Source organism: Aeromonas rivipollensis (assembly GCF_037811135.1).
GTDB lineage: Bacteria > Pseudomonadota > Gammaproteobacteria > Enterobacterales > Aeromonadaceae > Aeromonas > Aeromonas rivipollensis.
On record NZ_CP149130.1, the window covers coordinates 802,501 to 859,486 of the forward strand.

The window sequence follows — 56,986 nt, forward strand, 5'->3', positions numbered from 1 at the left end:
GGTTAAGTGGGAAACGATGTGGGAAGGCTCAGACAGCTAGGATGTTGGCTTAGAAGCAGCCATCATTTAAAGAAAGCGTAATAGCTCACTAGTCGAGTCGGCCTGCGCGGAAGATGTAACGGGGCTCAAACCAGGCACCGAAGCCGCGGATTCACACTTATGTGTGAGTGGTAGGGGAGCGTTCTGTAAGTCTGCGAAGGTGTATCGAGAGGTATGCTGGAGATATCAGAAGTGCGAATGCTGACGTAAGTAACGATAAAGGGGGTGAAAAGCCTCCTCGCCGGAAGACCAAGGGTTCCTGTCCAACGTTAATCGGGGCAGGGTGAGTCGACCCCTAAGGTGAGGCCGAAAGGCGTAATCGATGGGAAGCAGGTTAATATTCCTGCACGACTTGTAATTGCGATGGGGGGACGGAGAAGGCTAGGTGGGCCAGGCGACGGTTGTCCTGGTGAAAGTGCGTAGGTGGTGTTTCTAGGCAAATCCGGAGACACAACACTGAGACACGAGACGAAGCCACTACGGTGGTGAAGCCATTGATGCCCTGCTTCCAGGAAAAGCCTCTAAGCTTCAGATTACAAGTCATCGTACCCCAAACCGACACAGGTGGTCGGGTAGAGAATACCAAGGCGCTTGAGAGAACTCGGGTGAAGGAACTAGGCAAAATAGAACCGTAACTTCGGGAGAAGGTTCGCTCTTGACAGTGAAGTCCCTTGCGGATGGAGCAGTTGGGAGTCGCAGTGACCAGATGGCTGGGACTGTTTATCAAAAACACAGCACTCTGCAAACACGAAAGTGGACGTATAGGGTGTGACACCTGCCCGGTGCCGGAAGGTTAATTGATGGGGTTAGCGCAAGCGAAGCTCTTGATCGAAGCCCCGGTAAACGGCGGCCGTAACTATAACGGTCCTAAGGTAGCGAAATTCCTTGTCGGGTAAGTTCCGACCTGCACGAATGGTGTAACCATGGCCATGCTGTCTCCACCCGAGACTCAGTGAAATCGAATTCGCCGTGAAGATGCGGTGTACCCGCGGCTAGACGGAAAGACCCCGTGAACCTTTACTACAGCTTGGCACTGAACATTGAACCTACATGTGTAGGATAGGTGGGAGGCTTTGAAGGCGTGACGCCAGTTGCGCTGGAGCCGTCCTTGAAATACCACCCTTGTATGTTTGATGTTCTAACGCAGGGCCCTGAATCGGGCTCGCGGACAGTGCCTGGTGGGTAGTTTGACTGGGGCGGTCTCCTCCCAAAGAGTAACGGAGGAGCACGAAGGTTGGCTAATCCTGGTCGGACATCAGGAGGTTAGTGCAATGGCATAAGCCAGCTTAACTGCGAGACGGACAGGTCGAGCAGGTACGAAAGTAGGTCATAGTGATCCGGTGGTTCTGAATGGAAGGGCCATCGCTCAACGGATAAAAGGTACTCCGGGGATAACAGGCTGATACCGCCCAAGAGTTCATATCGACGGCGGTGTTTGGCACCTCGATGTCGGCTCATCACATCCTGGGGCTGAAGTCGGTCCCAAGGGTATGGCTGTTCGCCATTTAAAGTGGTACGCGAGCTGGGTTCAGAACGTCGTGAGACAGTTCGGTCCCTATCTGCCGTGGGCGTTGGATGATTGAAGGGAGTTGCTCCTAGTACGAGAGGACCGGAGTGAACGAACCTCTGGTGTTCGGGTTGTCACGCCAGTGGCACTGCCCGGTAGCTAAGTTCGGAATCGATAACCGCTGAAAGCATCTAAGCGGGAAGCGAGCCCTGAGATGAGTCATCCCTGACCCCTTGAGGGTCCTAAAGGGCCGTTGGAGACCACAACGTTGATAGGTGGGGTGTGTAAGCGCGGCGACGTGTTGAGCTAACCCATACTAATTACCCGTGAGGCTTAACCATACAACACCCAAGAAGTGTTCTGGGCCTTGTAGCGAATGAACGAACTACTCAAATTCAGTGATAGCGACCATCTTCCAAGATGAATGTCGTTACTCACGTCAGCTTTCCAAGATTGAAGAATTTGCCTGGCGGCCATAGCGCCGTGGAACCACCTGATCCCATGCCGAACTCAGAAGTGAAACGCGGTAGCGCCGATGGTAGTGTGGCATTCGCCATGCGAGAGTAGGACACTGCCAGGCACCCAACACGAAAAACCCCGCTCGATGAGCGGGGTTTTTTATTGCCTGAAAATCAGTGCATTGACTGATAATGGAGTTCGAACTCTCCTGCGGTTTTCCGAGCTGCTGCTGCTCCCCAAAAACTCGCCCCTGTTCTGTTCGATATTTATCCATCTGGATGTAAAAAGCACAGAATGTGATGACTCTACCTTTCTTGTGATGCCCGCTCTGCTTTAATTCGTCTGCCCACGTTCGATGGGCCAAGGAATCACAATAATCTGAGGAATGGACACATGTTCAAAAGAACAGTAACGATGATGCTGGCGGCGGGAACCCTGGTATTAGGCGGTTGCGCATCCAATGGCGGTGCAGAGCAGGCGGCAGACAACAGCGACTTCGGTGGCAAGTCCATCTACCTGCGCGGGGAGATGAACGACTGGATGGCGACCGATGAGAGCAAGGTGGTCAAGGTGGCCGACAAGCTCTATATGGCCAAGGGGACGCTCAAGAAAGAGTGGGCTCCCTACAAGTTCAAGTTCGCCGACTCCGGCTGGAGCTGTGGCACCAACTTTGGCTACAAGAGCCCGAGTGACGGCGTCGCCGTACTGGGCGGAGAGCCTGTGCCGGTCAACCCCTGCTCCAAGTATGAGGACATGAAATTCTCGCCGGATGCCGACGGCGTCTACGAGTTCTATCTGAATATGGCGGGTGAGACGCCAAGCGTGTACGTCAAGAAACCCTGAGATCCCTTCTCCCGTTAAATTCATCGGGAAATGAATCGGTTAAATGCCCTGGCCCAAATATCTGCTGGCCGGGGCATTTTTTTAGGATAGAATCGGCGCCCCGTGAAAGAGATACTATATATAGTGTTATACGGTTGATGTTAAACCTATTGGTTGTGTTTTTGACGCTGTCATGACGTTGTTGCATTCACATAAGGTGGCTTGAAAATGGCTAAATCCAACCCTGTGCTGGAGAGTGGACCCGGCTCTGCCCTCATCCCCATGCAGGAAACCTCCCTCGAGATCTGGGACAGCAAGTATCGCCTCAAGAGCAAGGATGGGGCGCCTATCGACGGCACCATAGACGAGACTTATCAGCGGGTTGCCCGTGCGCTGGCGGCGCAGGAGAGCGAGCCCGATGCCTGGTATGACTCCTTCCTGTGGGCGCTGCGCAATGGCGCCATCCCTGCGGGTCGCATCACCTCCAATGCCGGGGCCTTCGAGCACAAGCCGGCCACCTCGACCATCAACTGCACAGTGTCCGGCACCATCGAGGATTCGATGGATGACATTCTCGGCAAGGTGCATGAGGCCGGCCTGACCCTGAAAGCGGGCTGTGGCATAGGCTATGACTTCTCGACCCTGCGCCCGCGCGGTGCCTTCGTCTCCGGTGCCGGGGCCTATACCTCGGGCCCGCTCTCCTTCATGGATATCTACGACAAGATGTGTTTCACCGTCTCGTCGGCGGGCGGTCGCCGTGGCGCCCAGATGGGCACCATGGATATCCGTCACCCTGATGTGATCGAGTTTATCCAGGCCAAGCGGGAAGATGGCCGTCTGCGTCAGTTCAACCTCTCCCTGCTGATCACCGAAGAGTTCGTCAAGGCAGTGAAGGAGGATGCTCCCTGGCGGCTCATCTTCCCCTACACCGCCAAAGAGGTGGAGCAGGACGGCATAGTCCTTGACGATCCCGAGCAGGTGCTCTGGGCCGACTGGCCGAACAAGGAAGGGGTGGTGATCAACGCGCTTGGGCAGGTGGCCTGCAAGGTCTACAAGACCCTGCCCGCGCGCAAGCTGTGGAACGTCATCATGACCTCCACCTATGACTATGCGGAGCCCGGTTTCATCCTGATCGACAAGGTCAATCAGATGAACAACAACTGGTTCTGCGAGGAGATCCGCGCCACCAACCCCTGCGGTGAACAGCCCTTGCCCCCCTATGGCGCCTGCCTGCTGGGGTCGGTCAATCTGACCAAGTTTGTGCGCGAGCCCTTCACCGAGCGTGCCGCCTTCGACTGGCAGGCGTTTCGCAAGGTAGTGGCCATCTTCACCCGCATGCTGGACAACGTGGTAGAGATCAACCAGTTGCCATTGCCCAGGCAGCGCGAGGAGATCACCGCCAAGCGCCGTCACGGCATGGGCTTCCTCGGCCTGGGGTCGACCCTCACCATGCTGCAGATAAAATACGGCTCTGCTGCATCAGTGGCCTTCACCGAGCAGGTCTCCCAGGAGCTGGCCATGACCGGCTGGCAGGAGTCCCTGCGCCTGGCGAAAGAGAAGGGCCCTGCCCCCATCATGGAGCAGGAGTTCGAGGTGACCGGCAAGATGCTGCGGCTGCGCCCCGAGATGGCGGCCGATGGCATCAAGCTGGGCGACAAGGTGAAGGGCAAGGTGCTGCATGCGCGCTACAGCCGCTACATGCAGCAGGTGGCCGAGGTGGATCCCGCTCTGGTGGCCGCGCTGGCCGAAACCGGTGGTCGTTTCACCCACCACAGCAGCATAGCGCCGACCGGCACCATCTCGTTGTCGCTGGCCAACAACGCCAGCAACGGCATAGAGCCGAGCTTCGCCCATCACTACAGCCGCAACGTCATCAAGGCGGGCAAGAAGAGCAAGGAGAGCGTGGATGTCTACTCCTTCGAGCTGCTGGCCTACCGGGAGCTCATCAACGCCGCTGCCATGCCTTACACCGAGGATGAGGCCTGCCGTCTGCCGGATTACTTCATCACAGCCGACGACATCAGCCCGGCCCAGCACGTGGACATCCAGGCCGCGGCCCAGCGCTGGATAGATTCGTCCATCTCCAAGACTGCCAACGTACCGACCGACTTCCCGTTCGAGCAGTTCAAGGATATCTACATGTATGCCTCGGACTCCGGGCTCAAGGGCTGCACCACCTTCCGCTTCAACCCCGAAGCCTTCCAGGGGGTGCTGGTGAAGGAGAAGGATCTGGAGAACACTCAGTACGAGTTCACTCTGGAGGATGGCTCTGTCATCACGGTGAAGGGCAACGAAGAGATCGAATACGATGGCGAGCTGCACACCGCCGCCAACCTCTATGACGCCTTGAAAGAAGGCTATTACGGCAAATTCTGAGAACAGATTATGGTCAAGAAGATCGACAGGAAAATCGTCGCCTACAAGGTGAAAACCCGGGATGAGCCGCAGGAAGCGCCGGCCCCCCAGGATGACGTGGTGCACATGCACGAGACGGTGCTGCGTCCGGAGCGGCTGATGGGCACCACCTACAAGCTGAAGACGCCGGAGCATGTCTCCGAACACTCGCTGTTCATCACCATCAACGACATCATTCTCAACGAGGGCACAGTCCACGAGACGCGCCGTCCGTTCGAGATCTTCATCAACTCCAAGAGTCTGGAACACTACCAGTGGATAGTGGCGCTGACCCGCATCATCTCCGCGGTGTTTCGCAAGGGCGGGGATGTCACCTTCCTGGTGGAGGAGCTGAGATCCGTGTTCGACCCCAAGGGTGGCTACTGGAACAAGGGCAAGTATGTGCCGTCGCTCATCGCCGAAATTGGCAACGTGATCGAGACCCATCTCACCGAGATAGGCATGCTCAAAGCCACCGGACTGGATGAGCACCAGCAGGCGTTTCTGGCCGAGAAGCAGGCACAGATGCAGGCCGAACAGCAGGTTGACGCCGAGCAGTCAGGCAGTGGCTTCCCGGCCAGTGCGGTGCTCTGCTACAAGTGCCACACCAAGGCGCTGGTGCAGAAGGATGGCTGCATGACCTGCCTCAACTGCGGCGATTCCAAGTGCGGCTGACAGGTGCGGACTGACATACAGAAGTGAAAACGACCGGCCAGAGTGCCGGTCTTTTCATTGCTGCTTTTATGTTCGAACGAAACTGCCTTGCAAGCGATTTGTTGCGCAGCGGTAAAATCGGGCGTAGCGTGAGGAGTAATAAAACTGTCACGGCCGTGTGGTTTCAATGACATCTGAGATTCACACACGTGGCACCTTCAGTGCCAAGGAGGATGCTTATGGACAACACGGACCGAAAGCTGTTTATCTTGGATACCAACGTTCTGCTTCACGAACCCCTCGCCATTTACTCCTTCAAAGAGCACGACGTGCTCATCCCCATGACGGTGCTCGAAGAGCTCGACAACATCAAGGATCGCCAGAAAGACGTCAGCCGTGATGCCAGGGTTGCCATCCGCGCGCTGGAAGATGTGTTTCGCGATGCCAACCCCGAACAGATAGTGCAGGGGGTGGCGCTGGCGGGCGAGGCGAGCGGTCATATCTCCATCTTCAGCGATCACCATCTGCCTCAGGATGCCGAGGTGTTCACCGACAAGGAGGCGGACAACCGCATCATCAACGCGGCGCTCTACCTGCAAAAGCACGAGATGAAACGCCAGGTGGTGCTGGTGACCAAGGACATCAACATGCGCCTCAAGGCCAAGGGGGCTGGCCTTGCCCATGTGGAGGATTATCGCAGCGACCAGCTGATCGACGACATCCGCCTGCTGGCCAAGGGCTTCCAGGTGGTGCCCGGCAGCTTCTGGGAGCGGGTGGGCGAGTGCGACAGCGAGACCCATGGTCGCGACACAGTCCACGTGATCGACTCGAATCTGCTGGAGGGGGTGCACGTCAACCAGTACCTGCTGGACGAGGAGAACTTCTTCGCAGCCAGGGTGCTGAGCCACGATGGCAACAAGATCCGTCTCAAGGATCTGGGCCGCGAGCGGCTGATGTCCCGCAAGGCCTGGGGGGTGCACCCCAAGAACATCTATCAGGGCATGGCGCTCGATGCCCTGCTGGATCCGCATATTGAACTGGTGATCCTGACCGGCCCGGCGGGCTGCGGCAAGACCTTGCTGGCCATGGCGGCAGCCCTGGAGCTGGTGATCGAGAAGGGGATCTACGAGAAGGTGATCGTCACCCGCAACACCCCGGAAATTGCCGAGAGCATCGGCTTCCTGCCCGGCACCGAGGAGGAGAAGATGATGCCCTGGCTGGCGGCGGTGACCGACACCCTGGAGGTGCTGCACAAGCAGGACGAGAACATGAGCGGGTCCCTGAGCTACATCATGGAGAAGGCCAACATCCAGTTCAAATCCGTCAACTTCATGCGTGGGCGCAGCATCCAGAACACCTTCGTTCTGCTGGACGAGTGCCAGAACCTGACCGCCTCCCAGATCAAGACCATCATCACCCGCTGCGGTGAGGGGACCAAGATCGTCTGCTCCGGCAACCTGGCCCAGATCGACTCCAACTACCTGAGCCCGGTGACCTCGGGTCTGACCTACATAGTCGAGCGTTTCAAGGACTTCGACGGCAGTGCCAACATCTTCCTGAACGGGGTGGTGCGCAGCCGGCTGGCTTCGTTTGCCGAGGAAAATCTCTGATTTAACGCAATCTCTGCATGAGAAAGGGGAAGCCAGCAGGCTTCCCCTTTTTTGATCCCGTAGCCGTCATCACCCTTGCGTACGGCCAAGGTAGCGCAACAGCCCGGGGTGCTCGCTGTCTTGCAGTATGTCGGGTTTGCCCTGCAGAGCGATGCGGCCTTCATCCACGAACAACACCTGATCGGCGATGAGTTGGGCATCCTCAGGGTTGTGGGACACCATGAGCACTGTGATGCCCTGCTCGCAGGCGAGGCGGGCCACTTCCGCCAGCATCTCCCGGCGCAGGGCGGGATCCAGGGCCGAGAAGGGCTCATCCAGCAGCAGCAGGGGCTTGCCCCGCACCAGGGCGCGGGCCAGCCCGACCCGCTGTTGCTGGCCGCCGGAGAGCTGCTCCGGCAGCCGCGCCAGCATCTCGCCAAGACCGACCCGCTCTGCGCCCTGCTTCACCTGCTGGCGCTGGGCCGGGTTCAGGCGCAGGCCCGGGTGCAGGCCGATGGCGATGTTGTCGAATACGGAGAGGTGCAGGAAGAGGTTGTGATCCTGAAACAGGGTGGTGACCGGCCGCTCGGCGGGACCGAGCGGCAGCAGATCGACACCATCGAAACTGAGACGGCCGGACTCCACCGGCACGAAGCCGGCGATCATCCCGAGCAGGGTGGACTTGCCGGCGCCGCTTGGCCCTATCAGGGCGGTGATCTCCCCCCTGGGCAGGGTCGCGCTGAAGCTGACGCGCCAATCCGGGTAGCTGGTGACCAGTTCATCGATGTTCAGCATTTTTTCCTCTCAAAGAGTCCGTTCGACCAGCCAGAACGGCCGCAGAAACGGTAGCGCAGGGTTTGTACCTCAATGCTCGCCATTTTTTCCTCCAAGACCCCGCTCAACCAGCCAGAACAGGGAGAAACAGAGCGTGAGCAGCAGCAGGGCAGTGGCGGCCGCGTCGGTCAGCCGGTAGCTGCCGAGCTGCTGATAGAGCAGCCAGGGCAGGGTGGTGAGGGCCTGGCTGCCGAACATGGCGATGGCGCCGAGATCCCCGAGGGACAATATCATGGAGAGCGCCATGGCGAGCGCCAGGGGGCGGCGCAGCAGGGGCCACTCCACCAGTCGCAGGCGGTGCAGGCCGCGCACTCCCAGGCTGTCCGCAAGCCGGTCGTACTGACGCACCACCAGTTGCATGGGGGCGCTGAGGGTGCGCAGCACATAGGGCAGCGCCATCAGGGCGTTGACCAGTACCACCAGCCAGGGGCCCAGGGCAAAGACGTCGGCAAAGGGCATGAACATGATGAAGAGCCCGGTACTCAGCACCACAGCCGGGATCATCAGGATCATGGAGCCGCTGGCCTCCCACAGGGCGGCGGCTCGCCGCTTGCGCCCGCGCACCCTCAGGTGGCGGCTGGTGAGCAGCAGACCGGCACCGAGCAGGGTCGCCAGCGACCCGGCCGCCAGGGCGATGGCCAGGGATTGACCACCCGCCTGCCACAGCCCGGGGGATGCCAGCGCCGTCAGCAGGCCGGGGTTGAAACCGGCCACGACTATGGCCAGCAGGGGCGGCAGGAAGATGGCTAGCCCGGTGCAGAGCGCCACGGCATCCACCAGGCCTGTCCCCGGCTGATGGCGATCCGGCCGCAGGCAGGGGCGACGGCTGGTGAAGCGACTGGCAGGGGTGGTCTGCAGCCGGTGTTGCAGCAGGAGCAAGGCGACGGTCAGCAGCAGCTGTACCAGCGCCAGGCCGCCCGCGGTGGCGAGATCGAAATCAAAGCGCAGTGCCTGATAGACGGCGACTTCCAGGGTGGTGGACTTGGGACCGCCGCCCAGCGCCAGCACTGTGGTGAAGCTGGTGAAGCAGAGCATGAAGATGAGGCTGGCGAGCCCCGGCAGTACGCCGCGGATGAGCGGCCACTCCAGCAGCCGGAAGATGTGGGATGAGCGCATGCCGAGCTGGCTGGCGAGGCGCCAGGAGGTCTCCGGGACGCTCTCTATGCTCTGCAGCATGAGGCGCGCCGCCAGCGGCATGTTGAAGAAGACATGTGCCAGCAGTATGCCGAACAGGCCGTACAGGTAGTTGCCAGGATCCAGCCCCAGGCCGCGCAGCAGCTGTGGCAACCAGCCCTGGCAACCGTGTACCGCGACCATGCCGAAGATGGCGATGATGACGGGCAGCACCAGAGAGAGGCCAAAGAGCTTGAGCAGCAGGGCTCGGCCGGGAAAGCGGCGCCGCGCCAGGGCACGGGCCACCGGAATGGCAAGCCCCAGGCTCAGCAGGGTGGAGAGCAGGGCCTGCCCCAGGCTGAAGCCCAGCACATGGCGCAGATAGGGATCGGCCAGCAGGGTGCGGGGAGACAAGGTGCCCGCCTGCCACAGCAGGGCCGCGAGCGGCCCGAGGGACAACAGCAGGATCAGCAGGGTGGCCGCACTGCCCGGCAGCCACCAGAGGGGACGAGCGCCTGCGTTCACTGGGTGACGGCTTGCAGCCATTCGCGGATCCAGTTCTTGCGATTGGCGGCCACCTCATCGGTGCTGAAGGCGAGCGGTTTGGCCACGGTGATCATCTGCTCGAAGCCCTTGGGCAGCGGCTGGTCGATCACAGGGTACATCCAGTTGCCGGCGGGGATCTCCTGCTGGAAGGCAGGGCTCACCATGAACTGCAGGAACTGGTCCGCCAGCTTGTCCTGGGTGGCGCCTTTCAGCTTGGCGGCCACTTCCACCTGACGGTAATGCCCCTCTGAGAAGGCGGCCGCCTGATACTGGGGCTTGTTCTCGGCGATCAGGTGATAGGCGGGGGAGGTGGTATAGGAGAGCACCATGTCCGCCTCGCCATCGAGGAACATGCCATAGGCCTCGGACCAGCCCTTGGTGACGGTGACCGTCTTCTTGGCCAGCTGTTCCCAGGCTGCGGGGGCCTGGTCGCCGTAGACGGACTTCATCCAGAGCATCAGCCCCTGGCCCGGGGTGGAGGTGCGGGGATCCTGATAGATCACCTTGAGATCCTGGCGTTCCACCAGCTCTTTCAGGCTCTTGGGGGGCTGCTTGAGTTTGTCCTTGTCGTAGACGAAGGCGAAGTAGCCGTAGTCATAGGGGACGAAGGTGTCATCCTGCCAGCCACCCGGCACCTTAAGGGCATCGAGTTTGGTGTGATGGGGGGCGAACAGGCCGCTCTGCTTGGCCTCACTGACCAGGGCATCGTCCAGCCCCAGCACCAGGTCTGCTTTGCTGTGCTGGCCTTCCAGCCGCAGCCGGTTGAGGATGGCGACACCGTCTTCCAGGGCCACCAGGTTGAGGGTACAGCCGCACTCCTTCTCGAAGGCCTGCTTGATCTTGGGACCCGGGCCCCATTCGGCTGCAAACGAATCGTAGGTGTAGACGGTGAGGGTGTCGGCGGCAAATGCCTGGGCAGAGAGCAGGCCGGTCGCGAGCAGCAGGGTCTTCATCAATGGCACTCCTGTGGGTACTGAGGTGCCATGGGCAGCGGTCTGCTCATCAATGGCACGTCTCCTGTGGTGAGGGCCAGCGGATGAGGGCACAAAAAACGCGCGCCATGCCTCAAATTCCTCCGCCAGCATTATCTGGATCAGGTTCACGGGTATAATCTCAGCGGTAAACCGCACCCCGTTTGAGCAACGAACCGCATTGTATTGGCCTTCCTTGGGGGAGGCCAGCACTATGTTTCACGGGCCGCGCCGTGCGAGCCACCACCAAGGAGGATGCCCCCAGTGATCACCAGCACCAAGGAAAGACGTGCCTTCCAGCGCATGGTCATCAACGCCCCCGTCACCCTGTTCCAGCGCCAGCAGGTGCTTGAGGGAGTCTGCCGGGATCTCAGTGCCAATGGCATGGGGGTCGAGGTGAATGAGCATGGCTTCGATCTGGCTCAACCCATCAGGGTGAGCCTGGCCACCAGCAGCAACCTGCTGCCCCCCTTCGAGGCCCAGGCCCGCATAGTGCGGGTGCTGGAGGAGGAGAGCGGGCTCTTGCTGGCGCTGGAGTTCCTGCCGCTGACCTGAGCCCGCACGCCACCCTGTTCCATCGACCAGCCACCGGCTGGTCGATGCATTTTCGGCCCGGGCCAACCTTGTCTTACCGCCTGGGTTGCCGCCCTGGTGGCAGCTCAGTTGCTGGCCATCACGGGTTGGACGCTCAACTGCTTGCTGTCGACCAGCGTCTTGCTGGTGGGGGCGAGCTGGCCCATGGGAAGCTGGGCGGGGCCGGTCGGTTCCAGCAGCAGATAGCTTTCCCCTTGCCAGCTCAGGGTCGCCTGACCCGGGCCGGCCGGCAGCGCCACCCCCAGCAGGGCATGTCCCGGCACGAACACCATGGCCTGCTTCAGCTTGGGAAAGCGCTGGGCCAGCAGGGCCGCCATCAGGGTGACCTTGCTGTCACAATCCCCCCGGTTCTGCTCCAGCACCTGGCGCGGGCTCAGAAAGCCCTTGCCAGAGCGCCCTGACTGGCTGTCGAGCAGCTGATAGGGGATGGCCTGGATGAAGTCGAGCATGTGCGCCACCGTCTTCTGGCGCGCCTCTGTCTCTGTGGCTCCCTCCTGCTTGAGCTGCTCGGCCAGGGGCGCCAGTTCGGCGCGGCTCTCCAGGGCGATGCGCACATGATCCTGTTTGATGGCGGGGGTGCCATCGGGCGGGGTGAAGGGCTGGAAGTAGTGCTGCTTGAGCCACTCGGCCTCCAGCCTGGCCTGCTCCGGCTTGACCCATAGGGAGGCTTCCCTGGCCTTGTCGGCGTTGCGGCTCTTGAGGCTGAGGGCGAGGCTGGGGCGAGAGAGGGAGAACTGCACCTCGGGGAACTCAAGGGCAGCCTGCTGCAGCAAGGTCTGCAGCACCTCCTCCTGCATCCTGGCCGGGCGATAGGCGATGAGCGGCGGCAGCTTGCCCGCCTCCAGCCGGTAGCTGAGTTGCTGGGGTTGGCCCTCCCTGTCCTGCCAGCCGACGTTGAGCTGACCGCCGTTGCTGTTGAAATAGGTCTGCCCGGCGCTGGTCGGGAGGGCGAGCAGCATACCAAGCAGCAGGGAGAGGGCGCGGGTCGTCTTCATCATCCTTTCCTGTCGGTGAGCCCACTGTGCCTGGGCGGGACTGAGAATAAAACAGGGAGCCTGGGCTCCCTGTGGATTCTACTCGTTTTCTTGCCGCTGGCGCGTCAGATCCAGCTTGGCTGCCTTGGGTTGTCTCGAAGACGCCGATACTGGTCTTGAGTGTACTTAGATCCAGCTCGGCTGCTTCGCCTCGAAGGCGCTGATGGCCGCTTCGTGCTGCAGGGTCAGGCCTATGGCATCCAGCCCGTTGAGCAGGCAATAGATGGGGGCGGAACTCGTCGATGTGGAAATTTCAATCGGACCCGCCCTCATATGCCTGTTTAAATCCAGCTCGGCTGTCTTGCCTCAAAGGCGCTGATGGCGGCCTCGTGCTGCAGGGTCAGGCCGATGGCATCCAGCCCGTTGAGCAGGCAGTAGCGGCGGAACTCATCGATCTCGAAATCGAAAGTGAGTGCACCGGCGCGCACCTGGTTCGCCTCCAGATCCACTTCAATCTGGGTGCCCGGATTGGCCGTGACCAGTTGGAACAGGGCCTCGACCTCTTCTTCTTTCAGGCGTACCGGCACCATGCCGTTGTTGATGGCGTTGCCGTAGAAGATGTCGGCAAAGCTCGGGGCAATGATGGTCTTGAAGCCGTAATCCGCCAGCGCCCAGGGGGCGTGCTCGCGGCTCGAGCCACAGCCGAAGTTCTCCCGGGCCAGCAGTATGCTGGCACCGGCGAATTGCGGCTGGTTCAGCACGAACTCGGGGTTGGGTTGCATCCCTGCATCGTCAAGGAAGCGCCAGTCGTGGAACAGGTGCTTGCCAAAACCGATGCGGTTTACCTTCTGCAGGAACTGCTTGGGAATGATGGCGTCGGTGTCGACGTTGGCGCTGTCGAGGGGGACGACGATCCCCTTGTGTTGCTTGAAACCTGTCATGTTAACTCCCTCTTACAGTGCGCGAATGTCGGCAAAGCGACCGGTGACGGCGGCGGCGGCGGCCATGGCCGGGCTCACCAGATGGGTGCGGCCGGCACGGCCCTGGCGCCCTTCGAAGTTGCGGTTGCTGGTGGAGGCGCAGCGCTCCCCGGGTTGCAGCCGGTCGTTGTTCATGGCCAGACACATGGAGCAGCCGGGCAGGCGCCACTCAAAGCCTGCCTCGAGGAAGATCTTGTCCAGCCCCTCGGCCTCGGCCTGAGCCTTCACCTGCTCGGAGCCCGGCACCACCAGGGCTTGCACCCCGGCGGCGACCTTGCGGCCACGGGCGATGGCGGCGGCGGCACGCAGATCCTCGATGCGGCTGTTGGTGCAGGATCCGATGAACACCTTGTCGATGGCGACATCACAGAGCTTCTGGCCCGGCTGCAAGTCCATGTAGGCGAGCGCCTTGCGGGCGGACTGCTGCTCCATCAGATCGCTGAAGGATTCCGGTGCCGGAATGGGTTCATTGACGGCGATCACCTGGCCCGGGTTGGTGCCCCAGGTCACCTGAGGCGCGATATCGGCGGCGTTGAGCACCACCTCGGCATCGAAGGTGGCATCGGCATCGCTCTTGAGGGTCTGCCAGTAGGCGATGGCCTGCGCCAGTGCGTCGCCGGTGGGGGCGAATACCTTGCCCTGAATGTAGTCGATGGTGGTCTGATCCGGGGCTATCATCCCCGCCTTGGCGCCGAGTTCGATGGCCATGTTGCACACCGTCATGCGCCCTTCCATGGAGAGACCCCTGATGGCATCGCCAGCGAACTCCACCACGTAACCGGTACCGCCGGCAGCGCCGACCCGGCCTATGATGGCCAGCACCACGTCCTTGGCGCTGATGCCCTCGGCCAGCTTGCCGTTGACCGAAATGCGCATGGTCTTGGCCCGGCCCTGCTTCAGGGTCTGGGTCGCCATCACGTGTTCCACTTCCGAGGTGCCGATGCCGAAGGCCAGGGAGCCGAAGGCGCCGTGGGTGGCGGTGTGGGAGTCGCCGCAGACGATGGTGGTGCCGGGCAGGGTGATGCCGAGCTCGGGGCCCATCACGTGGACTATGCCCTGGTATTTGTGGTTCAGGTCATAGAGCCGGACCCCGAACTCCTTGCAGTTGGCTGCCAGGGTCTCCATCTGAATGCGGGCCATCTCGCCGGAGGCGGCGATGTCCTTGGTGGTGGTGGAGACGTTGTGATCCATGGTGGCCCAGGTCAGATCCGGGCGGCGCAGCGGGCGCTTCATGGCGCGCAGGCCGTCGAACGCCTGGGGGCTGGTCACTTCATGCACCAGATGGCGGTCGATGTAGATGAGGGGGGTTTCCCCTTCCACTTCCCGGACCACGTGGGCGTCGAACACTTTCTGATAGAGGGTCTTGGACATTGCTCTGGATTCCTTGTTATGTGCTGCGTGGCTCAGATCCGTGCTGCTATCTGGCTGCCCATCTCGGTGGTGCTCTGCACCGGATGCTGTGCGTTACCCTGATGCAGGTCGGCGGTGAAGTAACCCTCGGCCAGAGCCTGTGCCACGGCCTGCTCTATGGCCTGGGCGGCGGCTTCCTGGCCCAGGCTGTAGCGCAGCATCAGGGCGGCGGAGAGGATCTGGGCGATGGGGTTCGCAATCCCCTTGCCAGCGATGTCCGGGGCAGAGCCACCGGCCGGTTCGAACAGACCGAAGCCGGATTCGTTCAGGCTGGCGGAGGGGAGCAGCCCCATGGAGCCGGTGATCATGGCGCACTCGTCGGAGAGGATGTCGCCAAACAGGTTGGAGCAGAGCAGCACGTCAAACTGGGACGGATCCTTGATGAGCTGCATGGTGGCGTTGTCGATGTACATATGGTTCAGCTCAACGTCGGGATAACCCTTGGCAACCTGGGTCACCACCTCGCGCCACAGTATGGAGGAGGCGAGCACGTTGGCCTTGTCGATGGAGGTCACTTTGCTGCGGCGCACCCGGGCCGATTCGAACGCTATCTTGGCGATGCGCTCGATCTCGAAGCGATGGTACACCTCGGTGTCGAATGCCTTCTCGGTGGCACCTTCCCCTTCGCGTCCCTTGGGCTGGCCGAAGTAGATGCCGCCGGTCAGCTCGCGCACGCAGGCGATGTCGAAGCCGCGATCCGAGATGTCGGCACGCAGCGGGGAGAACTGCTCGAGGCCGGTATAGATACGGGCCGGACGCAGGTTGCAGAACAGTTTGAAATGGGCACGCAGGGGCAGCAGGGCGCCGCGCTCCGGCTGATCGTTGGGCGGCAGGTGCTCCCACTTGGGGCCACCTACCGAGCCGAACAGCACGGCATCGGCCGCTTCGCAGCCCGCGATGGTGCTTTGCGGCAGCGGGGTGCCGTGGTTGTCGATGGCGATGCCACCGACGTCGTGGCGATCATAGTCGAGGGAGAAACCGAATTTGGCCTGCACCTTTTCCAGTACCTTGATGGCCTCTGCCATCACTTCCGGGCCAATGCCGTCCCCCGGCAATACTGCGATCCGATAACTGCTCATACTCTCTCCGTCCTGATGTTGTGTTGAGTTCCATCCGCCCAGTGACCCGATACTGCGATCCTCTACCTGTTCAGACTGTCTCCGTCCCGATGTTGTGATTGCATTCCATCCGTTCAGCGAATCGATCGCTGCTCAGACGGTTTCCGATTTGATGTTGTTATTGCGTTCCATCTGCTCGGCTACCTGATCGGCGCGCCAGATGCTGTTGATGACATGGACCAGGGCCTGGGCCGAGGATTCGATGATGTCGGTGGCCAGCCCCATGCCGTGGAACTTGCGCCCCTTGTACTCGGCGACGATATCGACCTGGCCGAGGGCATTCTTGCCTTCGCCCTTGCCCTTGAGCTCGTACTTGTCGATGCGGATCTCGTAACCAGTGATGCGGTTGATGCACTGATAGACCGCATCCACCGGGCCATTGCCGGTGGCCGCTTCGCAGATCAGATCCTGACCCACCTTGAGCTTGACCGAAGCGGTCGCCAGCACGGAGCTGCCGCTCTGCACCCCGAGGTACTCCAGCTTGAAGTGCTCGGGCTCCTCGTGGATCTGGCTGAAGAAGGCCAGCGCCTCGAGATCGTAATCGAACACCTGTCCCTTCTTGTCGGCCAGGACCAGGAACTTGCCGTAGAGGTGGTCGAGATCGTAGCTGCTCTCGGCGTAGCCCATGCTCTCCATGCGGTGCTTGATCACGTGGCGACCGGAGCGGGAGGTCATGTTGAGGTTGTTCTGGGTGAGGCCGATGCTCTCGGGGGTGATGATCTCGTAGGTGTTCTTGGCCTTGAGCACGCCGTCCTGGTGAATGCCGGAGCTGTGGGAGAAGGCGTTGGCCCCGACGATGGCCTTGTTCGGCTGTACCGGCATGTTGCAGAGCTGGCTGACCAGGGTGCTGGTGCGGTGGATCTCGTTGTGGCGGATGTTGGTGTGCACCCCGAGCAGGTCGGCGCGGGTTTTCAGGATCATCGCCACCTCTTCCAGGGAGCAGTTGCCTGCCCGCTCGCCGATGCCGTTGATGGTGCACTCTATCTGGCGCGCCCCCATCTGCACGGCACTGATGGAGTTGGCCACCGAGAGGCCCAGATCGTCGTGGCAGTGGACCGAGATGATGGCCTTGTCGATGTTGGGGACCCGGTTGAACAGGGTCTGGATGATGCCGGAAAATTCGGTCGGTACCGTGTAGCCCACAGTGTCCGGAATGTTGATGGTGCGGGCGCCCGCCTTGATGGCGGCCTCCACCATGCGGCAGAGATTATCGATCGGCGTGCGGCCCGCATCCTCGCAGGAGAACTCCACATCGTCGGTGTAGCGCAGGGCATGCTTGATGGCGCCGACCCCCATCTCCAGCACGTCTTCGAAGCTTTTCTTCAGCTTGCTTTCCACGTGGATGGAGGAGGTGGAGATAAAGGTGTGGATACGGAAGGCTTCTGCGACCCGTAAGGCTTCGCCGGCGGCATCGATATCCTTGGGCAGGGCGCGGGCGAGGGCGCAGACACGGCTGTTCTTGATGTGACGGGCGATGGTCTGCACCGATTGAAAATCACCGGGGGAAGAGACAGGGAAGCCCACTTCCATGATGTCGACACCGAGTCGTTCCAGCGCCTGGGCAATCTGCAGCTTCTCCTTGACCGTCAAGCTGGCCGACAGCGCCTGCTCGCCATCACGCAAGGTGGTATCGAATATGATGACTCGATCTGACATGTGACTTCCCTCTTCCTAAGTTCGGTGCGTGCATCCTGCATTGGCATAAAAAAACCCGTGCGGGGTGCACGGGTTTTTGTAAATTCCGGCTATGCCTTAGCCCGGCTACAAGGATCCCGCGCGAGGAGTCGCGATTAGGGAGAGCAGTAGTAGCGGAGCGGCAATATGCATGATGACTCAATCCTTCCAGTCGATAACGCTACTACCAATATCGAGATTTTTATGCTGTGTCAACTCGAAAGGACAGGTTCAATTCACTGTGTTATTTAATCGGATTGTAAAGGAGTGCAAATTTCCTTGTCCCATATTCGGTTCATGCCTGATTATCTGGTCGTTCCTGCTGTACTCGATCACCCGCACAATCAGATCGACTTATCAGCCCTTGCTGAATTATCTGAGGTATTCCATGGAAAAGCGCAGACCTGGCCGTCCGGTCGGACGTTCCGACATTCGTGACAAGCTGCTCGCCGCCGCACGCGAACGTTTTCTCAACACCCCCTACAGCAAGGTGACGACCCGTGAGATCGCCGAGCTGGCCGGCTCCAATCTGGCGATGATCCACTACTACTTCGGCAGCAAAGAGGGCCTCTACAAGGCGGTGCTGGGGGATGTGGCCGAGCCGCTGGATCAGGCCTGGCATGACGAGAGCAGCAACCGCAGCCTGACCGATCTGCTCAATACCTACTATCAGGTGATGGCGCCGAACAGCGAGCTGACTTCCGCCATCTCCAGCGCATTATCAACCGAAAAAAGCCCGGGGCGGGATTTTGTATTGAATCGTCTGCTGGAGCGTCAACTGCCCCAGTTCGATGCCCTGCTCGAATCCATGCGCTCCAATGGTCAGCTGGGTGACAACCTGGATCCCGAGATGCTGAAGATCTCCTTCCTCAGCATGATGTGGCAGCCCTTCGTGATGAAGGATCTCTACGAGCAGGTGTTCGGCCTGACGGTTGACGAGAGCTTCATGAGCCGGTTGGCGGCCCACAACTGCCAGCTGATGGAGAACGGCCTGCGCGGTTCCCTGAACTGAGTCTTCCCGGGTAATAGCTGAAAAAGGGCCGCATGGCCCTTTTTTGCATGGTTCATGTCACAAATCTGTTATCTCTCCTTCAACCAAGTGTCACTGCGCCGCCCTAGTCTGCAGGCAAGACTCAAGGGGAAGGGGGCGTGATGAACAAGATCCAGCAATGGGACCTGCGGGTGTGCCGCGTCTGTCTGCTTCATCCCTACAACCGGCCGCAGGCCAGGATCAGCCGGCTCGTCTCCCGCACCGGTGACGGTCCCCTCTACGCCGTGCTGGCCGCCCTGCTCTGGTGGCAGGGGGAGGCGCAGCGGGAAGTGGTACAAGTCGCCCTGCTGGCCTTTGCCGCCGAGCTGCCGCTCTATCTGCTGCTCAAGAATGCTTTGAGACGCCAGCGTCCCGTGGGCTTGCCGGTCTTCATCACCCCCTCCGATCGCTACAGCCTGCCCTCTGGTCATACCGCCGCCGCCTTCCTGATGGCCACAGTATTGGCGGCCAGTTTCCCGCTCTGGGCGCCGCTGCTGTTTCTCTGGGCCATCCTGGTCGGTGCGTCGCGGCTGCTGCTCGGGGTGCACTATCTGAGCGATCTGGTGGCCGGCGCCCTGCTCGGGGGCGGCTGCGCCCTCTGGGCGCTCGGCTGGAGCCAGGGATGAGGATACTGTTCGGGGTACAGGGGACAGGCAACGGTCATATCAGCCGCAGCAGGACTCTGGCGCGCGCCCTGAAGAGTAGGGGGATAGAGGTCGATTACCTGTTCAGCGGGCGCGCCGCCGACGGCTACTTCGAGATGGGGGAGTTCGGGGACTATCGCACCTTCCCTGGTATCAGCTTCGCCAGCCATCATGGCCGCATCTCGGGCTGGCGCACCCTCAAGGGACTCTCTCCCCTTCGCTTCTGGCAGGACATGAGGGCCCTCGATTGCCGGGATTACGATCTGGTGATCAGCGATTTTGAGCCACTCAGTGCCCATGCCGCCCGGCGCTGGCAAAAACCCAGTCTGACCATCAGCCATCAGGCCAGCTTCGACTGGCCCATTCCGCGCTGGGGTGAGAGTAGTTTCAACCGCCAGCTGATGCGCCACTTCGCCCCTGTGAGCCGCTCTCTGGGGCTGCATTGGTTCCACTTCGGTCAGCCGCTGCTGCCCCCCATCATAGACCCCATGGCCCCGGCCCCTGACAACCAGCAGATCCTGGTCTATCTGCCATTCGAGCAGACAGAGCAGATAGCTGCGCTGCTGTCGCGCTTCAACCAGCAGCGCTTCGTCTGCTTTCACCCCGGCCTTCGCAAGGCCAGCCAATGGCGCAACATCCGCTTCGAGCCTGCGGCCCGGGAAGGGTTCAAGCTGGCGCTGGCCGGTTGCCGGGGGGTCATCAGCAACGCGGGGTTTGAACTTGCCTCGGAGGCGCTGTCGCTCGGCAAGAAGCTGCTGGTCAAGCCGCTGGGCGGCCAGTTCGAGCAGCTGACCAACGGCAGGACCCTGGAGTTGATGGGGCTGGCCCAGTTGATGGAGACGCTGGATGCCAATGGGGTGAGAGCCTGGCTGGAGGCGCCGTCACCCGGGCGGATCCGTTATCCCGATGTGGCGGGGGAGCTGGCCGACTGGCTGCTTGCCGGTGCGAAGGAGGATATTGAGCCTCTCTCCCGCCGCCTTTGGGCCAGGACACTCTTCCCGGAGGAGGTGTGCGATCGCCTCAGTGAACTGGCGGGCAATCCGGCATTGGCTCGTCCCTGGTTATCGCAACTCAGCGCCTTTGACTAGACTGAGTTGATCCCACCAAGGAGAGGACGGACAACATGCGCTTTACCAATGAAAACGGCGATACCATGACACTGGCAGACAATCTCACCCTGCATGAGCTGCTCGACATGGGGGTCAGCATCTCGGTCTGTGAAGAGACGGATCCGGATCAGCAGATCTGGTTGGCGGAGCCGGAAGACGAGCACTGAGACGCTATGTTTTGACGGCCCGCCCCTTGTGGGCGGGCCATTTATTTCCATCCCTGCCCTGATTGGCAGCATGATCCGCTAGTTTCCCCCCCATACTCCCCGCTTTGTTTCCGGTCTGGTGACCAAGTCACTGAATGTTAATAGCTGTTTGAAATTTATGACTGTTCTGGTCAGACAAAGCCGTGGACAAGCGTTCACAAGCGGGTTAAGTTGGTTTTTCACCCGCTTTTCGGGTGAATGATGGAAAAAACCTATTTTTCTACTATCGACGGCTCCGAACTCGCCTGGTCTGGATGCAGACAACAACAAGAGACGGATCGGCGCTGCCGGGAAGCAGCGGACTGTCGGTAGCTTTCGCTTAACGGAGCAAAGCCTGGAGGGCTTTATCATGGAGATGTTATCAGGCGCCCAGATGGTGGTTAGAGCGCTGGAAGATCAGGGAGTTGAGCATGTCTTCGGCTACCCTGGTGGCTCAGTGCTCGACATCTATGACGCTCTCTTCGAAAACGGCAAGATGGAGCATGTCCTGGTGCGGCACGAGCAGGCCGCGGTGCACATGGCTGACGGTTACGCCCGTTCCACCGGCAAGGTGGGTACTGTGCTGGTGACCTCGGGTCCAGGCGCCACCAACTGCATCACCGGCATCGCCACCGCCTACATGGACTCGATCCCCCTGGTGATCCTGTCCGGTCAGGTGCCGACCAGCATGATAGGGGAGGACGCGTTCCAGGAGACCGACATGATCGGCATCTCCCGTCCTGTGGTGAAGCACAGCTTCCTGTGCAAGAAGGCCAGCGACATTCCCGACGCCATCAAGAAGGCCTACTACATTGCCGCCAGTGGCCGCCCGGGGCCCGTGGTGGTGGACTTGCCCAAGGACGTACAGAACCCGAAAGAGAAATTCCCCTACCAGTATCCCGAGTCCGTTTCCCTGCGCTCCTACAATCCGACCAAGGCCGGACACAAGGGCCAGATCAAGCGGGCCGCCAAGTTGCTGGTGGAGGCACAGCGTCCCGTCATGTACGTGGGCGGTGGTGCCATCAACGCCAACGCGGATCATCTGGTGACCAAGCTGGCCGAGCTGTTGAACCTGCCGGTGACCACTACCCTGATGGGGCTGGGGGCCTTCAGCGGCACCCATCCGCAATTCATCGGCATGCTGGGGATGCACGGCACCTTCGAAGCAAACAAGAGCATGCACAACGCGGATCTCATCTTCGCCGTGGGTGCCCGCTTCGATGACCGCGTCACCAACAACGTGAGCAAGTTCTGTCCCAACGCCACCATAGTCCACATCGACATAGACCCCACCTCCATCTCCAAGACGGTACAGGCCCATGTGCCCATCGTCGGCTCGGTGGAAACCGTGCTGGAGCAGATGCTGGAAGTGATCCGCGAGTGCGGCTTCGACAACGACAAGCAGGCGCTGGGGGACTGGTGGAGCCAGATCGATCAGTGGCGCTCCCGCAACTGCCTGGCCTACGAGACCCACCCCACCCTGATCAAGCCGCAGCAGGTCATAGAGGCGCTCTACAAGGTGACCAAGGGGGAGGCCTTCGTCGCCTCCGATGTGGGCCAGCACCAGATGTTCGCCGCCCTCTACTACCCCTTTGCCAAGCCGCGCCAGTGGATCAACTCCGGGGGCCTCGGCACCATGGGCTTCGGCATTCCGGCCGCCATGGGGGCCCAGTTTGCCAACCCGGATGCCGTGGTCTGCTGCGTCACCGGTGACGGCTCGGTGCAGATGAACATTCAGGAGCTCTCCACCTGCATGCAGTACGGGGTGCCCATCAAGATCATCTCCATCAACAACCGTGCGCTGGGCATGGTCAAGCAGTGGCAGAAGATGTTCTACGGTGGCCGTCACAGCCACTCCTACATGGAATCCCTGCCCGATTTCGTCAAGCTGGCGGAGGCCTATGGCCATGTCGGCATCGCGGTGAGCGATCCGGCAGAGCTGGAGAGCGCCATGGAGAAGGCCTTCGCCATGAAGGATCGGCTGGTGTTCATGGACATCTCGGTCGACCCCGATGAGCACGTCTATCCGATGCAGATAAAGTTCGGTGCCATGGACGAGATGTGGCTGAGCAAGACGGAGAGGACCTGACGATGGAACATATTATTTCGGTCGTGCTGATGGATCACGCCGTCGATGAGATGTGGCTGAGCAAGGCGGGGGAAATCTGATGAGGCATATCATTTCAGTACTGCTGGAGAACGAGTCCGGCGCCCTGAGCCGTGTGGTGGGCCTCTTCTCCCAGCGCGGCTACAACATCGAGACCCTGACGGTGGCCCCCACCGAGGATCCCACCCTGTCCCGCATGACCATAGTCACCATGGGTGACGAGCGGGTGCTGGAGCAGATCCAGAAGCAGCTGCACAAGCTGGTGGACGTGCTCAAGGTGTGTGACCTGAGCGAAGGGGAACACATAGAGCGGGAGATAGCCCTGGTCAAGGCGCGCGCCGCCGGTGGTGCCCGCGACGAGCTGAAACGGCTGGCGGATATCTTCCGCGGCCAGATCGTCGACGTCACCCCGGAGCAGTACACAGTGCAACTGGTGGGCACCAGCGAGAAGCTGGACGCCTTCATCAAGACTGCCGCCCAGACCAACGAGATCATCGAAGTGGTGCGCTCTGGTGTCTGCGGCATCTCCCGGGCGGACAAATCCCTGCGTCCTTGAGCTACTGGCTGGCGGGTTTGTTGTCCAAAGGGGCTCCTCGGAGCCCCTTTTTCATGGGCGCAAAGCGTGGCCGAGTCTGTCATTTTCTTTCAAATGATCGGTAAACTATCCACAAAAGCTGTGGAAAACTCTGTAGATTAGCGGTGTGTCTGGCGTTAGTTAGCTGATCTTAAAGGGATATTCTGATTTGATCCTGGCTGGATCGCAATTGTGCAATCCCCCTGCGCGGGTGTGAGTGTTTGCTTATCGCCGGCCCCTTGCCAGGAGGCGTTCGCGGCCAGTCTGGCGGATCCTGCGAAGATCCGGATTTGATCTCGCCGATCAACAGGCCCCTGTCAGCCATAAAAAAACCCGCCGTAAGGCGGGTTTTTCACAGGGTCAGCGCTGGGCGATATTACTCGGCCTGGGCTGCCTGAATACCGGTCAGGGCGATGGTGTAGACGATGTCGTCTACCAGGGCGCCACGGGACAGGTCGTTGACCGGCTTGCGCATGCCTTGCAGCATGGGGCCGATGGAGACCAGTTCTGCGGAACGCTGTACCGCCTTGTAGGTGGTGTTGCCGGTGTTCAGGTCCGGGAACACGAACACTGTGGCTTTACCCGCGACCGGTGAGTTCGGTGCCTTGGACTTGGCCACGTTCTCCATGATGGCCGCGTCGTATTGCAGCGGGCCGTCGATGATGAGGTCGGGGCGCTTGGCCTTGGCCAGCTCGGTCGCTTCGCGCACCTTCTCTACGTCCGCGCCGGCGCCAGAGGTACCGGTGGAGTAGGAGATCATGGCGACACGCGGCTCGATGCCGAAGGCGGCAGCGGAGTCGGCGGACTGGATGGCGATCTCGGCCAGCTGTTCGGCGCTCGGGTCCGGGTTGATGGCGCAGTCACCATACACCAGCACCTGATCAGGCAGCAGCATAAAGAAGATCGACGATATCAACGAGGAACCCGGGGCAGTCTTGATGATCTGCATCGGCGGACGAATGGTGTTGGCTGTGGTGTGTACCGCGCCAGATACCAGACCGTCCACTTCGCCACGCTCCAGCATCATGGTGCCCAGCACCACGTTGTCTTCCAGCTGCTCGCGGGCGACCACTTCGGTCATGCCCTTGTTCTTGCGCAGCTCGACCAGACGCGGCACATAGCGCTCGCGCACTTCCAGCGGGTCGATGATCTCGACGCGATCGGTCAGTACCACACCCTGCTGTTCGGCAACGCGACGGATCTCTTCCGGGTTGCCCAGCAGCACCGGACGGGCGATGCCCCGCTCGGCACAGATGGCGGCAGCCTTGATGGTCCGCGGCTCTTCCCCTTCCGGCAGCACGACGCGCTTGTTGGCCTGACGGGCCAGCTCGGTCAGCTGATAGCGGAAGGCAGGCGGGCTCAGGCGACGGGAGCGGGTGGACTTGGCAGAGAGAGACTCGATCCAGTGCTTGTCGATGTGGCCAGCCACATAGTCCTGCACCAGCTCGATACGCTCGCGGTCATCTTCCGGGATGTCGACGTTGAAGTTCTGCAGGCTGACGGCGGTCTGCCAGGTGTTGGTGCCGGTGATCATGATCGGCAGGCCGGTGGCCATGGCCTGTTGGCACAGGGCGATGACTTGCGGCTCAGGATGGTAGTTGCCGGTCAGCAGCAGGGCACCCAGCTTGACGCCGTTCATGGCGGACAGGCAGGCGGAGACGATGACGTCGGAGCGGTCGCCTGAGGTCACCAGCAGGCTGCCCGGACGGAAGTGCTCGATCATGTTGTGGATGGAGCGGGCGCAGAAGGTCACGGTCTGCAGGCGACGGCTGTCCAGCTCCCCCTTGTGCAGGATCTTGGCGGCCAGATGCTTGGCGAGATCCTTGGCGCGCGGGGCGATCAGCTGGGTGTTCCAGGGGATGCAGCCGAGGATGCGCAGCGGGCTCTTGCCGAACACCTGCAGCACTTCCAGGTTGTGGGCGGTATCGGAGGTGTGGTGGTGCGCCTCGAACATCTCGGTCAGGTCGGGGCGGGTCACGCCGTGCTCGTCAACCGGTGCGCCCACCTTGTTGATGACGCAGCCCACGATACGCGGGTTGCTGACGCCACCGAAGTTGGAGCAGGCCAGCTCGATGCGCTCTTTCAGCTTCTGGCTGGAGTCATTGCCCGGATGGGTCACGAACACCATGTCGGCGTCCAGTGCCTTGGCGACGTCGTAGTTCAGCTTGTTGGCAAAGGGCTGCTTGTCGGTCGGCACCAGGCCTTCGATCACCACCACTTCGGCACCGCTGGTCTTCACGTGCTCTTCGAAGCGGGCCACGATCTCTTCCAGCAGGATATCGGTGTTGCTGGAGGTGATCATGTTCTCGGCGTAGGAGAGGGCGAACGGCTCAGGCGGGTTGATGTTGGCGGCTGCGCGGATCACGGCGGTGGAGCGCTCGGTACCGGTTTCACCCGGACGCGGCTGGGCAACCGGTTTGAAGAAGCTGACATTGACACCGTGACGTTCCATGGCGCGAACGACGCCAAGGCTCACGGAAGTTACGCCGACACCAGTGCCGACCGGGATGAGCATAATAGTGCGTGCCACTTATTACCCCTTGTTCATTTTTGGGATCAGGAAAAGGCCGCCCTGGGGCGGCCTTGCTCTACAGCTAATTTATGCGCCGACCAGTTCCAGCGCGTCGTGGGCGATGACCCACTCTTCGTTGGTCGGGATAACCAGGGCCTTGGTGGAGCCAGCCTTGGTGATCTCGCCACCCTTGCCGAAGCGTGCCTTCAGGTTGGCGTCGTGGTCGACGTCAAAGCCCAGCAGGCCCAGCTTGTTCAGGGTGATCTCACGGATCGGGGCGGAGTTCTCGCCGATGCCGCCGGTGAAGACCACGGCATCCAGACGACCGTCCATGGCGGCGGCGTAGGCACCGATGTACTTGGCCAGACGGTAGCAGTACACGTCCATGGCGCGCTTGGCTTCTTCCTTGCTGTCGTAGTTGTCTTCAACGAAACGGCAGTCGGAGGTGACTTCGGTCAGACCCTGCAGGCCGGATTCCTTGGTCAGCATGGTGTTGATCTCGGCGACGCTCATGCCCAGCTTGTCGTGCAGGAAGAAGATGATGGCCGGATCGATGTCACCGGAACGGGTACCCATCACCAGACCTTCCAGCGGGGTCAGGCCCATGGAGGTGTCGACGGACTTGCCGTTCTTGATGGCGCAGACGGAACCGCCGTTGCCCAGGTGGCAGTTGATGATGTTCAGCTCTTCGACCGGCTTGTTCAGCTGCTTGGCGGCTTCCAGGCTGATGTAGTAGTGGCTGGTGCCGTGGGCGCCGTAGCGACGGATGCCGTTCTCTTTGTAGAGCTTGTACGGCAGGGCGTACAGGAAGGCTTCTTCCGGCATGGTCTGATGGAAGGCGGTGTCGAACACGGCGACGTTCTTCTCGGCCAGCTCAGGGAAGACCTTGAGGGCGGCACGGATGCCGATCAGGTGAGCCGGGTTGTGCAGCGGAGCGTAAGGAATGGCGGCTTCGATACCGGCGATCACGTCTTTGCAGATCCGCACGGAAGAAGTGAATTGCTCGCCGCCGTGTACCACGCGGTGGCCGATGGCAATCAGGTTCTTGGACAGTTCAGGGTTGAGCGGCAGGATCTTGTGGACGATGTAGTCCAGTGCTTCCTGGTGAGCGGCACCGGCACCCAGATCGGCACTGCCCTTTTCGCCGTTGAGCTTCCACTTGATGCGGGCGTCGTCGAGGTTGAAGCACTCGGCCAGGCCGGACAGCAGATCATCACCGGTGGTTGCGTCAATGACAGCAAACTTCAGGGACGAGCTGCCACAGTTAAGAACAAGAACCAGCTTACTCATGAATAAATCCTATCGCAGATTGGGTTGGGTTGGAGGATGCGCCGGACGCGGTGCGCCCAAAAACTATCAACTTATCCTTATGAGGGTTGGCAATCTGTTGCTTGCCCCTTGTATAGTGATACAAGACCCGGAATTCTGACGTCCCTGACAGGCCAGCAGCAAACCACTGGCGTAAAAATTGGGCGTACAAAGGATAACCTGATTGTTGAAAAATAACAAAGTCATCCTCAACCTTTGTTATTGCCTCTCAAATATTGTCGAGGTTTTGCCGTTAATACGTTCAAAAAGAGCTCGGAGGTAGTATGAGCATGAACATTTTTGGAACTAAATTACAGCAAGGCCGTCATTATATGACTCTTTGGCCGCGCCGTCCCGAGCTTAATTCCATGTTCCCGGAGAATCGGGTGATCAAGGCGACCGAGTTCGCCCTCAGGGTCATTCCGGCGCTCGCCGTGCTCAGCGTCATGCTGCAGTTCCAGTTCGGCGAGCTGCACTACTGGCCCTCCGTCATGGCCTCGGTGTTGTTCCTGCTCAGTCTGCCGTTGCAAGGCTACTACTGGCTCGGCCAGCGTGCCGATACCCGGCTTCCTCCCTCCCTTGCCAACTGGTACAGGGAGATCAACGGCAAGATGAACGAGCAGGGGGGTCATCGTCAGCTGGTGGCCCGACCCCGTTACGAGGAGCTGGCCGACACCCTCAACGCCGCCTTCAAGCAGCTGGACAAATCCTTCCTCTACGAATAGCCCCGGCAGGGGAGCAAAAGGCGCCACCAGGCGCCTTTTTCACATTCAGGCGGCCAGTACCTTGCTGATCTCCTGGATGGATAGCTTGTACTGACGGGGGCACTGACGCCAGGCCGCCAGCATGCGCTGGTACTTGTCGCGCATGGCGATGTCGCTGGAGAGCTCGTCACAGGGGCACGGCAGATCGGGGAAGCGCTTGTCCACCTCCAGCAGGAAGCAGACATAATCCGCCAGTTCCCGCTCCTGGCTGCGGCTGTAGCCGTTGAAGGCCAGGCGACTCTCGTTCACCTCGGCCCGGGTACCGGCGTCGAGGTTGCCCCAGGAGATGGCCAGCGCATGATGCAGCTCCAGGGTGTCCAGCACCTCCTGACAGGTGGCGAGATCCAGGTGGCCGAAGCTCTTCTCCAGTTCGAGGATCTGCAGGCAGTAGCCACGTTCGACTATGGTGCTGGCCCGCTGGTAAAACGCCGCCTTCTCCGGATTGAGTTTGGCCAGGATCTCGTACTGATTGCTCAGGATCAGGCGTTCGGTATGGCTCATGTTCATGGGCTGTCTCACTGGAAAATGAATCTGGGGCCACGTTAACCCATATCCAGGATGAATTTTTTGATCTGATAGGGGAGGTTGGCGAGAAAAACGGGGAGGAGGGCGCAACAGGGGCGCTGCTGTTGGCAGGAGATTCCCGGCTCTTGCGCGGCAGAACAGGGGGCAAATGATCAGGGCCTGCATCTGCAGGCCCTGTTGTCGTCTCTGAACTGGCGGGGGTCAGCCCTTGACGAGGTCGAGCACCACCTGATGGTGATCGCTGGTCTTGAACTTGTCGAAGCGGTGGGCCACCTTGCCCTCCTCATCGATGAGGAAGCTCAGTCGATGGATGCCGTCGTACTCCTTGCCCATGAACTTCTTCGGGCCCCAGACGCCAAAGGCATCGGCCACGGCGTGATCCTCATCGGCCAGCAGCCGGAAGTTCAGGTTGTCGCGCTCCTCGAACTTCTTCAGGCGCTTGGCCGGGTCCGGGCTGATGCCGAGCACCACCACGTTGAGAGCGGCCAGTTCGGCATTGACGTCCCGCAGGCCGCAGGCCTGGGTGGTGCAGCCCGGGGTCATCGCCTTGGGATAGAAATAGATGAGCACCTTCTTGCCCCGCAGGGAGGACAGACTGACCTGCTGACCATCCTGATCGGAGAGGGAGAAATCGGGGGCCTGAGTACCAACTTGTAGTGGTTGCATGGGGTCTCCTCGGATAAACGCCGTCAGGCGTATTTGTGATTGACGATGAACTCGAATGACTCGGCACCCAGTTCACGACAGAAATCGGCGAAGGCCGTTTTCGAGTCGGCCGCCTCGCCCTGCTTGGCCTGATTGAGCTGGAAATTGGCCTTGAGCAGGTTGAAGGGTTGCTGCTCGAGGGTGACGGTCTGCATGGCCTGGATATCCCAGCCGTGATCGCTGAAGAACTGGGTGCACTGGCTTACGATGCCCGGCTGATCCCGGATCAGCACCTCGGCGCTGGCGCTGATGTCATATTGCAGGGAGTGGTGGCGCTCGGTGCGCTTCATCATGGTGATGAGATCCCACTCCTGGCTGCGCAGGGGGAGGCTTATCTCAAGCTGCATCAGGCTGTTCCAGTCACCGGACAACAGCATGATGAAAGTGAATTCGTTACCGAAGATGCCAAGACGGCTGTCGACAATGTTGCAACCGCAGCCACTGACGTGACGGGTAACCTCATTGACGATGCCAGGCCTGTCCGTGCCGATGGCCGTTACGACCAGGTAGTGAGTCATAAATCGTCTCTCGTCCATTTATTGCGAATGCGGTGAGAGCGAGCGCCTGACGGGCATGACACCCTGCTCCGGGCTCTCTCCTGCCCTCGTGCATCCATACGTTTTGTGGCGGATGGTAACACGGCTTGTCCCTTGCCTCCCTTGTTTTTCAAAAGGGGCAGCTTTACCATTACGCCCCTGAAAATCGGGAGAAATATCCATGTTACGCGGTAGTATTGTTGCGCTCGTTACCCCCATGCTGGCCTCGGGTGACATCGATTGGACCAGTCTGGCTGCCCTGGTGGAGTATCATGTCGGTGCCGGCACCAGTGCCATAGTCGCGGTGGGCACCACGGGAGAGTCGGTCACCCTGAGCGAGTCGGAACATATCGCCGTCGTGGAAAAGACCGTCGAGTTTGCCGCCGGTCGCATTCCGGTCATCGCAGGTTGCGGCTCCAACAGCACTGCCCATGCCATCGCCCTCTCCCGGCGTTTCGCCCAAACCGGCGTGGTGGCGGGCCTCTCTGTGACCCCTTATTACAACAAACCCACCCAGGAAGGTCTCTATCGTCACTATTGTGCGATCGCCGAGGCTAGTGGTCTGCCTCAAATTCTCTATAATGTGCCCGGTCGCACCTGTTGCGATCTCAAACCGGAAACCGTGGCGCGTCTGGCCAAGGTTCCCGGCATTATCGGTTTGAAAGAGGCGACGGGTGATTTGAGCCGCACCCCGCTGCTGCGCGAGTTGTGCGGGCCGGATTTCGCGCTTTATAGTGGCGATGATGCCAGCGGATGTGATTTTATGCTGCAAGGGGGCGATGGCGTCATTTCGGTCACCACCAATATTGCGGCGCCCCAGATGGCCGACATGTGTCGTGCTGCGCTGGCCGGTGATGCCGGGCAGGCTCATGACATCAACAATCGATTGATGCCGTTGCATCAGACTCTGTTCTGCGAACCGAGTCCCATCCCGGTGAAGTGGGCCTGTGCCCGCCTGGGATTGATGGCGACGGCGATCTTGCGCCTGCCGCTGACCGACCTCACCCCCGAGGGAGAGCAGGCGATGGCGCGAGCACTGACGACTGCGGAGTTGATGGCGAGTGTTTAAAGCAAATGGAAAGGGAAATGCAGTGCGCCTGGTGCTGAGTGTTGCGACTGTTGCCGTGTTGGCAGCCTGTAGCTCACCCCAGGATCGCAAGATGGCCAACCGTGGCTTCGAGTATGAAGAGAGCCGCCTCGAAGGTCGCGCCTTCCTCGTGCCCGCCGGGTTGAGTACCCCCGCCTTTAACAGTAATTTCGACATTCCGGCCCTGCCGGAGAGCAGCCGCGAAGGTGCCATCGGCGCCAAGGTGGACGTGCGTCCGCCAGCCCAGCTGCTGACAGTGGTCCCTGGCAGCCAGGTGGTGACCAAGGCCAGCGAACCTACCCTGGCCTTCTATGCCCTGAGCACCAGCCAGAGCGTGGAGCGCGATACCTGGGCCTTCCTGATGAACTTCCTGGCCCAGCACAAGGTCACCACAGAGAAGCTGGATCAGCAGGCCGGCGTGTTGCAGACCGGCTGGTTTGACAACTCCGCCGCCCTCGATGGCTGGGCGGAGGAGGACGACGACTTCCGCATCCGTCAACGCTACCAGTTCACCCTCAGCAACGACCAGCAGCGTCATGCCGTCAACATGTCGGTACGGGTGCTGGAGCATGAAGAGACCATAGACGGCGAGACCAGCACAGTGCTGACCCCGGCCGATGCCCAGCGCTATGCGACCCGGGCACTGAACCAGTTCTCCCTCTACTACGACAAGCAGCTCAAGGCCCGCGAACAGCACAAGTCCACCGATGGCATGGGCCTGGAGCTGGGTCTGGACAACAACGAGCTGAGTGCCTGGATCGCCGATGGTTCCTTCGAGCAGGTCTGGCGCCGTCTCAATCAGGTGTTGCCGGCCTACGGTTTCACCATCAAGGATACCCAGCAGTCCCTGGGCTGGATCGACGTCGAGTATGACGAGCCCAATGCCGAGTTCTGGAAGGCCAAGGGGGCCGAGCCGTTCAAGCTGGAGGAAGACCAGTACCGCTTCCAGCTGGGTGAGATGGCCGGGGGCAAGACCTCCATCACCCTGTTCGACAAGGACAAGAAGCCGGTCGCATCCGGTGTCATCTCCCAGATGTATATCAGCCTGTCCGAGGCCTTTGCCAAAGGCGTGGCCGATCAGGCCGCTAAGGCAGAATAGAAACAGGGGCCTGGTGCCCCTGTTTTGTTATGTGGAATTCGCGCAAAGGGCCCTCTTGGGAGCCTGCCCCGGCAGAGGGGCCTAGCGCTGTTTAGCTGAATGAATCCCTCGTAGACAGGAGCCTGATGCGCCTGTCTTGTCAGTCCCACAACAGGAAGTGTTATTAGCCATGAGTCTTGCAGATCAAGTATTGGCGGTGAATGACGATTTGCCGATCCGTACCGATAAACCTGTCCATTCCGGCAAAGTGCGCAGCGTCTACTGGTTGACCCCCGCAGACAGTGCCCGGCTCATAAGAGAGAAAGGCTATGATGTGCCCGCGGATACGCCGCTCGCCCTCATGGTGATCAGCGACCGCATCTCGGCCTTCGACTGCATCTGGCAGGGTGTGGATGGCTTGAACGGTGTGCCGGGCAAGGGGGCTGCACTCAATGCCATCTCCAGCCACTGGTTCAAGCTGTTCAAGGAGAAGGGGTTGGCGGACAGCCACATCCTGGATATCCCGCACCCCTTCGTCTGGATAGTGCAAAAGGCCCGTCCGGTGATGATCGAGGCCATTGCCCGCCAGTACATCACCGGTTCCATGTGGCGTGCCTACAAGGACGGCGAGCGCGAGTTCTGCGGCATCCGTCTGCCGGAAGGGCTGAAGAAGGATCAGAAGCTGCCCGAGATCCTCATCACCCCCTCCACCAAGGGGATCCTCAAGGGGTTGGATGGCGTGCCGGAAGCGGACGATGTCAACGTCTCCCGCGCCGACATAGAGCGCCACCATCAGGCCTTCGGCTTCCGCTCTCCGACGGACATAGACAGCTATGAAGCGCTGCTCAAGGACGGTTTCAACGTCATCAGCGAGGCCCTGGCCGCGCTGGATCAGATCTTCGTCGACACCAAGTTCGAGTTTGGTTATGTCCAGGATGCCGCCGGTCGCGAGAAGCTCATCTACATGGACGAAGTGGGTACCCCCGACAGCTCCCGCATCTGGGACGGCGCCGCCCTGCGCAATGGCGAGATCGTCGAGAAGTCCAAAGAGGGCTTCCGCCAGTGGCTGCTGAACCACTTCCCGGATCCGGACATTCTGCTCAACAAGAACCGCATGCCGGAACGCTTCGCCCTGGCCCGGGATAACAAGTTGCCCACTGAGGTGATGATGGACATCTCCCACACCTACGTGGGGATCGCCGAGAAGGTCATAGGCCACAAGCTGGTGCGCAGTGCCAATCCCAAGCAGGAGATTATCGAGGTGCTGCGCGAGCAGTACGGTCTGATCGACTGAGGCTGACCGCTTTTTTTGCCGCCGGCGCACAAACGTTTGCCGATGGTGAGGGCAGCAAGCCGACAAACAGACGGGTCCCGTGACGGGGCCCGTTTTTATTGGTGTCTGGCAGTGAGAGAGAGCGGCCTCAGCCATTGACCCGGAAGATCTGGCCGGTCTGCACCCCCAGCACCGACTTCTGGTAGGCCTGCGCCACCCTGGCGGCGGGCACAGGCACGAAGCCCGGGAAGAAGTTGGCGTATTTGTCCATGGACTCCTCCAGCACTGTCGGGCTCACCACGTTGATGCGCAGCCCCCTCGGCAGTTCGCAGGCGGCCCCCTTCACGAAGTGCTCTATGGCACCGTTGATGGTGGTTGCACTGACTCCCCAGTTGATGGGCTCCTCGCTCAGTATGCCGCTGATGAGGGTGATGGAGCCCTTGTCGTTGAGATAGGGAATGGCGGCCCGGGTCAGGTTGATCTGGCCCATCAGCTTGCTCTGAAGCCCCAGCTGCCACTGCTCGTCCGTCATCTCGGTCAGGGCGTTGAAGGCGACGCTGCCGCTGGCGACCACCAGGGCATCGAACCGGCCTATGCCCGCAAAGAGGGCGGCGATGGAGGCGCCATCCGTCATGTCGACGGTGGCATCCCCCCGGCTGTGGCCGACCCGGATTACCTGGTGGTCTCTGGCAAGCAATTCGCTGACGGCGGAACCTATGGTGCCGGAGGCACCCACAATCACAATTTTCATTTTGGTCACTCCTGATGGGGGTGTGTTGATGATAGCTGGATGAAAAAGGAGAAAAAGCGCTTAACATAAACCCATTGTTTCCATATTGGAGCTAATGGATGGACATCGCCCATCTGAGCAGTTTCTACGAGGTGGTGCAGCGGGGCAGTTTCTCCGCCGCCGCCGATGCATTGGGGGTGAGCAAGGGGATGCTGAGCCGCCACGTCAGCGCCCTCGAATCCGCCCTCAATGCGCAACTGTTGCAGCGCACCACCCGTCGCCTCAGCCTGACCGAGGCGGGCAGGACCCTCTATGTGCAGGCGGGTCAGATAGCCGCGCTGGCCCGCCAGGCGGAGCAGGACATCCAGGCCCTGACCGAGGAGGACAGCGGTCGCCTGCGCTTCACCTGCCCGGTCAGCACGGGGGATCGCATGGTGAGCGAGCTGCTGACACGCTTCGCCGAGATCTGCCCTGGTGTCGAGGTGGAGCTCAACTTCACCAACGCCATGATCGACATGAGCCAGGGGGAGAATGACATCGCCCTGCGCGCCATGGATCAGGTGCCGGACAACCTGGTGGCGTTGCCCCTCGGGCAGCTGAAAGACGTGGTGGTGGCGAGCCCAGCCCTGCTGGCCCGGGAGGGGCTCCCCGCCACCCCTTATGAGCTGGGAGGGCGCCCCTGCCTGCTCCAGGGGCACAACCCGGCCTGGGAGCAGTGGCATTTTCGCAAGGCAGGGGAGGAGGCCCACATCCTGGTGCAGGGGAAGGTGCGGGCCAATCACTACAGCACTGTGCTGCAACTGGCTCGCTCGGGCATGGGGTTTGCCAAGTGCCCGCTGATGCTGGTGGAGACGAGTCTGGCCAGGGGAGAGCTGGTGGCGGTGCTGACGGACTGGCAGACGGCCCTGCACCCGCTGCACGTGCTCCATGCCCAGCAGCGCCGGGTGCCGCGCAAGATACGGCTGTTCAAGCAGGTGCTGGCCCAGTGGTTTGCCGAGCGGCCCCACTACCTGCTCTGAGCCCGTTATTTTTCTGTCATCTTTGGCTGCTAGCCTGCGCCCATCATAGCGAGCAGAGAGAGACAGGGAATGAAGGGTCATCAGGGTTGGGTTGGGATCATGTTGCTGTGTGCCGGTTCGGTGCAGGCCGAGGTCAGGGTCGAGGTGCCCGGGGATTTCCAGATCCTGGCGGTGAGCGACGGCAAGGTGCAGGACGAGCAGCATGGGGTGCTGGCCGACGGGGCGCAGCAGTTGCTGGTGCGCTATGAGGGGGTGATCCCGAGTCGCAACAGCAGCGACAACGATCGCCGGATCCGCTCCGAGCCCCAGGTGATCCGCTATGAGGCCCGCGGCCAGTCGGTGCGCCTGCAGGCCACGGTGCCCACCGACGAGAAAGGCATGGAGCGCTACGCCAAGACGCCGGTCGTGAGCCTGCTGGCGGGGGATAAGCCCCTGAAGGTGCAGCAGGATGCCCTGGTGGTCAACGGCATGCAGATCGGCATGGACTGGCACGCCAGGTTGATGGAGTACAACCGCGGCACGGGCAAGGCGGTGCTGGCGACCACGGCAGCGGTGACGGCGGCCCAGGCCCCTTCAGTCCCTGCCAGCGAGCTGGAGGGGCAGTTGCAGCAGCTCTTCCTGCAGGCGGACCCCGAACTTCGCAAGCGCTTCATCGGTTGGGCCGTGCCCCGGCTTTAAGTTTGCCCCCCGTTGCAGTAACGTGGGCACACTCATCTCCTGACGTGCCCATGTTGACCAGCGAGGCCCCATGTTTGAATTGCATCCCCGCCTGCAGGCGGATACCCAGATACTCGGGGATCTTCCCCTTTGTCGCGTGCTGCTGGCCAAAGACAGCCAGTATCCCTGGCTCATCCTGGTGCCCAGGGTTCCCGGGCTGCGGGAAATCCACCATCTGCCTCCCGAGCAGCAGCAACAGCTGATGCAGGAGTCCTGCGCCGTCGCCACCCTCATGGAAGAGGCACTGGGCCCCGACAAGATCAACGTGGCGGCGCTCGGCAACCTGGTGCCCCAGCTGCACCTGCACCATGTCGCTCGCTTCAGCTCGGATGCCGCCTGGCCGGGTCCCATCTGGGGAGCGCACCCCGTTATCCCCTATCAGGCACTAGATTTGCGACAGCAGGCCGATAACTGGCGAGCCCGGTTGGCCACTCTGGGTGGATTTCAGCCGTTTCTGACTGACAATCCGGTCAAGTGAGAGGCGGCTCGCGGTTTCAACACCGGGATCACGCAATCTGTTAGCGTATCGGACGCGCGCGTGATGACATGGGCGGTGAGACAGACAAGCCTATTTTTTCGATCAGCAGGAAGGTTCCATGATAGTAACAAGATCCGAGGATGATGCCGTATTGACCACAGAGGACGTGCTGCTGAGCCTGTGCAATTCGGTGACGAGCGTATTGAGTGCGGCGACCCAGACCCAGGTGCGCTTCTCCGGCATGGTGCAACGGATCAGCAAGACCTGCCTCAAGCCGGACATCGGCTGCTTCGTGCTGTTCGACGGCGGCTTCTCCGGACTGGTGGTGATCAACTTCTCCGCCGCCGCTGCCATGGAGCTCTACCAGAGCTACATGCTCAGCATGGGGCTCTCCAAGGAAGATCTCGCCATCTCCCACACCTCTGACGAGGTGAGCAACGTCATGGGCGAGCTGATGAACCAGATCGTCGGCAGCTTCACCGGCAAGGTGGGGCGCGAGCTGCAGACCCACATCACCCAGAACCAGCCCAAGATGCTGGCCCTGAACAAGCAGGTGATGCTGAGTGTCGACACCAACCTCGACAACCCCGAGACCCGCAGGGTCACCTTCTTCACCGCCAGCAACAACATCTTCTATCTGGAGCTGGCCATGGACAGGACAGAGTTTATCCGGATCCACGATGGCGGAGTGCAGGAGGAGGTCGATCCGGACGAGCTGATCGCCCAGGCCAAGCTGGCGGCGACCAAGCCGGCCCCGGCGGTCGCCCCGGCGAGCAACGAGCACGACGATCTGCTGGACTCCCTCGGCATCTAAGGCAGTCAGGAAGCGGAAAAAAACGAGGCCACCCCCTGGGGTGGCCTCGCTGTTTTCGACAGGGCTCGGCTTAGAAGTTGTAGAGCAGGCCGGTGCTGAAGCGGGTGGCCTGGGTATCGTAGAAGTCGATATCGGAGTCGGCGCCGGAATAAGCCGCCGTGAAGGTCGCGGCCAGGGCCTTGACCCCGAACAGGTTGTGCCAGAAGAAGGTGCCGTTGATGGCGAACTCGTCTGCATCCGCACGCTGGCCGAACAGGGGATTCGCCTCGTCATACTTGCGCTTGCCGGCATAGAGGTTGCTGACGATGGACCATTGCGGACCCCGCTTGGCGTAAGTCAGCTGCAACCCTGTGTTGTCGAAGCTCTCGGCGCTGCCATCCAGCCTGGCCTGCTTGTAGAGGATCGCCGGCTCCAGCAGCTGGTTGCCGCCGAAGTGGAACTGGTAGGAGAGCGCCATGTCGTGCACCTTGCCGTTGCGATCCAGCATGGCGGCATAGTTGGTGCCGTGGGTCTGGTCATACTGCTGACCGCTGCGCTCCTCGTCCAGATCCACTTCCCGGCTGGTGAGGGTGCCGTAGAAGTTGCTGCCCCAGATCTTGTCCCAGGCAAAGCGCACTCCCTTCGACTTCACGTCGGTCGAGCTGCGATCCACGCCGGTGGCGAAGGGATCACTCCACAGCTCCACCGGTATGGCGTTGAACACCAAGGAGGTGGCCACTATGCCCTTGTCGCCCATCTCCTGGCGCAGACCCAGCTGCTGGGTGAAGTCGAAGCGCACCGCATCCTGGATCAGGTTGCCGAGGAACACCTGGGTGCGGGTGTCGGCGAAGGTGTAGCGGATGTCGGCGTTGATGAGCGGCGTCAGGCCGCTCTCGCTGTCGGGAGAGCCGAGGTCGTTGATTCGACTGTGGTTGTCATCGCCGGCGTAGAAGTTGGACTCGTAGCTGACGACATTGACCCCGCCGAGCAGGAAACCGGACCAGCCGGACTCTCTGGGGATCTCGCCAAGATCGGCGTGGGCGGCATTGGCGGCTAGCAGACCAAGACTCAACAGGACATGATTGCGCATGGGGTGTGCTCCTGACACAAGGGAGGACAAGGGTGGCAGTGCGGCTCGGGATCCTTTGCTGAACCGGAGCTGACTGACTCAGGCGGGCATGCTACCCCAGTCGGAGTGTGACGTTAATCAATAATTTAAGGTGCAAGGGGCAAGAGTTCAGGGCGCCGTACTGGTATTCTGTTTGCGCAATAACGGGGAGAAAACAACGAGATGAAGCAAATCAAATCCTGGGCGCAATACTATGTCGACCTGATGACCAAGCTGGGACTGGTGCGCTTCAGCATGTTCCTGGCGACCGCCATCATAGTGCTGGCGGTCTCCATCCAGATGGGGGTGACCCTGTTTCTGCGCGGCACTGTGGACATCGTCGACCTGGTGCGCTCTGTCTTCTTCGGCTTGCTGGTGACCCCCTGGGCCGTCTATTTTCTCTCCATCGTCGTGGATCAGCTGGAAGACTCCCGCCAGCGGCTGACCCGCATGGTGCGCAAGCTGCAGGACATGCGCGAGCGCGACCTCGAGCTCAACAGCCAGTTGCAGGAGAACATCAGCCGCCTCAATGCCCAAATCGCCGAGACCAACCGGGCCGAGACCCTGCGCCAGCAAGCCATAGAGGATCTGGAGAACGAGGTGTTCCAGCGGGAGAAGGCCCAGCTGCACCTGGGGGAGCGTACCGCCCTGTTGCGCTCCTTCATCGACTGCTCTCCGGATCTGGTCTACTACCGCAACGAGGACGAGCAGTTCTCCGGCTGCAACCGCGCCATGGAGGAGCTCACCGGCAAGGTGGAGGCCGAGCTCATCGGGCTGACCCCGTTCGACGTCTACAAGCAGGAGATCGCCAACAAGGTGGTGGAGACCGACAAGCAGGTCTTCGCCAGCAACGAGCCCCTCACCTATGAGCAGTGGCTGGAGTACCCCGATGGCCGCAAGGCTTACTTCGAGCTGCGCAAGGTGCCCTTCTTCGACCGCTTCGGCAAGCGGCTCGGTCTGCTCGGCTTTGGCCGCGACATCACAGAGCGCAAGCAGTATCAGGACAAGCTGGAGAAGGCGAGCCGGGACAAGACCACCTTCATCTCCACCATCAGCCACGAGCTGCGCACGCCGCTCAACGGCATCGTCGGGCTGAGCCGCATGCTGATGGACACGCCCCTCGATGCCAAGCAGCAGCAGCAGCTCAAGACCATCCACCTGAGTGCGGTGACGCTGGGCAACATCTTCAATGACATCATCGATCTCGACAAACTGGACCGCCGCCGCCTCGAGATAGCACCTGCCCCCATGGACCTGCCCGCCTTCCTCGACGAGCTGGAGACACTGTCGCGCATCCAGGCTGAGCAGAAAGGGCTCTATCTGCATTTCGACCGGGACGGCGACATGCCGCAGTTCGTGATGGCGGACGGTACCCGGCTGCGTCAGGTGCTGTGGAACCTGGTGGGCAATGCGGTCAAGTTTACCGACGAGGGTGGGGTGACGGTGCGCTGTCTCGCCCACGCCGCCGATGAACCGGGCAAGCTGGCGCTGCACTTCGAGGTGGAGGACACCGGGGTCGGCATTCCGCGGGCCCAGCAGGAGAAGATCTTCGCCATGTACTATCAGGTGCAGGGCAAGAAGCACGCCACCGGCACCGGCATCGGTCTCGCCGTCTCCCGCCAGCTGGTGCAGGCCATGGGTGGCCAGCTCTATGTGGACAGCGACCCGGGCGAAGGATCCTGCTTCACCGCCGAACTGGAGGTGGATTGTGTCGAGCCGCAGGCGACCCCGCCTGAGCTCGAGATGCCCTCCCTTGACATACTGCTGGTGGAGGACGTGGAGCTGAACGTCACCGTCGCCTGCGCCCTGCTCAACAAGCTGGGTCATCAGGTGCAGGTGGCGCGGGACGGCACCCAGGCGCTGGCCATGGCCAACCCGGATGACTTCGACCTCATACTGCTGGACATCCAGCTGCCGGACATGACCGGCTTCGACGTGGCAGCCCAGCTGCTGGCCCGTTACGGCGACAGCCTGCCCCCCATGGTGGCGCTCACCGCCAACGCCACCGGCGATCGCCAGTACTATCGGGATCACGGCATGCAGGATGTGATCAACAAACCGCTCGGCTCCAAGGCGGTGCGGGAGGTGATAGGTCACCTGTTCGCGGATCTGGCGGACGACGAGGCCTTTGATCAGGCGGACGCGGGCAACCAGGATGCACTGCTGGACCTGCCCTTCCTCACCGATTACGCCAGCACGGTCGGTAAGCCGGTGCTGCTCTCCAGCGTGGATCTGTTCGAGAAGATGATGCCGGACTACATGGCGGTGCTGGACTCCAACATGATTGCCAGGGATCAGGCCGGCGTGGTGGAGGAGGCGCACAAGATAAAAGGGGCGGCGGGCTCCATCGGCCTGCGCCGCCTGCAGCAGACGGCCCAGCTTATCCAGAGCCCGGATCACCCCGCCTGGTGGGAGAACGTGGAGGACTGGATTGAGACACTGCGCCGTGAATATCCCGGCGACATCGCCCGCTTGCGGCGCTGGTTGTTGTCGTGAACCTGACGGATGCCACAGGCAAGGAGCCGCACCATGTATGACAGTCTGATTACCCCGGCGCGCATTCACCCCTGGGGCAGCGAGGAGCTGCTGGAGGCGACCGAGCAGGATCGCGCCCGCATCGTACAGGCGGCGCCGGTGCGCCGGTTGCAGCAGAAGACCCAGGTTTTCCCGCTGGATGTGAAGGCCTCGGTGCGCAGCCGTCTCACCCACTCCCTGGAGGTGCAGGAGACGGGTCGCCAGATCAGCAGGCGCATCCTTGCGGCCCTGCCGGCGGGCACCGTCTGCGAAGGGGCCTTCATCAACCTGGTGGAGATGGCCTGCCTGCTGCACGACGTCGGCAACCCGCCGTTTGGCCACTTTGGCGAGCAGGTGATGAGCCAGTGGCTGGCACAGTCGCTGGATGAGCTGTTCGCCAGCGCCCATGAACAACTGCCGAGCCCGCAGTGGGCCGAGTTGCGCCAGGACCTGCTGGTGTTCGACGGCAATGCCCAGAGCCTGCGGCTGGTGCACAGCCTGCACGAGATGAACCTCACCCTGGGCCAGCTGGCGGCCCTGTGCAAATACCCGCAGCAGCCCCTGCTGCACAGTCCCCAGGGCTATGGCCAGCACCATGGCTGGACCAGCAAGCGCGGCATCTTCTTCAGCGAGCAACCCCTCTACCGCGCCCTCGGCCAGAGTCTGGGGCTGGCGCCGGGATGCCGGCATCCGCTGGTCTACATCATGGAGGCGGCGGACGACATCTCCTACTGCATCGCCGATCTGGAGGACGCGGTGGACAGGCGCATCCTCACCCAGGGGGAGCTGCTGGCGGCGCTGCGCAGTGCCGATGGGGGGGACTACATGGCCACTCTGCTCGAGGAGGCGCTCGCCTCCGGCCGGGGCTTCTTCCCCCATTTTCGCCAGCATCTGACCCGGGATCTGGTGGCGCTGGCGGCCCACACCTATGTGAGCGATCACGAGGCCATACTGAGCGGGGCCTACCCCAGGGCGCTGCTGCACGGTCAGGCTCCGGCTGCCCGGGTGCTGGATGTGCTCAAGGGGGTGGCGAGGGAGCAGGTGTTCATGCGCCCCGAGGTCGAGGCACTGGAGCTGGAAGGCTATGCCGCCCTGCGCGGGGTGCTCTCCACCTATGCCTGCCTGCTGGCGCTGCCGGCCGCCCAATTCGAGCGGCTGCTGGCCGGTAACGGCGGGAGCGAGCTCTTCTTCGCCCGGCGGCTGTTCCACCGGTTGTCGGCCCGCCATCTCAAGGCCTACCGGCTGGCGGTGGCCATCCGGGATCCGCGCTTTGACAAGGGGGCCGAGCAGGAGTGGTACTACAGGGTGCGGCTCCTGCTCGACTACGTCAGCGGCATGACGGATACCTATACGCTTGAGGAGTTCCGGTTGTTGTCCGGGATTTGACCGGGGCCGCTTCTGGCCGCATTCCACCCATATGGGTGGGGGAGATATTGCGTAAAATTCGGTGTTTTTTTAGACTGTGGCAACTTGTTCAACTTTCACACGGTAAGGAGACGATCATGCAACATTCCATGTTCAACGTTGCGTTCGATCGCTGCAATGGCAGCGCGAAGACTCGTGCTCTTTATTTACCGCGTGGAGGGAACAGGTAACACCTGCTTTTTCATCACCCGCGGTTGTCCCGCAGGGTGATGCCTCTCTCCGGGAGAACCGCACGTTCAACTGGAGAATATTATGTCTATCGAACTCGCCCTGCTGCGCCGCGTCGAAACCCTGGTTCAAAAACGGATCACCCGGCTGGAACGTCGCGTCAGCTATCTGCATCTCTCTCCCGCCCTGCTCAAGGACATCGGGCTGGAAGGGCACAATGTGCAGGTCGCCCACATCCGTGAGCGGGAGTTTCAAACCGGTTTCCGACTCGGGAATCGAATAACCTGAGGCGAGGGGCTCCGGCCCCGACTCCTGGATGGCAGGCCTGGGCCTGCCATTTTTCTTTCCTGATGAGCATTCTCTCAATTTTGTTGTCGCACATTGAGCCAGACACATTATGATCCCCCTCCTATACATACGGGAGTTAACTATGCTTTGCCGCTGCTATCGCCTCATCCTGTTGTGCTGGCTGGCCTGCTGTAGCCAGGGGGCGACGGCGGTCGAGACGCTGCTGGACAGGAGCGCCTTAACGCCCTCCGGGCAGCAATGGCTCTTCACCCACGATGAGCTGGTGGTCGGCATGCCAGCGACGGCCTGGCCCCCCTATATCTATACCGATGGCCGGGGTAACTTCACCGGCCCCCTGGATGCCTTTGCCTCGCAGATTGCGGGTAGCCTGGGCCTCGAGCTGCGTTATCGCACCTATGCCAACAATACGGCGGTCCAGCAGGCGTTGCTGGAAGGCAAGGTCGACATGGTGATAGGCGTGGCTCCCAGCCCGATCCGCAAGCTGCAGATGCTGTTTACCTCCGAGCTGATGGCGCTGCCCCGTGCCGTCCTGTTGACCGGAGGGAGAGAGAACCTCTCCCTGGAGGAGGCCTACGGGGTGCGCTGGGTCTGCGTCTTCGGTGTCAGTGCCTGCGATGAGCTGCTGCGGCTTGGCATTTCGAACCTGGTGACGGTGGACAGCCGGGATGAGGCGATCTTCATGCTCAAGGAGGGAAAGGCGGACGCCTATCTGGCCGAGCTGCCCATGTTGAGCCGCCTGCAGGCCATGGCGGGCATGGCGGTCACCACTGTGGACTGGATGAAGGATACCTCCCTCGCCATGGCGGTGGCGCCGGGCAACGAGCCCCTGCAGGGGCTGCTCGAGCGGGCGCTGGATGACATCTCGCCCGGCGAGCGTCGCCGCATCCTGGAGGCGGGGGGCATAGTGGAGTATGAGCTGGTGAAGGGCAGCAAGGAGGTCGTCTTCAGCGCGCCGGAGCAGGCGTGGCTGCAGCAACACCCTGTGCTCAAGTACGGGGTCGCCCCGGACTGGCCCGGGATGAGCGAGATAGACGACAGGGGCCGCCTCAAGGGGCTGGTTGCCGATCTGCTGACGATGTTGAACCAGCGTGCCGGCCTGCAGTTCACCCTGGTGCAGACCAAGAGCTGGGCCCAGACGCTCGAGCTGTTCCAGGCTCGCAAGCTGGACGTCATCCCGGCCATGACCCCGACCATGGAGCGCCGGCAGTTTGCCCGCTTTACGCCCAATTATGTCTCTTTGAACCGGGTGATAGTGGGCAGGTATGGCATGGCGGAGCTGACCGGTCCCAGGGATCTGAAGGGGTACAGGGTGGGCATGGTGGGGGGCTCGGTGGAGAAATCTCTGCTGAGCGAGGTGGGGGCCGAGGCCGTGACGGTCGCAAGCGATCCCGAGCTGCTGCCGCTTTTGGATCAGCATAAGGTGGACTATGTGCTGATGAGCATGACCACCCTGGAGCAGTCGCTTCAGAGGGGCTTCAGCGATCGCTATCAGGTGGTCTTCTCCGGCAGCGAGTTGCGGGTTCCCATCGCCATGGCGGCCCATCTGCAGGACCCCATGCTGCAGCAGATCCTGACCAAGGTGCTGCTCTCCATCCCCCCGGCGGAGCTGGTCGCCCTGGAGAAGAAGTGGCTCTCCCTGACCATACAGACGGGGTTGGATCCGCACAAGGTGTTGCTCTGGTCCTCGCTGGGCGCGGGGATTTTTCTGCTCTTCCTGCTGCTGTTCGTGGGCTGGAACCGGACCCTGCGCCGACAGAACAGCCAGCGACGGGAGGCGGAGCGCCGGCTCGAAGAGCAGCTGGTGTTCGTCCAGATGATGCTGGATGCCCTGCCCAACCAGGTGGTGCTGACCAATGAGCACTATGAGATCGCGATGACCAACCTGGCATATCGGCAGATGTTCCTGGGGGGCGAGAACCTGAGCGGCTCCTATGAGCGCTTGCTCAAGGACAGGCTGCCGGAGGCCATTCGGGCCAGGGTGATCGAGGAGGACGCCCGGGTCTGGGAGAGCGGCGAGGAGTTCCACGGCCGCGGCGAGATCCGGCTCGCCGATGGTGTGGAGCATCAGATGATTTACACCAAGCGGCTGTTCGTCGGTCCCGACGGCAAGCGGCTCGGGATCCTGACCGTACTGACGGACGTCACCGAACTGAAGCAGGCGCGTTCCGCGGCGCAGGAGGCGCAGACCCGGCTGACCCAGATCACCGACAGCATGCCGGGGCTGGTCTATCAGTATCACTGGCTGGGGCCGGGCAATGGCAGCTTCCTCTATACCTCCCAGGGGCTCAAGGAGATGCTGGGATCCGAGGAGGCCGACGACTCCCTTCTGGGGCTGACGGGGCAAGCCCTGCATGACTTCATGACCACGGTGGAGCGCCATGCCCTGACCATGCAGCCGCTGGATCTCGAGGTGGAGATCAGGCGCCAGGGTCAAGCGGGCTACCTGCAGATCCGGGGCCACTTCGTGCGACAGGAGGGGCTGGAGGGGGTCATCCTGAACGGGGTGGTACAGGACATCACCAAGCTCAAGCGCCAGGAGCTGGAGCTGCGTGAAGCCAGACGGGTGGCAGAGGATGCGACCCAGGTACGCAGCCGGTTCCTCGCCACCATGAGCCACGAGTTGCGCACCCCCATTTCCGGCATGCACGGCATGCTGGAGCTGCTGCAGATGAGCTCCCTCGATGACGATCAGCGCTACATGCTGCGCAACATCTCGACCTCCACCAATCACCTGCTCTATCTGGTGAACGACATCCTGGACTTCTCCAAGATGGAGGCAGGGCAGTTGCAACTCAATCCCCATCCCTGCCGGTTGACCTCTGTCATCTGCGACGTCATCCGGGGTCATGCTACCCTGGCCTATGGCAAGGGGCTCAACGTGACGCTGGGGTGGGGGCCGGAGGTGCCGGATCATGCCAGCATGGACGCGGTGCGCGTGGGTCAGGTGATCTCCAATCTGCTGAGCAACGCAGTGAAGTTCACCGAGGCGGGGGGGATTGCCATCCAGGTGGGCTATCAGGACCATCGGCTGACATTGAAGGTGCGGGATACGGGGATCGGCATAGCCCGGGAGAAGCAGGTCAATCTGTTCACCCCCTTCAAGCAGGTGGAGTCCGACATCACCCGGCGTTTCGGCGGCACCGGGCTCGGGCTCGCCATCTGCCATCAGCTGACCCTGAAGATGGGGGGGAGCCTGGTGCTGGAGAGCGAGGCGGGGGTCGGCACCACAGTGACCTTCGCGATCCCCCTGGCCGAGTGTCAATGGGATGCCCCGCCGCTGGCAGGTCAGCGTTGGTGGTGGTTCGGTGAGGACGAGGTGCTGCAAGCCGTGATGGAGCAACTCGGCGCCACACTCCACCCCCTGACCGCCGAGCAGTGGCGTCATCCCCTTGAGGGCTACCTGCTGGCGCAGGAGAGCCGCCTGGAGCAGGTCCTTGGCAGTGGCTGGTTGCAGCATTTGCAGCAATCTTCGCTCAAGGGCATAGTACTCTCCCCCCATGAGGCATTGCGTGGCCGCATGGGCAGTGACGCCTGGTGGCGGATAGGCCAGTCCCCCATCTACCCGGACCTGCTGCTGGAGACCTGTCGCCAGCTGTCGAGCGAGCGGCCGAGTCAGCCGATGCAGATGCAGGGAGAGCGGCTCAGGGGCAGGGTGCTGGTGGCGGACGATCATCCGGTCAACCGCGCGCTGCTGACCCGCCAGCTCGCCATCCTCGGCATAGACCCCGAGGTGGTGGATGATGGGGAGAAGGCGCTGCGTGCCTGGCAGGGGCAGAAGTTCGCCCTGCTGCTCACCGACTGTCACATGCCGGTGATGGATGGCTATACCCTGGCGCGTACCCTGCGGGCGGCCGGTGACGAGGCGCCCATCATAGGCGTCACCGCCGACACCTCGGAGGAGGCCAGCCAGCAGATGCTGGAGGCCGGCATGAACGACATGCTGTTCAAACCCTACAGCCTGGAAACCCTTCGTCAGACCCTGGCTCGCTGGCTACCGGCAGTCAGCCCGCAACAAGAGACAATGGCGTCCCGGCAAGCAGAGGTTCAGGCACCGGGAATAAGCTGGTTGACCCTGTTCGGGGACGAGGCGGTGGCGCGCAGCATGGGGAGGGAGTATCTGGAGGCCAACCGCCAGGATGGCGAGGACATGATGCTGGCGCTGGCCAGGCAGGATACCCAGGCGCTGGTGGAGACGGCGCATCGCATCAAGGGGGCCGCCCGCATGGTCGGGCAGCAGGCCCTGGCGACCGAGGCCGCCCAGCTGGAGGCGGCGGCCAGGTTGAAGCAACTGGACAGGCTCGACGAGCTGGGCCAGACGGTACAGGCATTGATGGACTCTATCAGAGGTGAAATGGAGTTATGGCTCGATGAATAGTGCACGGCATGAGTTGGTGATCATGGTGGTGGAGGATCACAACTTCCAGCGCAAGGCCCTGATGCACCAGATCCGCGGGCTTGGCTACGGCAACCTGCTGGAAGCCCAGGACGGGGAGGAGGCGCTGACCCAGTGTCAGCACCATCAGGTCGACATCCTGTTCTGCGATCTGCGGATGCCGGGCATGGATGGCATGGCCCTGCTGCGTCGCCTCTCCCTGGGGGGCTTTCGCGGTGGCATAGTGCTGTGCAGCGCACTGGAGGACGATGTGGTCGACGCAGTGCTGCGCATGAGCCGCGCCTACGGCCTGCAGGTGCTGGGGCGCATCGACAAACCCGCCAGTCATCAGCAGATAGCCCAGTTGATCGGTGCCTGGCAGCCCCAGCAGGCGCGCAGCCAGGAGGAGGACGGCCGCAGCCTGAGTCTGGATGAGCTGTGCCGGGCCCTGGAGCAGGACCAGCTGCTGCCCTGGTATCAACCCAAGGTGAGCTTTGAAAGCGGTCAGTGGGTCGGCATGGAGGCGCTCGCCCGCTGGCAGCACCCCGAGTATGGGCTCATCTCGCCGGCCCGCTTCATCCCGCTGGCGGAGCACAACGGGCTCATGGATCCGCTGACCGAGGTGATCATCGGCAAGTCATTGCGCGACGGCCACCTGTGGGAGAAGACAGGGCTCTCCCTCAACCTCTCGATGAACCTCTCCACCACTTCGCTTATCGAGGGGGATCTGTGCAATACCCTGCTCAATCACTGCCAGCGCTGGAGCATCAACCCCGAGCTCATCACCCTGGAGGTGACAGAGAGCGCCTTCGTCAAGGATCTCGGCAAGTCGCTGGAGGTGTTGACCCGCTTGCGGATGCACGGTTTCGGCCTCTCCATCGACGACTTCGGGACCGGCTACTCCTCCATGCAGCAGCTCGCCCTGCTGCCGTTCACCGAGCTGAAGTTGGACAGATCCTTCGTCGATCGCTGCTATGAAGATCCCTCCCGCCTCGCCATTATCGAATCCAGTATCGAACTGGCGCGCAAGTTGGGGTTAAAATCGGTGGCAGAGGGGGTCGAGGACGAGGCCACCTGGCTGCTGCTGGCCAGGCTGGGGTGCGATCAGTGCCAGGGGTTCTTCTCCGCCCGTCCCATGCCACGCGAGGAGTTGCTCGTCTGGCATGACACCTGGCGCGAACGATTGCCCGCATTGATCGGGCGCTAATCAAGGGCAGGATGCCCGCTGCGACACAAGGATGGTCATGAAAATATCAAGCAAGCTGTTGTTGAGTTTCTGTTTTATCAACCTGCTCATCATTCTCTCCTCCGCCCTTGTCTACCATCAGCTCGGCCGGATTGAAGCCTCCCAGGAGGCCTTGCTGGCCCAGGCCCTGCCCGCCCTGCAACGGGACGAGGCGAGCCAGAAGGCCCTGATCGCCACCGTCTCCTCCCTGCGGGCCTACCTCATCCTCGGCAAGGATCCCACGCAAGGTGCGCGTATCAAGCAGGAGTGGGAGCAGGCCTGGCGTGCCATAGAGCAGCAGGGATTCACGCCCGCCCTGACCCGCTCCCTCAAGAGCTTCAAGGGGGCGCAGGAGAAGGTATGGGCCCTGGCCCATACCGAAGAGAACCTGCCGGCCCACACCCTGATGCTGCTGGAGGCAGGCCCCCTGGCGGAGGCGGCCCTCGATCAGTTGCAATCCATTGCCAACGAAGAGGTGGCGACTCCCGAGGAGGCGTTGCCCGGCGATCGCCGCCTGCTGCTCAAGCAGGTGGGGGATGCCTACAACGGGCTGGCCAATGCCCTCTCCGCCCTGCGGGACTTTCTCATCTCGGGGGACAAGGAGTATCGCGACAAGTACCAGGACTACTACCAGTTCCATCTGCAGCGGGTGGCCGAGCTGAAACAGCAGCAGGCCAACTTCACCGAGGCGCAGAAGGGGTTGTGGACGCTCTTTGAGGAGATGTCGGCACCCTTTGCCGAGCTGGTGGGGCAGGTGATCGCCAGGCGGCAGGCGCCGGACTGGGATCAGGCCAATCACCTGATGGCCACCGATATCGAACCCTCCCTGACCCGGCTCGCCGATCAGCTGGCGAGCCAGGTGACCCAGACCCGGGGGCAAGTGGACAAGATAGCGGGCAAGCTGGCCGGGGCCAGTCAGGCCATCCACCGCACCCTGCTGCTGGCGACCACCAGCGTGATCTTGCTCGGCACCCTGGTGGCCCTGCTGTTCAGCCGCCGCCTGACCCGTGACATCGCCAGCCTGGTGAACCGGGCCGGGCAGGTCGCCGATGGCCGCCTGCCGAGGGAGCCCCTGCCGGTGCTGCGCCAGGACGAACTGGGCGGGTTGACCGGCTCCATCAACCGGATGTCGAGCCAGCTGCGCCAGCTGGTGGGGGAGATCCAGGGGGCGGTGGCGCAGGTGGAAGGAGCCGGCCGGGAGGTGGGTCAGACCACCAATGCCATAGTGGACGATCTGGCGAGTCAGAATCAGCGGCTGGATACGGTCGCGGCCGCCATAGAGCAGATGTCCGCCAGCACCAGGGACGTGGCGGGCAACATCGCCGATGCGGCCGGCGCAGCGCGTCAGACCGAGCAACAGGCGAGACAGGGGGAGCAGGCCCTCGCCCGCATGGGTGCCACCATGGCGCAGATTGCCGCCATGATCACCCAGGCCAATCAGGCGATGTCGCTCCTTCGCAGCCAGAGCGAGCAGGTGGGCCGGGTCACCGAAGTGATCGCCACCATCGCCGAGCAGACCAATCTGCTGGCGCTCAATGCCGCCATAGAGGCGGCGCGCGCCGGGGAGCAGGGGCGGGGGTTCGCCGTGGTGGCGGACGAGGTGCGCCAGTTGGCCAGCCGCACCAGCCAGTCGACGGCGGAGATCAACCAGACCATCGCCAGCATCCAGCAGCAGACCCGGCAGACGGCGGATACCGTGGGCAGCGGCACCCTGCTGGTGGAGCAGGGCAGGGGCGCCGTGGCCTCGGCCACCGAGACCCTGGCGGCCATGTCGGCGCTGGTGCAGGATCTCTGCGGCCAGCTCGCCGCCATCGCCACCGCGACCGAGCAGCAGTCCAGGGTGGCCCAGGAGGTGGCGGGCACTGTGGAGGAGATCGCCGGGCTCAGCCATCAGTCCAGCGAGCACAGTCAGCAGGGGGAGCTGATCGCCGCCAGACTGACCCGGGAGACTGGCCAGCTGACCGCGGCCATCAGCCGCTTCGAGCTGGGTGCCTGAGTCAGGCTGAGGTGACAAAAAAGCGGGGCAGACCTATGGGCCTGCCCCGCTTTTTTCACTCCAGACGCCGTAAGGCCTGATTGTCGAAGCTGCCGCTGGTTTCCTGATTCAGCAGACTGACCAGCAGGCATGGGGCGCTGCTCGCTGCCGACTCAGACCAAACGCTGGATGGTTAGTCCAGACGCCGGAAGGCCTGATTGTCGAAACTGCTGCTGGTTTCCTGATTGAGCAGACTGACCAGCAGGATCGCCCGCTTCTCCCCATCCGGCTCCAGGTAGATGGCCTCGAACCCGGCCAGGGGGCCTGATTCGATCAATACCTTGTCCCCTTGCGTCGGCAGGCAGGCGTAGCTGGCGCGCGCCTCGTCGCTGTCGTCCCGGCTCATCAGCCGGTAGATCAGCTGGCTGCTGACGGGGCTCCACTCCTTGCCGAAGTGGATGATGCGGCTGATGCCGCGGGTGGACTTCAGGGTGACCGGGGTGACCACATCCAGATCCACGTAGATGAACAGGTAGTTGGGGAACATGGGTTCACGCAGCGGGACCCGTTTGCCACGCCGCAGCTTCTCCACTTCCACCATGGGGTAATAGGATTCGACGCCTTGCGCCGCCAGATGGGCGCGGGCGCGGGCCTCTTCCTTGGGCTTGCAGTAGGCCAGATACCATTTCTTCATTGTTGTTCTGTTTTTTCGTGTTGCCGTGCTTCTGGCTATGATAACGGGGGCAAAAAAAAAGGCCACGCTTGGCGTGGCCATTTTTACAGAGTGAGTGATTACCAACCTTTCACCAGGCCGCCCTTGAACAGCTCGGTTCCCTTCTTGTAGACCTCGTCGGTCTGGAAGGCCTGGACGAACTCCTTGACCTTCTCGTCGTCCTTGTTGTTCTCGCGGGCAACGATCAGGTTGACGTAGGGGGACTCCTTGTCTTCGACAAAGAGGCCGTTTTCGGTCGGGGTCAGGCCAATCTGACCGGCGAAGGTGTTGTTGATGATGGAGAGATCAACATCTTCCAGGGAGCGGGGCAGCTGAGCGGCTTCCAGCTCGACGATCTTGAAGTTGCGCGGGTTGCTGGCGATGTCCAGCACTGTCGCTTCCAGACCGGCGCCTTCCTTCAGCTTCAGCAGGCCCTGCTTCTCCAGCAGGATCAGGGAGCGACCCAGGTTGGTCGGATCGTTCGGCACCGCGATCTGGGCACCGTCTTTCAGCTCGGACAGGGCTTTGATCTTCTTGGAGTAACCGGCGATCGGGTAGACGAAGGTGTTGCCAACCGGCACCAGCTTGAAGCCACGATCACGGATCTGGGCATCCAGGTAGGGCTTGTGCTGGAAGGCGTTGACGTCGACGCTGCCGTCGTTCAGGGCCACGTTGGGGGTGACGTAGTCGGAGAAGGTGACGATCTCGACGGTCAGGCCGTATTTCTCCTTGGCCACCTTGGCCGCGGTCTCGACCAGTTCGGTCTCGGGGCCGGCGATGGCGCCGACTTTCAGGGTCTTGCTCTCTTCTTTCTGACCGCAGCCGACCAGTACCAGAGTTGCCAGCAGCGCAGCTGCCGCGGATTTAATGCCCAATTTCATAAAAACCTCCTGTCAGAAATCGACGATTAACGATGATCACATTGTTTGACCAGGCGCTCACCTGCGCTCTGGATGAGTTGAACCAGTACCACCAGAATGACCACAGTGACCAGCATGACGGTAGGGTCAAAGCGCTGGTAGCCGTAGCGAATACCCACATCACCGAGACCACCCCCCCCGATGGCACCGGCCATGGCGGAGTAGTTCACCAGCGTGACGAGGGTGATGATGATGCTGTTGAGGATCCCGGGCAGGGCCTCGGGCAGCAGCACCTTGGCAATGATTTGCAAGGGTTTGGCACCCATGGCCTTGGCGGCTTCGAGCAGGCCGTCCGGCACTTCCATCAGGGCACCTTCCACCAGACGGGCGATGAAGGGGATGCAACCGACGGTCAGCGGCACTATGGCGGCTATGGTGCCTATGCTGGTGCCGACGATCAGCCGGGTCAGCGGAATGATGGCCACCAGCAGTATGATGAAGGGCACCGAGCGGCCGACGTTGACGATGATGCCGAGGATCTTGTTCAGCAGCGGGTTGGCCAGGATCTGGCCGGCCTTGGTCACGTGCAGTGCCACGCCCAGCGGCAGGCCGAGCAGGCAGCCGAACAGGGCGGAGGCAAACACCATGATCAGGGTGTCGCCGAGGGCTGTGATGAGCAGATTAATCATGGCTTCGGACATAGCCCATTACCTCCAGCTGAATGTGGTTGTCGATGAAGAACTGCTGGGTGGCCTCGCACTGGGCCTCATCCCCGAACAGTTCCGCCAGCAGGAAGCCGAACTTGACGCCACCGGCGTATTCGATGTCTGCGCTCAGTATGCTGATGTCGATGTTGAAACGGCGGCTCACCTCGGAGATGAGCGGCGAATCGACGGTGGCACCGGTGAAGCCGAGCTTCACCAGGGGGTAGCTGTTGGCCACCCGCTCGCTGCTCATCCTGTCCTGGTACTCCTGGGGCACCTCCAGGTGGATGGTGGAGTGGATGAAGTCACGGGCCAGCTGGGTCTTGGCGTTGCTGAAGAACCAGGCCACTTCTCCCTGCTCGATCAGGCGACCGTCGCTGATGATGGCCACTTCGTCACAGATCCCCTTCACCACGTCCATCTCGTGGGTGATGAGCAGTATGGTGAGCCCCAGCTTGACGTTGATCTCCTTGAGCAGGCTCAGGATGGATCGGGTGGTCTGGGGGTCGAGGGCCGAGGTGGCCTCGTCACACAGCAATACCTTGGGGGCTGGTGCCAGGGCGCGGGCGATGGCGACGCGCTGCTTCTGACCGCCGGAGAGTTCGGACGGATAGGCGTGGGCACGGGCTTCCAGCCCGACCAGGGCCAGCAGCTCGTCGACCCGGGCCTGGATCTGTGCCTTGCTCCAGCCCGCCAGCTCCAGCGGGAAGGCGATGTTGGCGAACACGGTGCGGGAGGCCAGCAGGTTGAAGTGCTGGAAGATCATGCCGATCTGGCGGCGAGCCTGGGTCAGATCCCGCTCGCTCAGGGCCACCAGATCCTGACCATCGACGATGACCTGGCCTTCGGTGGGGCGCTCCAGCAGGTTGACGCAACGAATAAGGGTGCTCTTGCCGGCACCGGAGGCGCCGATCACCCCGAAAATCTTGCCTTGTGGCACATGCAGGCTCACGTCACGCAGGGCGTGCACGGCGTCACTGCCTTTACCGTAGACTTTGTTGAGACCGATCAACTTAATCATGGATTCTTCCGTGCTAACAGCCTTAAAGCACAGGGCGCTACAGGCGGGTGAATTGGGCAGAGGTTTCACTGGGTTGCTCTGCCATCATGGAGGATGATGCTAAGATGTCCGGATGGCTGTGTCAACGCATGTTTCTACGTCTAGACGTCTAAAAAATGGATAAGGATTCCCGCTCGCTGACTAAGGGAAGAGGGGTAAACCGGCAGCTTCAATATTAGATTCTGATTTGAAATCATCCGTCCGAATATAACCTGGATAATCCTCCTTAACTCGATGATTCCCCCGTTTTGTCACGGCCTCTCCCTGGGTGCTGGCAGCCTGTTGCCAGCATGACAGGGATGACATCTCTTTGCCTCTTGCTCTTCGTTTTCTCCTTTTTCTTCCCCATCCCTTTGATGTAGAACAAAAAGCGACCGATTTTATTCAAGGAGAGATAGGCGTTTTTTTATACTGGCAGGAGGTGGACGGCAGGAGGAAGCAGAGATGCGATTTCAACAGATCAAGGACCTGATGCTTTACCTCGAACAATTGCATCAGCAGCAGGGGCGCAGTTACGGGCGCCTGATCCCCCAGGTGGATGGGGAGCGCAGCCGGATGTTGCTGGCCTATCTGCAAGGGCGGGAGGACGCGGCGGCGGCCCACCTGCACGACTATCGGGAGCAGATGGGGAGCGGGGTCAAGGAGACCTGGCTGGATCAGGGATTCGGTGTGGATCTGCTGGCCGATTGCCAGCGCCTGGCGCTGGCGGCTGGCACTCAGCCCGATGAGATAGTGGCCCTGGTGTCGCGGCAGGAGGAGAAACTCGTTGGCGAGCTTGAGCGTCTGGCCCGGGAGTGCCCCACGCCGGACACGGCTGCACTGCTGAGCTCTCTGGCGTCCATGGCGCAATCCCGGCTGACCCGGCTGGTGCACGGGGCCCATCGGCTCGACGATCTCTAGCGCGCCATGACAGAGGCCGTTTCGGGCCTCTTGCTGCGTTGTCGGGGCAGGCTCAGCCCTCTTGCCGGTCCGCGCCGTAGAGGGCGGCCCCTATGATGCCGGCCTGGTTGAGGTTCGCTGCCGCCACCAGGGGGGCTCGGGTCTCGATCCGGTCGATGAACTTGTCGAGCTTGGCGGCGCTGCCGCCTCCCAGGATGAAGAGATCGGGGGAGAAGAGGAACTCGAGGCGGGCCAGGTACTTGTTGAAGCGCTTGCCCCAGCGGTTCCAGGAGAGATCCTCGCGCTTGCGCACCGCATCGGAGCAGTAGTGCTCGGCGACCATGCCCTCCAGCATGAGATGTCCCAGCTCGGTGTTCGGCAGCAGCTGGCCGTTGACGAATACCGCTGTGCCTATGCCGGTGCCGACGGTGATGAGGATGATGACCCCCTGGCGATCCCGCCCCGTGCCGAAGCGCATCTCGGCCAGCCCGGCCGCATCGGCGTCGTTAAGCACGTGACAGGGCAGGCCGGTCACGTCGGCGAACAGGTGGGCGGCGTCGGTCTCGATCCAGCTCTTGTCGATGTTGGAGGCATTCTTGGCGATGCCGTTGTGGATGGTGGCGGGGAAGCCGCACCCCACGGGGCCCTTCCACTGGAAATGCTCGACCAGCGCCTTGAGGGTGTGCGCCACTGCGGCCGGGGTGGCCGGTTGCGGCGTGGCGATGCGGTGGCGCTCGCCAATCAGTTCGCCAGTCTCGGTGTCCACCAGGCAGCCCTTGATCCCGGAGCCACCAATATCTACTCCCAACATCTGCATCCGAATCTTCCTTTTATTGTGCCTATGGTCAATGGTCGGCAGAGCATGAAAAAAGTGCTGTCATCCGGCAAGGGCCAGATCACTTATGCGTGATCCGGCAGGCCTTTTTCGATGCAGCGGATCAGCAAACGGGTCTTCTTGTTCTCTTTCTCCTGGCGCGCCGCCAGGGTCGCCAGCGCCCACTCGATGTGTTCGGCCACCATGGGCTCGGCGCCGGGAAGCGCCTGCTGCAGGGCCGCCATGACATCGCTGCTGGCCGGGCCGTTGCCCAGCGCCACCGCCAGGTTGCGGCGCCAGCGCCGGTAGCCGATGCGGCGAATGGGGCTGCCTTCGGTGTGCTTCAAAAATGCCGCCTCCGACCATTGCCACAGGTCGAGCAGGGGGGGGCGGTGCAGATTGGGGCGTGGGCTGAAGTCGGGTTCTGGACTCGCATCCGCATAGCGGTTCCAGGGGCAGATGAGCTGGCAGTCGTCACAGCCATAGATGCGGTTGCCCATGAGCGGCCTGAACTCTTCCGGGATGGGGCCGTCGTTCTCTATGGTGAGATAGGAGATGCAGCGCCGCCCGTCCACCACGTAGGGGGCGACGATGGCGCCGGTGGGGCAGATGTTGATGCAGGCCACGCACTTGCCGCACTGCTCTTTTTCCACCGGGGCATCGACGGGGAGCGGCAGGCTGACCAGCAGCTCCCCGAGAAAGAAGAAGGAACCGGCCGACTCGTTGAGCAGCAGCGAGTGCTTGCCCACCCAGCCCAGCCCCGCCTTGGCCGCCAGGGGGCGCTCCAGTATGGGGGCCGAATCGACGAAGGGGCGCCACTCCCCCGGGGTTTCCTGCGTGGATGGCAACAGCGTCTGGCAGCGCTGCTCGATGCGCTCCCCCAGCAGCTTGAGCCGGTTGCGCAGCACCTTGTGGTAGTCGCGCCCCAAGGCATAGCGGCTGATGTAGCCGAGGGTCGGGTCCGTCAGGGTGGCGGCAAAGCCCGCCTCGAAGGGGAGATAGTTCATCCGCACCGACAGCACCCGCAGGGTGCCCGGCAGCAGCTCGTGGGGCCGGGCCCGCATCATGCCGTGGCGCGCCATGTAGTCCATGGTGCCGTGATGGCCCGCATCCAGCCAGGCCTGCAATCTGGGCTCCTCGAGGGCGAGATCCGTGTCGGTGATGCCGACCTGGTCAAATCCTAGCTCCCGTGCCCAGAGCTTGATATCGTGGGCCAGTTGCGCGAGTTCGGCGGCCGTCATTGTGCCTCACCTGCCTGCTGGCAGCGGCATGGCGCCTGCGGCACTGAGGGTGACGAGGGCCGTGCACCGTCATGGCATGCCATATGCCAGGTCAGGAGTCGGGCCAGTGGATGATGAAGGTGGGGAGCCGTCATGGTACAGGTTATCGAGGACGCTATCGGCAAAAAACAAGACACCAGTCTAGCACAGCCCCTGTGGCGGGCCGAACAGATCCGCAAGATGGAGCAGCGCTGGGCCGAGCGTGAGGGGCAAGCCCTCTACGCCCTGATGGAGCGGGCCGGTGCCGCCCTGTGCAGCTATGCTCGCCATCACTGGCCCCAGAGTCACCATTGGTGGATCTTCGTCGGCCCGGGCAACAACGGGGGGGATGGCTATGTGCTGGCCCGCCTCGCCCGTCGACTCGGCCTCGAGCCCCTGGTGATAGCCGCCCGGGCGCCAGGCCTGCTCAGAGGGGACGCCAGACGGGCCGCCGACGAGTGGCTGGCGGCGGGGGGAGAGGTGACGATGGCCGATGCGCTCGAGGGGGCGCAGATCCCTCCGCCGGATCTGGTGATAGATGCACTGCTCGGCACCGGTGTCCAGCTCCCCCTCTCCTCGCCTATGACAAAGATCGTCGCAACAATCAATGGCTTGAATGCCCCGGTGTTGGCGGTGGATCTCCCCTCCGGGCTCAATGCCGACACCGGCCGCGCCATGGGGGCCCTGGTGCACGCCACCCGCACCCTCAGCTTCATCGGCATCAAGCAGGGCATGCTCACCGCCGACGGG

At 61.8% G+C, this 56,986-nt stretch carries 49 protein-coding genes, 2 rRNA genes and 1 riboswitch (2 of these 52 running past the window's edge); of the genes, 29 read left to right on the forward strand and 22 right to left on the reverse strand.

The genetic code is table 11. From position 1 onward, the window contains the following. From WIR04_RS03845 to WIR04_RS03870, 6 genes are all read left to right on the forward strand, one after another. Positions 1-1,887: ribosomal RNA gene (locus WIR04_RS03845) — 23S ribosomal RNA — on the forward strand (it extends 1,003 nt beyond the left edge of the window). Positions 1,888-2,011: 124 nt separating this feature from the next. After that, positions 2,012-2,126 (forward strand): 5S ribosomal RNA (gene rrf / locus WIR04_RS03850). A gap of 272 nt (positions 2,127-2,398) precedes the next feature. Beyond that, positions 2,399-2,848, forward strand: coding sequence for a pullulanase (locus tag WIR04_RS03855; protein WP_025328176.1), 450 nt, complete (start codon positions 2,399-2,401; stop codon positions 2,846-2,848). 207 nt (positions 2,849-3,055) lie between these two features. Next, entirely contained in the window at positions 3,056-5,203 is a 2,148-nt protein-coding gene (locus WIR04_RS03860) for an adenosylcobalamin-dependent ribonucleoside-diphosphate reductase (protein WP_338890604.1), read from the forward strand. A gap of 9 nt (positions 5,204-5,212) precedes the next feature. Next, positions 5,213-5,896 (forward strand): NrdJb, encoded by a 684-nt coding sequence (locus WIR04_RS03865; protein WP_338890606.1) that lies wholly within the window; start codon positions 5,213-5,215, stop codon positions 5,894-5,896. 218 nt (positions 5,897-6,114) lie between these two features. Continuing rightward, the gene (locus tag WIR04_RS03870; protein ID WP_025328173.1) at positions 6,115-7,485 is read left to right on the forward strand and encodes a PhoH family protein; all 1,371 of its coding nucleotides are present in this window, start codon (positions 6,115-6,117) and stop codon (positions 7,483-7,485) included. Positions 7,486-7,554: 69 nt separating this feature from the next. On the opposite strand, the gene thiQ is transcribed toward WIR04_RS03870, so the two are convergent. The 3 genes from thiQ to thiB form a co-directional block, all read right to left on the reverse strand. Beyond that, complete coding sequence (gene thiQ / locus WIR04_RS03875; RefSeq protein ID WP_338890610.1) at positions 7,555-8,259, reverse strand: thiamine ABC transporter ATP-binding protein; 705 nt, start codon at positions 8,257-8,259, stop codon at positions 7,555-7,557. 69 nt (positions 8,260-8,328) lie between these two features. Next, a complete protein-coding gene (gene thiP / locus WIR04_RS03880; RefSeq protein ID WP_338890613.1) occupies positions 8,329-9,957 on the reverse strand; it encodes a thiamine/thiamine pyrophosphate ABC transporter permease in 1,629 nt (542 codons plus the stop codon). Continuing rightward, positions 9,933-10,910: a thiamine ABC transporter substrate binding subunit gene (gene thiB, locus WIR04_RS03885; protein ID WP_338890615.1), complete on the reverse strand. Its 978-nt coding sequence runs from the start codon at positions 10,908-10,910 to the stop codon at positions 9,933-9,935. The genes thiP and thiB overlap by 25 nt, the downstream gene beginning before the upstream one ends. A 100-nt stretch (positions 10,911-11,010) precedes the next feature. Further along, positions 11,011-11,101: riboswitch (TPP riboswitch) on the reverse strand. A 91-nt stretch (positions 11,102-11,192) separates the two neighbouring features. On the opposite strand from thiB, the gene WIR04_RS03890 reads away from it, so the two are divergent. Then, positions 11,193-11,483 (forward strand): PilZ domain-containing protein, encoded by a 291-nt coding sequence (locus WIR04_RS03890; RefSeq protein ID WP_317841440.1) that lies wholly within the window; start codon positions 11,193-11,195, stop codon positions 11,481-11,483. Between the two features lie 104 nt (positions 11,484-11,587). Here the strand turns inward: WIR04_RS03890 and WIR04_RS03895 are convergent, their stop codons facing one another. From WIR04_RS03895 to leuA, 6 genes are all read right to left on the reverse strand, one after another. After that, positions 11,588-12,517 (reverse strand): transglutaminase domain-containing protein, encoded by a 930-nt coding sequence (locus WIR04_RS03895; RefSeq protein ID WP_338890617.1) that lies wholly within the window; start codon positions 12,515-12,517, stop codon positions 11,588-11,590. Positions 12,518-12,682: 165 nt separating this feature from the next. Next, positions 12,683-12,829 (reverse strand): hypothetical protein, encoded by a 147-nt coding sequence (locus tag WIR04_RS03900; protein ID WP_338890619.1) that lies wholly within the window; start codon positions 12,827-12,829, stop codon positions 12,683-12,685. A gap of 8 nt (positions 12,830-12,837) precedes the next feature. Continuing rightward, positions 12,838-13,437, reverse strand: coding sequence for a 3-isopropylmalate dehydratase small subunit (gene leuD, locus WIR04_RS03905; RefSeq protein WP_338890621.1), 600 nt, complete (start codon positions 13,435-13,437; stop codon positions 12,838-12,840). A gap of 12 nt (positions 13,438-13,449) precedes the next feature. Continuing rightward, on the reverse strand, positions 13,450-14,847 hold the full coding sequence (gene leuC, locus WIR04_RS03910) for a 3-isopropylmalate dehydratase large subunit (RefSeq protein ID WP_338890624.1): 1,398 nt from the start codon (positions 14,845-14,847) through the stop codon (positions 13,450-13,452). A 32-nt stretch (positions 14,848-14,879) separates the two neighbouring features. Beyond that, positions 14,880-15,965, reverse strand: a complete 1,086-nt coding sequence (gene leuB / locus WIR04_RS03915) for a 3-isopropylmalate dehydrogenase (protein WP_338890626.1) — start codon at positions 15,963-15,965, stop codon at positions 14,880-14,882. A gap of 132 nt (positions 15,966-16,097) precedes the next feature. Further along, a complete protein-coding gene (leuA, locus tag WIR04_RS03920) occupies positions 16,098-17,660 on the reverse strand; it encodes a 2-isopropylmalate synthase (RefSeq protein ID WP_106885895.1) in 1,563 nt (520 codons plus the stop codon). Positions 17,661-18,066: 406 nt separating this feature from the next. On the opposite strand from leuA, the gene WIR04_RS03925 reads away from it, so the two are divergent. From WIR04_RS03925 to ilvN, 6 genes are all read left to right on the forward strand, one after another. Further along, complete coding sequence (locus WIR04_RS03925) at positions 18,067-18,690, forward strand: TetR/AcrR family transcriptional regulator (protein ID WP_005323843.1); 624 nt, start codon at positions 18,067-18,069, stop codon at positions 18,688-18,690. Positions 18,691-18,830: 140 nt separating this feature from the next. Continuing rightward, positions 18,831-19,334, forward strand: coding sequence for a phosphatase PAP2 family protein (locus WIR04_RS03930; protein WP_025328163.1), 504 nt, complete (start codon positions 18,831-18,833; stop codon positions 19,332-19,334). Beyond that, positions 19,331-20,440, forward strand: coding sequence for an MJ1255/VC2487 family glycosyltransferase (locus WIR04_RS03935; RefSeq protein ID WP_338890630.1), 1,110 nt, complete (start codon positions 19,331-19,333; stop codon positions 20,438-20,440). The genes WIR04_RS03930 and WIR04_RS03935 overlap by 4 nt, the downstream gene beginning before the upstream one ends. A 35-nt stretch (positions 20,441-20,475) precedes the next feature. Continuing rightward, entirely contained in the window at positions 20,476-20,628 is a 153-nt protein-coding gene (locus tag WIR04_RS03940; protein ID WP_005323837.1) for a hypothetical protein, read from the forward strand. Positions 20,629-21,016: 388 nt separating this feature from the next. Next, positions 21,017-22,735, forward strand: a complete 1,719-nt coding sequence (locus tag WIR04_RS03945) for an acetolactate synthase 3 large subunit (protein ID WP_025328161.1) — start codon at positions 21,017-21,019, stop codon at positions 22,733-22,735. A gap of 79 nt (positions 22,736-22,814) precedes the next feature. Further along, positions 22,815-23,309, forward strand: coding sequence for an acetolactate synthase small subunit (gene ilvN, locus WIR04_RS03950; RefSeq protein ID WP_025328160.1), 495 nt, complete (start codon positions 22,815-22,817; stop codon positions 23,307-23,309). Positions 23,310-23,703: 394 nt separating this feature from the next. On the opposite strand, the gene pta is transcribed toward ilvN, so the two are convergent. Both pta and WIR04_RS03960 read right to left on the reverse strand, forming a co-directional pair. Then, entirely contained in the window at positions 23,704-25,857 is a 2,154-nt protein-coding gene (pta, locus tag WIR04_RS03955) for a phosphate acetyltransferase (protein WP_025328159.1), read from the reverse strand. 69 nt (positions 25,858-25,926) lie between these two features. Next, complete coding sequence (locus tag WIR04_RS03960) at positions 25,927-27,129, reverse strand: acetate kinase (RefSeq protein ID WP_025328158.1); 1,203 nt, start codon at positions 27,127-27,129, stop codon at positions 25,927-25,929. A 302-nt stretch (positions 27,130-27,431) separates the two neighbouring features. Here WIR04_RS03960 and yfbV point away from each other — a divergent pair, with 302 nt between their 5' ends. Beyond that, positions 27,432-27,872, forward strand: coding sequence for a terminus macrodomain insulation protein YfbV (yfbV, locus tag WIR04_RS03965; RefSeq protein WP_025328157.1), 441 nt, complete (start codon positions 27,432-27,434; stop codon positions 27,870-27,872). Positions 27,873-27,917: 45 nt separating this feature from the next. Here yfbV and WIR04_RS03970 read toward each other — a convergent pair whose 3' ends face one another. The 3 genes from WIR04_RS03970 to WIR04_RS03980 form a co-directional block, all read right to left on the reverse strand. Continuing rightward, on the reverse strand, positions 27,918-28,418 hold the full coding sequence (locus WIR04_RS03970; protein ID WP_338890637.1) for a YfbU family protein: 501 nt from the start codon (positions 28,416-28,418) through the stop codon (positions 27,918-27,920). Between the two features lie 219 nt (positions 28,419-28,637). Next, positions 28,638-29,102: a thioredoxin-dependent thiol peroxidase gene (bcp, locus tag WIR04_RS03975; protein WP_025328155.1), complete on the reverse strand. Its 465-nt coding sequence runs from the start codon at positions 29,100-29,102 to the stop codon at positions 28,638-28,640. A gap of 23 nt (positions 29,103-29,125) precedes the next feature. After that, positions 29,126-29,659: a glycine cleavage system protein R gene (locus WIR04_RS03980; RefSeq protein WP_025328154.1), complete on the reverse strand. Its 534-nt coding sequence runs from the start codon at positions 29,657-29,659 to the stop codon at positions 29,126-29,128. 199 nt (positions 29,660-29,858) lie between these two features. Here WIR04_RS03980 and dapA point away from each other — a divergent pair, with 199 nt between their 5' ends. The 3 genes from dapA to WIR04_RS03995 all read left to right on the forward strand — a co-directional run bounded on the left by dapA (position 29,859) and on the right by WIR04_RS03995 (position 33,136). Next, positions 29,859-30,746: a 4-hydroxy-tetrahydrodipicolinate synthase gene (dapA, locus tag WIR04_RS03985; protein ID WP_338890639.1), complete on the forward strand. Its 888-nt coding sequence runs from the start codon at positions 29,859-29,861 to the stop codon at positions 30,744-30,746. Further along, positions 30,739-31,863 (forward strand): outer membrane protein assembly factor BamC, encoded by a 1,125-nt coding sequence (gene bamC, locus WIR04_RS03990; protein ID WP_338890641.1) that lies wholly within the window; start codon positions 30,739-30,741, stop codon positions 31,861-31,863. Before dapA ends, bamC begins: the two co-directional genes overlap by 8 nt. 169 nt (positions 31,864-32,032) lie before the next feature. Then, on the forward strand, positions 32,033-33,136 hold the full coding sequence (locus tag WIR04_RS03995) for a phosphoribosylaminoimidazolesuccinocarboxamide synthase (protein WP_338890643.1): 1,104 nt from the start codon (positions 32,033-32,035) through the stop codon (positions 33,134-33,136). Positions 33,137-33,263: 127 nt separating this feature from the next. Here the strand turns inward: WIR04_RS03995 and WIR04_RS04000 are convergent, their stop codons facing one another. Then, complete coding sequence (locus tag WIR04_RS04000; protein WP_338890645.1) at positions 33,264-33,866, reverse strand: short chain dehydrogenase; 603 nt, start codon at positions 33,864-33,866, stop codon at positions 33,264-33,266. Positions 33,867-33,964: 98 nt separating this feature from the next. Here WIR04_RS04000 and WIR04_RS04005 point away from each other — a divergent pair, with 98 nt between their 5' ends. The 4 genes from WIR04_RS04005 to WIR04_RS04020 all read left to right on the forward strand — a co-directional run bounded on the left by WIR04_RS04005 (position 33,965) and on the right by WIR04_RS04020 (position 36,873). Beyond that, positions 33,965-34,864: a LysR family transcriptional regulator gene (locus tag WIR04_RS04005; protein WP_307765917.1), complete on the forward strand. Its 900-nt coding sequence runs from the start codon at positions 33,965-33,967 to the stop codon at positions 34,862-34,864. 69 nt (positions 34,865-34,933) lie between these two features. Next, a complete protein-coding gene (locus WIR04_RS04010) occupies positions 34,934-35,542 on the forward strand; it encodes a DUF2057 domain-containing protein (RefSeq protein ID WP_338890648.1) in 609 nt (202 codons plus the stop codon). A 70-nt stretch (positions 35,543-35,612) separates the two neighbouring features. Next, on the forward strand, positions 35,613-36,059 hold the full coding sequence (locus WIR04_RS04015) for an HIT domain-containing protein (RefSeq protein ID WP_338890649.1): 447 nt from the start codon (positions 35,613-35,615) through the stop codon (positions 36,057-36,059). Between the two features lie 118 nt (positions 36,060-36,177). Continuing rightward, entirely contained in the window at positions 36,178-36,873 is a 696-nt protein-coding gene (locus tag WIR04_RS04020; protein ID WP_025328146.1) for a DUF3334 family protein, read from the forward strand. A 70-nt stretch (positions 36,874-36,943) separates the two neighbouring features. Here the strand turns inward: WIR04_RS04020 and WIR04_RS04025 are convergent, their stop codons facing one another. Further along, the gene (locus WIR04_RS04025) at positions 36,944-37,942 is read right to left on the reverse strand and encodes a DUF2860 family protein (protein WP_338890652.1); all 999 of its coding nucleotides are present in this window, start codon (positions 37,940-37,942) and stop codon (positions 36,944-36,946) included. A gap of 201 nt (positions 37,943-38,143) precedes the next feature. Here WIR04_RS04025 and arcB point away from each other — a divergent pair, with 201 nt between their 5' ends. From arcB to WIR04_RS04055, 6 genes are all read left to right on the forward strand, one after another. Then, complete coding sequence (gene arcB / locus WIR04_RS04030) at positions 38,144-40,456, forward strand: aerobic respiration two-component sensor histidine kinase ArcB (protein WP_338890654.1); 2,313 nt, start codon at positions 38,144-38,146, stop codon at positions 40,454-40,456. A 33-nt stretch (positions 40,457-40,489) separates the two neighbouring features. Then, positions 40,490-41,860, forward strand: coding sequence for a dGTPase (dgt, locus tag WIR04_RS04035; RefSeq protein ID WP_338890656.1), 1,371 nt, complete (start codon positions 40,490-40,492; stop codon positions 41,858-41,860). Positions 41,861-42,151: 291 nt separating this feature from the next. Next, positions 42,152-42,355 carry a hypothetical protein gene (locus WIR04_RS04040; protein WP_139745667.1) on the forward strand — a complete coding sequence of 68 codons (204 nt, stop codon included), beginning with the start codon at positions 42,152-42,154 and terminating at the stop codon, positions 42,353-42,355. A gap of 142 nt (positions 42,356-42,497) precedes the next feature. Further along, positions 42,498-46,751, forward strand: coding sequence for an ATP-binding protein (locus tag WIR04_RS04045; RefSeq protein ID WP_338890660.1), 4,254 nt, complete (start codon positions 42,498-42,500; stop codon positions 46,749-46,751). Continuing rightward, complete coding sequence (locus tag WIR04_RS04050; protein WP_025328140.1) at positions 46,744-47,955, forward strand: EAL domain-containing response regulator; 1,212 nt, start codon at positions 46,744-46,746, stop codon at positions 47,953-47,955. Before WIR04_RS04045 ends, WIR04_RS04050 begins: the two co-directional genes overlap by 8 nt. Positions 47,956-47,992: 37 nt before the next feature. Beyond that, positions 47,993-49,969, forward strand: coding sequence for a methyl-accepting chemotaxis protein (locus WIR04_RS04055; protein ID WP_338890663.1), 1,977 nt, complete (start codon positions 47,993-47,995; stop codon positions 49,967-49,969). Between the two features lie 172 nt (positions 49,970-50,141). Here the strand turns inward: WIR04_RS04055 and rfaH are convergent, their stop codons facing one another. From rfaH to metN, 4 genes are all read right to left on the reverse strand, one after another. Then, complete coding sequence (gene rfaH / locus WIR04_RS04060) at positions 50,142-50,642, reverse strand: transcription/translation regulatory transformer protein RfaH (protein ID WP_025328138.1); 501 nt, start codon at positions 50,640-50,642, stop codon at positions 50,142-50,144. 98 nt (positions 50,643-50,740) lie between these two features. Continuing rightward, positions 50,741-51,541 (reverse strand): methionine ABC transporter substrate-binding lipoprotein MetQ, encoded by an 801-nt coding sequence (gene metQ / locus WIR04_RS04065; protein WP_005327312.1) that lies wholly within the window; start codon positions 51,539-51,541, stop codon positions 50,741-50,743. A gap of 26 nt (positions 51,542-51,567) precedes the next feature. After that, the gene (locus tag WIR04_RS04070) at positions 51,568-52,221 is read right to left on the reverse strand and encodes a methionine ABC transporter permease (RefSeq protein WP_025328136.1); all 654 of its coding nucleotides are present in this window, start codon (positions 52,219-52,221) and stop codon (positions 51,568-51,570) included. Next, positions 52,202-53,245, reverse strand: coding sequence for a methionine ABC transporter ATP-binding protein MetN (gene metN / locus WIR04_RS04075; protein ID WP_338890667.1), 1,044 nt, complete (start codon positions 53,243-53,245; stop codon positions 52,202-52,204). The genes WIR04_RS04070 and metN overlap by 20 nt, the downstream gene beginning before the upstream one ends. A gap of 483 nt (positions 53,246-53,728) precedes the next feature. Here metN and WIR04_RS04080 point away from each other — a divergent pair, with 483 nt between their 5' ends. Continuing rightward, positions 53,729-54,184, forward strand: a complete 456-nt coding sequence (locus WIR04_RS04080) for a hypothetical protein (RefSeq protein ID WP_338890670.1) — start codon at positions 53,729-53,731, stop codon at positions 54,182-54,184. A gap of 52 nt (positions 54,185-54,236) precedes the next feature. Here the strand turns inward: WIR04_RS04080 and ppgK are convergent, their stop codons facing one another. Both ppgK and queG read right to left on the reverse strand, forming a co-directional pair. Further along, on the reverse strand, positions 54,237-54,980 hold the full coding sequence (gene ppgK / locus WIR04_RS04085) for a polyphosphate--glucose phosphotransferase (protein ID WP_025328133.1): 744 nt from the start codon (positions 54,978-54,980) through the stop codon (positions 54,237-54,239). Between the two features lie 83 nt (positions 54,981-55,063). Then, positions 55,064-56,218 (reverse strand): tRNA epoxyqueuosine(34) reductase QueG, encoded by a 1,155-nt coding sequence (queG, locus tag WIR04_RS04090; RefSeq protein ID WP_338890674.1) that lies wholly within the window; start codon positions 56,216-56,218, stop codon positions 55,064-55,066. A 132-nt stretch (positions 56,219-56,350) separates the two neighbouring features. Here queG and WIR04_RS04095 point away from each other — a divergent pair, with 132 nt between their 5' ends. Continuing rightward, a protein-coding gene (locus tag WIR04_RS04095; RefSeq protein ID WP_338890677.1) for an NAD(P)H-hydrate dehydratase crosses the window boundary here: on the forward strand, positions 56,351-56,986 show its 5' portion. It continues 867 nt past the right edge of the window; 636 of the gene's 1,503 nt are visible here — the first part of the coding sequence; it begins with the start codon at positions 56,351-56,353; its stop codon lies beyond the right edge, outside the window.

Excerpts from the sequence above, each read along its gene's own strand:
- WIR04_RS03960 (WP_025328158.1), bottom strand. The coding sequence starts at position 27,129 with ATGAGTAAGCTGGTTCTTGTTCTTAACTGTGGCAGCTCGTCCCTGAAG.
- leuA (WP_106885895.1), bottom strand. The coding sequence starts at position 17,660 with ATGTCAGATCGAGTCATCATATTCGATACCACCTTGCGTGATGGCGAG.
- thiP (WP_338890613.1), bottom strand. The coding sequence starts at position 9,957 with ATGGCTGCAAGCCGTCACCCAGTGAACGCAGGCGCTCGTCCCCTCTGG.
- WIR04_RS04045 (WP_338890660.1), top strand. The coding sequence starts at position 42,498 with ATGCTTTGCCGCTGCTATCGCCTCATCCTGTTGTGCTGGCTGGCCTGC.
- WIR04_RS04015 (WP_338890649.1), top strand. The coding sequence starts at position 35,613 with ATGTTTGAATTGCATCCCCGCCTGCAGGCGGATACCCAGATACTCGGG.
- WIR04_RS04010 (WP_338890648.1), top strand. The coding sequence starts at position 34,934 with ATGAAGGGTCATCAGGGTTGGGTTGGGATCATGTTGCTGTGTGCCGGT.
- WIR04_RS03945 (WP_025328161.1), top strand. The coding sequence starts at position 21,017 with ATGGAGATGTTATCAGGCGCCCAGATGGTGGTTAGAGCGCTGGAAGAT.
- WIR04_RS04050 (WP_025328140.1), top strand. The coding sequence starts at position 46,744 with ATGAATAGTGCACGGCATGAGTTGGTGATCATGGTGGTGGAGGATCAC.
- WIR04_RS04040 (WP_139745667.1), top strand. The coding sequence starts at position 42,152 with ATGTCTATCGAACTCGCCCTGCTGCGCCGCGTCGAAACCCTGGTTCAA.
- thiQ (WP_338890610.1), bottom strand. The coding sequence starts at position 8,259 with ATGCTGAACATCGATGAACTGGTCACCAGCTACCCGGATTGGCGCGTC.
- WIR04_RS04025 (WP_338890652.1), bottom strand. The coding sequence starts at position 37,942 with ATGCGCAATCATGTCCTGTTGAGTCTTGGTCTGCTAGCCGCCAATGCC.
- thiB (WP_338890615.1), bottom strand. The coding sequence starts at position 10,910 with ATGAAGACCCTGCTGCTCGCGACCGGCCTGCTCTCTGCCCAGGCATTT.
- WIR04_RS03860 (WP_338890604.1), top strand. The coding sequence starts at position 3,056 with ATGGCTAAATCCAACCCTGTGCTGGAGAGTGGACCCGGCTCTGCCCTC.
- WIR04_RS03995 (WP_338890643.1), top strand. The coding sequence starts at position 32,033 with ATGAGTCTTGCAGATCAAGTATTGGCGGTGAATGACGATTTGCCGATC.
- WIR04_RS03870 (WP_025328173.1), top strand. The coding sequence starts at position 6,115 with ATGGACAACACGGACCGAAAGCTGTTTATCTTGGATACCAACGTTCTG.
- arcB (WP_338890654.1), top strand. The coding sequence starts at position 38,144 with ATGAAGCAAATCAAATCCTGGGCGCAATACTATGTCGACCTGATGACC.
- WIR04_RS03865 (WP_338890606.1), top strand. The coding sequence starts at position 5,213 with ATGGTCAAGAAGATCGACAGGAAAATCGTCGCCTACAAGGTGAAAACC.
- dapA (WP_338890639.1), top strand. The coding sequence starts at position 29,859 with ATGTTACGCGGTAGTATTGTTGCGCTCGTTACCCCCATGCTGGCCTCG.
- metN (WP_338890667.1), bottom strand. The coding sequence starts at position 53,245 with ATGATTAAGTTGATCGGTCTCAACAAAGTCTACGGTAAAGGCAGTGAC.
- WIR04_RS04080 (WP_338890670.1), top strand. The coding sequence starts at position 53,729 with ATGCGATTTCAACAGATCAAGGACCTGATGCTTTACCTCGAACAATTG.
- queG (WP_338890674.1), bottom strand. The coding sequence starts at position 56,218 with ATGACGGCCGCCGAACTCGCGCAACTGGCCCACGATATCAAGCTCTGG.
- bcp (WP_025328155.1), bottom strand. The coding sequence starts at position 29,102 with ATGCAACCACTACAAGTTGGTACTCAGGCCCCCGATTTCTCCCTCTCC.
- leuC (WP_338890624.1), bottom strand. The coding sequence starts at position 14,847 with ATGTCCAAGACCCTCTATCAGAAAGTGTTCGACGCCCACGTGGTCCGG.
- WIR04_RS03900 (WP_338890619.1), bottom strand. The coding sequence starts at position 12,829 with ATGAGGGCGGGTCCGATTGAAATTTCCACATCGACGAGTTCCGCCCCC.
- rfaH (WP_025328138.1), bottom strand. The coding sequence starts at position 50,642 with ATGAAGAAATGGTATCTGGCCTACTGCAAGCCCAAGGAAGAGGCCCGC.
- WIR04_RS03930 (WP_025328163.1), top strand. The coding sequence starts at position 18,831 with ATGAACAAGATCCAGCAATGGGACCTGCGGGTGTGCCGCGTCTGTCTG.
- leuD (WP_338890621.1), bottom strand. The coding sequence starts at position 13,437 with ATGACAGGTTTCAAGCAACACAAGGGGATCGTCGTCCCCCTCGACAGC.
- ppgK (WP_025328133.1), bottom strand. The coding sequence starts at position 54,980 with ATGCAGATGTTGGGAGTAGATATTGGTGGCTCCGGGATCAAGGGCTGC.
- WIR04_RS03940 (WP_005323837.1), top strand. The coding sequence starts at position 20,476 with ATGCGCTTTACCAATGAAAACGGCGATACCATGACACTGGCAGACAAT.
- WIR04_RS03980 (WP_025328154.1), bottom strand. The coding sequence starts at position 29,659 with ATGACTCACTACCTGGTCGTAACGGCCATCGGCACGGACAGGCCTGGC.
- yfbV (WP_025328157.1), top strand. The coding sequence starts at position 27,432 with ATGAGCATGAACATTTTTGGAACTAAATTACAGCAAGGCCGTCATTAT.
- WIR04_RS04000 (WP_338890645.1), bottom strand. The coding sequence starts at position 33,866 with ATGAAAATTGTGATTGTGGGTGCCTCCGGCACCATAGGTTCCGCCGTC.
- metQ (WP_005327312.1), bottom strand. The coding sequence starts at position 51,541 with ATGAAATTGGGCATTAAATCCGCGGCAGCTGCGCTGCTGGCAACTCTG.
- WIR04_RS03895 (WP_338890617.1), bottom strand. The coding sequence starts at position 12,517 with ATGAAGACGACCCGCGCCCTCTCCCTGCTGCTTGGTATGCTGCTCGCC.
- WIR04_RS03855 (WP_025328176.1), top strand. The coding sequence starts at position 2,399 with ATGTTCAAAAGAACAGTAACGATGATGCTGGCGGCGGGAACCCTGGTA.
- WIR04_RS03925 (WP_005323843.1), top strand. The coding sequence starts at position 18,067 with ATGGAAAAGCGCAGACCTGGCCGTCCGGTCGGACGTTCCGACATTCGT.
- dgt (WP_338890656.1), top strand. The coding sequence starts at position 40,490 with ATGTATGACAGTCTGATTACCCCGGCGCGCATTCACCCCTGGGGCAGC.
- WIR04_RS04055 (WP_338890663.1), top strand. The coding sequence starts at position 47,993 with ATGAAAATATCAAGCAAGCTGTTGTTGAGTTTCTGTTTTATCAACCTG.
- WIR04_RS04070 (WP_025328136.1), bottom strand. The coding sequence starts at position 52,221 with ATGTCCGAAGCCATGATTAATCTGCTCATCACAGCCCTCGGCGACACC.
- ilvN (WP_025328160.1), top strand. The coding sequence starts at position 22,815 with ATGAGGCATATCATTTCAGTACTGCTGGAGAACGAGTCCGGCGCCCTG.
- WIR04_RS03970 (WP_338890637.1), bottom strand. The coding sequence starts at position 28,418 with ATGAACATGAGCCATACCGAACGCCTGATCCTGAGCAATCAGTACGAG.
- WIR04_RS04005 (WP_307765917.1), top strand. The coding sequence starts at position 33,965 with ATGGACATCGCCCATCTGAGCAGTTTCTACGAGGTGGTGCAGCGGGGC.
- WIR04_RS04020 (WP_025328146.1), top strand. The coding sequence starts at position 36,178 with ATGATAGTAACAAGATCCGAGGATGATGCCGTATTGACCACAGAGGAC.
- leuB (WP_338890626.1), bottom strand. The coding sequence starts at position 15,965 with ATGAGCAGTTATCGGATCGCAGTATTGCCGGGGGACGGCATTGGCCCG.
- WIR04_RS03935 (WP_338890630.1), top strand. The coding sequence starts at position 19,331 with ATGAGGATACTGTTCGGGGTACAGGGGACAGGCAACGGTCATATCAGC.